44 protein-coding genes and 1 pseudogene (2 of these 45 running past the window's edge) are annotated in these 57,671 nt (G+C 59.3%); 15 read left to right on the plus strand and 30 right to left on the minus strand.

Annotation, left to right across the window (positions count from 1 at the left end; translation table 11 throughout):
- The 7 genes from FHS83_RS00255 to FHS83_RS00285 all read right to left on the minus strand — a co-directional run.
- Positions 1-1,580 carry the 5' portion of a glycosyltransferase gene (locus FHS83_RS00255; RefSeq protein WP_167079721.1) on the minus strand. The gene continues 709 nt to the left of window position 1, outside the view, so only the first 1,580 of its 2,289 coding nucleotides appear in the window; the start codon lies at positions 1,578-1,580; its stop codon lies off the left edge, out of view.
- Complete coding sequence (gene wecB, locus FHS83_RS00260; RefSeq protein WP_167079723.1) at positions 1,565-2,704, minus strand: non-hydrolyzing UDP-N-acetylglucosamine 2-epimerase; 1,140 nt, start codon at positions 2,702-2,704, stop codon at positions 1,565-1,567. The genes FHS83_RS00255 and wecB overlap by 16 nt, the downstream gene beginning before the upstream one ends.
- 303 nt (positions 2,705-3,007) lie before the next feature.
- Entirely contained in the window at positions 3,008-4,375 is a 1,368-nt protein-coding gene (locus tag FHS83_RS00265; RefSeq protein ID WP_167079725.1) for a hypothetical protein, read from the minus strand.
- Positions 4,375-5,160, minus strand: a complete 786-nt coding sequence (locus FHS83_RS00270) for an outer membrane lipoprotein-sorting protein (RefSeq protein WP_208414146.1) — start codon at positions 5,158-5,160, stop codon at positions 4,375-4,377. Before FHS83_RS00270 ends, FHS83_RS00265 begins: the two co-directional genes overlap by 1 nt.
- A 9-nt stretch (positions 5,161-5,169) precedes the next feature.
- Complete coding sequence (locus FHS83_RS00275; protein ID WP_167079727.1) at positions 5,170-6,489, minus strand: ABC transporter permease; 1,320 nt, start codon at positions 6,487-6,489, stop codon at positions 5,170-5,172.
- 11 nt (positions 6,490-6,500) lie between these two features.
- Positions 6,501-7,907, minus strand: coding sequence for an ABC transporter permease (locus tag FHS83_RS00280; RefSeq protein ID WP_167079729.1), 1,407 nt, complete (start codon positions 7,905-7,907; stop codon positions 6,501-6,503).
- Entirely contained in the window at positions 7,904-8,605 is a 702-nt protein-coding gene (locus tag FHS83_RS00285; RefSeq protein ID WP_208414147.1) for an ATP-binding cassette domain-containing protein, read from the minus strand. The genes FHS83_RS00280 and FHS83_RS00285 overlap by 4 nt, the downstream gene beginning before the upstream one ends.
- Positions 8,606-8,798: 193 nt before the next feature.
- On the opposite strand from FHS83_RS00285, the gene FHS83_RS00290 reads away from it, so the two are divergent.
- Together FHS83_RS00290 and FHS83_RS00295 are read left to right on the plus strand one after the other, a co-directional pair.
- On the plus strand, positions 8,799-9,065 hold the full coding sequence (locus FHS83_RS00290; protein WP_167079733.1) for a DUF2934 domain-containing protein: 267 nt from the start codon (positions 8,799-8,801) through the stop codon (positions 9,063-9,065).
- A gap of 3 nt (positions 9,066-9,068) precedes the next feature.
- Complete coding sequence (locus FHS83_RS00295) at positions 9,069-9,452, plus strand: four-helix bundle copper-binding protein (RefSeq protein WP_167079735.1); 384 nt, start codon at positions 9,069-9,071, stop codon at positions 9,450-9,452.
- Between the two features lie 109 nt (positions 9,453-9,561).
- Here FHS83_RS00295 and FHS83_RS00300 read toward each other — a convergent pair whose 3' ends face one another.
- Entirely contained in the window at positions 9,562-10,563 is a 1,002-nt protein-coding gene (locus tag FHS83_RS00300; protein WP_167079737.1) for a GNAT family N-acetyltransferase, read from the minus strand.
- A 429-nt stretch (positions 10,564-10,992) separates the two neighbouring features.
- Here FHS83_RS00300 and FHS83_RS00305 point away from each other — a divergent pair, with 429 nt between their 5' ends.
- The gene (locus FHS83_RS00305; protein ID WP_208414148.1) at positions 10,993-12,066 is read left to right on the plus strand and encodes a glycosyl hydrolase family 28 protein; all 1,074 of its coding nucleotides are present in this window, start codon (positions 10,993-10,995) and stop codon (positions 12,064-12,066) included.
- Here the strand turns inward: FHS83_RS00305 and FHS83_RS00310 are convergent.
- The 4 genes from FHS83_RS00310 to FHS83_RS00325 all read right to left on the minus strand — a co-directional run bounded on the left by FHS83_RS00310 (position 12,056) and on the right by FHS83_RS00325 (position 20,017).
- Positions 12,056-14,515, minus strand: a complete 2,460-nt coding sequence (locus FHS83_RS00310) for an O-linked N-acetylglucosamine transferase family protein (protein WP_167079739.1) — start codon at positions 14,513-14,515, stop codon at positions 12,056-12,058. The two genes, FHS83_RS00305 and FHS83_RS00310, sit on opposite strands and share 11 nt — an antisense overlap.
- 106 nt (positions 14,516-14,621) lie before the next feature.
- On the minus strand, positions 14,622-17,981 hold the full coding sequence (locus FHS83_RS00315) for a TonB-dependent receptor domain-containing protein (RefSeq protein ID WP_167079741.1): 3,360 nt from the start codon (positions 17,979-17,981) through the stop codon (positions 14,622-14,624).
- Positions 17,982-18,489: 508 nt separating this feature from the next.
- A complete protein-coding gene (locus FHS83_RS00320) occupies positions 18,490-19,623 on the minus strand; it encodes a pyridoxal phosphate-dependent aminotransferase (protein WP_167079743.1) in 1,134 nt (377 codons plus the stop codon).
- Between the two features lie 76 nt (positions 19,624-19,699).
- Positions 19,700-20,017 carry a hypothetical protein gene (locus FHS83_RS00325; RefSeq protein WP_167079745.1) on the minus strand — a complete coding sequence of 106 codons (318 nt, stop codon included), beginning with the start codon at positions 20,015-20,017 and terminating at the stop codon, positions 19,700-19,702.
- Positions 20,018-20,296: 279 nt separating this feature from the next.
- Here FHS83_RS00325 and FHS83_RS00330 point away from each other — a divergent pair, with 279 nt between their 5' ends.
- Positions 20,297-21,361 carry an AI-2E family transporter gene (locus tag FHS83_RS00330; RefSeq protein ID WP_167079747.1) on the plus strand — a complete coding sequence of 355 codons (1,065 nt, stop codon included), beginning with the start codon at positions 20,297-20,299 and terminating at the stop codon, positions 21,359-21,361.
- Here the strand turns inward: FHS83_RS00330 and fucU are convergent.
- The 3 genes from fucU to FHS83_RS00345 form a co-directional block, all read right to left on the minus strand.
- Positions 21,358-21,789: an L-fucose mutarotase gene (gene fucU, locus FHS83_RS00335; protein WP_167079749.1), complete on the minus strand. Its 432-nt coding sequence runs from the start codon at positions 21,787-21,789 to the stop codon at positions 21,358-21,360. The genes FHS83_RS00330 and fucU overlap by 4 nt on opposite strands.
- Positions 21,790-21,814: 25 nt before the next feature.
- The gene (locus tag FHS83_RS00340) at positions 21,815-23,038 is read right to left on the minus strand and encodes a sugar MFS transporter (protein ID WP_167079751.1); all 1,224 of its coding nucleotides are present in this window, start codon (positions 23,036-23,038) and stop codon (positions 21,815-21,817) included.
- A 145-nt stretch (positions 23,039-23,183) separates the two neighbouring features.
- Positions 23,184-24,044 carry an AraC family transcriptional regulator gene (locus FHS83_RS00345; protein WP_167079752.1) on the minus strand — a complete coding sequence of 287 codons (861 nt, stop codon included), beginning with the start codon at positions 24,042-24,044 and terminating at the stop codon, positions 23,184-23,186.
- A 183-nt stretch (positions 24,045-24,227) separates the two neighbouring features.
- Here FHS83_RS00345 and FHS83_RS00350 point away from each other — a divergent pair, with 183 nt between their 5' ends.
- The 3 genes from FHS83_RS00350 to FHS83_RS00360 are packed head-to-tail and all read left to right on the plus strand — an operon-like array spanning position 24,228 to position 27,106.
- Positions 24,228-25,241 carry a zinc-binding alcohol dehydrogenase family protein gene (locus FHS83_RS00350; protein ID WP_167079754.1) on the plus strand — a complete coding sequence of 338 codons (1,014 nt, stop codon included), beginning with the start codon at positions 24,228-24,230 and terminating at the stop codon, positions 25,239-25,241.
- A 6-nt stretch (positions 25,242-25,247) separates the two neighbouring features.
- A complete protein-coding gene (locus FHS83_RS00355; protein WP_167079756.1) occupies positions 25,248-26,108 on the plus strand; it encodes an amidohydrolase family protein in 861 nt (286 codons plus the stop codon).
- Entirely contained in the window at positions 26,105-27,106 is a 1,002-nt protein-coding gene (locus FHS83_RS00360; RefSeq protein ID WP_167079758.1) for an aldo/keto reductase, read from the plus strand. Before FHS83_RS00355 ends, FHS83_RS00360 begins: the two co-directional genes overlap by 4 nt.
- A 2-nt stretch (positions 27,107-27,108) precedes the next feature.
- On the opposite strand, the gene cyoD is transcribed toward FHS83_RS00360, so the two are convergent.
- The 7 genes and pseudogenes from cyoD to FHS83_RS00395 form a co-directional block, all read right to left on the minus strand.
- A complete protein-coding gene (gene cyoD / locus FHS83_RS00365; RefSeq protein ID WP_167079760.1) occupies positions 27,109-27,507 on the minus strand; it encodes a cytochrome o ubiquinol oxidase subunit IV in 399 nt (132 codons plus the stop codon).
- Positions 27,504-28,109, minus strand: coding sequence for a cytochrome c oxidase subunit 3 (locus tag FHS83_RS00370; protein WP_344100963.1), 606 nt, complete (start codon positions 28,107-28,109; stop codon positions 27,504-27,506). Before FHS83_RS00370 ends, cyoD begins: the two co-directional genes overlap by 4 nt.
- Positions 28,110-28,147: 38 nt before the next feature.
- Positions 28,148-30,152: pseudogene (cyoB, locus tag FHS83_RS00375) on the minus strand (cytochrome o ubiquinol oxidase subunit I).
- Position 30,153: 1 nt separating this feature from the next.
- Entirely contained in the window at positions 30,154-31,044 is an 891-nt protein-coding gene (gene cyoA, locus FHS83_RS00380; RefSeq protein ID WP_208414149.1) for a ubiquinol oxidase subunit II, read from the minus strand.
- 116 nt (positions 31,045-31,160) lie between these two features.
- Positions 31,161-32,942: a monovalent cation:proton antiporter-2 (CPA2) family protein gene (locus FHS83_RS00385; protein ID WP_167079764.1), complete on the minus strand. Its 1,782-nt coding sequence runs from the start codon at positions 32,940-32,942 to the stop codon at positions 31,161-31,163.
- A gap of 71 nt (positions 32,943-33,013) precedes the next feature.
- A complete protein-coding gene (locus tag FHS83_RS00390) occupies positions 33,014-35,104 on the minus strand; it encodes an alpha-L-arabinofuranosidase (protein ID WP_167079766.1) in 2,091 nt (696 codons plus the stop codon).
- Positions 35,105-35,254: 150 nt separating this feature from the next.
- Entirely contained in the window at positions 35,255-37,606 is a 2,352-nt protein-coding gene (locus FHS83_RS00395) for a TonB-dependent receptor (RefSeq protein WP_167079768.1), read from the minus strand.
- A gap of 252 nt (positions 37,607-37,858) precedes the next feature.
- Between FHS83_RS00395 and FHS83_RS00400 the strand changes: the two genes are divergently transcribed.
- Positions 37,859-39,106, plus strand: a complete 1,248-nt coding sequence (locus FHS83_RS00400; protein WP_167079770.1) for an SGNH/GDSL hydrolase family protein — start codon at positions 37,859-37,861, stop codon at positions 39,104-39,106.
- Between the two features lie 56 nt (positions 39,107-39,162).
- On the opposite strand, the gene FHS83_RS00405 is transcribed toward FHS83_RS00400, so the two are convergent.
- The 4 genes from FHS83_RS00405 to gtfA are packed head-to-tail and all read right to left on the minus strand — an operon-like array spanning position 39,163 to position 43,757.
- Positions 39,163-40,236 (minus strand): alpha/beta hydrolase, encoded by a 1,074-nt coding sequence (locus FHS83_RS00405; protein ID WP_167079772.1) that lies wholly within the window; start codon positions 40,234-40,236, stop codon positions 39,163-39,165.
- 1 nt (position 40,237) lies between these two features.
- Positions 40,238-41,323 (minus strand): alpha/beta hydrolase, encoded by a 1,086-nt coding sequence (locus tag FHS83_RS00410; protein WP_167079774.1) that lies wholly within the window; start codon positions 41,321-41,323, stop codon positions 40,238-40,240.
- Positions 41,324-41,331: 8 nt separating this feature from the next.
- Complete coding sequence (locus FHS83_RS00415; protein ID WP_167079776.1) at positions 41,332-42,240, minus strand: ROK family protein; 909 nt, start codon at positions 42,238-42,240, stop codon at positions 41,332-41,334.
- Between the two features lie 23 nt (positions 42,241-42,263).
- The gene (gtfA, locus tag FHS83_RS00420; protein ID WP_167079778.1) at positions 42,264-43,757 is read right to left on the minus strand and encodes a sucrose phosphorylase; all 1,494 of its coding nucleotides are present in this window, start codon (positions 43,755-43,757) and stop codon (positions 42,264-42,266) included.
- 51 nt (positions 43,758-43,808) lie between these two features.
- Here gtfA and FHS83_RS00425 point away from each other — a divergent pair, with 51 nt between their 5' ends.
- A complete protein-coding gene (locus FHS83_RS00425; RefSeq protein ID WP_208414150.1) occupies positions 43,809-45,053 on the plus strand; it encodes an MFS transporter in 1,245 nt (414 codons plus the stop codon).
- Here FHS83_RS00425 and FHS83_RS00430 read toward each other — a convergent pair.
- Complete coding sequence (locus tag FHS83_RS00430; protein ID WP_341801516.1) at positions 45,043-46,086, minus strand: LacI family DNA-binding transcriptional regulator; 1,044 nt, start codon at positions 46,084-46,086, stop codon at positions 45,043-45,045. The genes FHS83_RS00425 and FHS83_RS00430 overlap by 11 nt on opposite strands.
- 165 nt (positions 46,087-46,251) lie before the next feature.
- Complete coding sequence (locus tag FHS83_RS00435; protein ID WP_167079782.1) at positions 46,252-48,384, minus strand: TonB-dependent receptor; 2,133 nt, start codon at positions 48,382-48,384, stop codon at positions 46,252-46,254.
- Between the two features lie 221 nt (positions 48,385-48,605).
- On the opposite strand from FHS83_RS00435, the gene FHS83_RS00440 reads away from it, so the two are divergent.
- The 4 genes from FHS83_RS00440 to FHS83_RS00455 all read left to right on the plus strand — a co-directional run bounded on the left by FHS83_RS00440 (position 48,606) and on the right by FHS83_RS00455 (position 53,139).
- The gene (locus FHS83_RS00440; RefSeq protein ID WP_167079784.1) at positions 48,606-49,976 is read left to right on the plus strand and encodes an FAD-containing oxidoreductase; all 1,371 of its coding nucleotides are present in this window, start codon (positions 48,606-48,608) and stop codon (positions 49,974-49,976) included.
- A 159-nt stretch (positions 49,977-50,135) separates the two neighbouring features.
- A complete protein-coding gene (gene egtB, locus FHS83_RS00445) occupies positions 50,136-51,362 on the plus strand; it encodes an ergothioneine biosynthesis protein EgtB (protein ID WP_167079786.1) in 1,227 nt (408 codons plus the stop codon).
- A complete protein-coding gene (gene egtD / locus FHS83_RS00450) occupies positions 51,359-52,306 on the plus strand; it encodes an L-histidine N(alpha)-methyltransferase (protein ID WP_167079788.1) in 948 nt (315 codons plus the stop codon). The genes egtB and egtD overlap by 4 nt, the downstream gene beginning before the upstream one ends.
- Before the next feature lie 275 nt (positions 52,307-52,581).
- Positions 52,582-53,139 carry a transglutaminase-like cysteine peptidase gene (locus FHS83_RS00455; protein WP_167079790.1) on the plus strand — a complete coding sequence of 186 codons (558 nt, stop codon included), beginning with the start codon at positions 52,582-52,584 and terminating at the stop codon, positions 53,137-53,139.
- Position 53,140: 1 nt separating this feature from the next.
- Here the strand turns inward: FHS83_RS00455 and FHS83_RS00460 are convergent, their stop codons facing one another.
- Together FHS83_RS00460 and hrpB are read right to left on the minus strand one after the other, a co-directional pair.
- Complete coding sequence (locus FHS83_RS00460) at positions 53,141-53,902, minus strand: metallophosphoesterase (RefSeq protein WP_208414151.1); 762 nt, start codon at positions 53,900-53,902, stop codon at positions 53,141-53,143.
- A gap of 48 nt (positions 53,903-53,950) precedes the next feature.
- Positions 53,951-56,425 carry an ATP-dependent helicase HrpB gene (hrpB, locus tag FHS83_RS00465; protein WP_208414152.1) on the minus strand — a complete coding sequence of 825 codons (2,475 nt, stop codon included), beginning with the start codon at positions 56,423-56,425 and terminating at the stop codon, positions 53,951-53,953.
- Between the two features lie 310 nt (positions 56,426-56,735).
- On the opposite strand from hrpB, the gene FHS83_RS00470 reads away from it, so the two are divergent.
- Both FHS83_RS00470 and dps read left to right on the plus strand, forming a co-directional pair.
- Positions 56,736-57,557 carry an alpha/beta fold hydrolase gene (locus FHS83_RS00470; RefSeq protein WP_208414153.1) on the plus strand — a complete coding sequence of 274 codons (822 nt, stop codon included), beginning with the start codon at positions 56,736-56,738 and terminating at the stop codon, positions 57,555-57,557.
- A 5-nt stretch (positions 57,558-57,562) separates the two neighbouring features.
- A protein-coding gene (dps, locus tag FHS83_RS00475; protein ID WP_167079797.1) for a DNA starvation/stationary phase protection protein Dps crosses the window boundary here: on the plus strand, positions 57,563-57,671 show its beginning. The gene runs 389 nt beyond the window's last position; the window shows 109 of its 498 coding nt (coding positions 1-109); its start codon is at positions 57,563-57,565; its stop codon lies beyond the right edge, outside the window.

A 57,671-nucleotide genomic window follows, 5' to 3' on the forward strand; every position in this document is an offset into this window, starting at 1 on the left:
GTGACCTCTTCCTCAAAAGGCGGCGTAACCCAGGGATGAAGCTGGGCGCCAATCTCTGCCCGCCCCGCCACCACATGATCCTGCAGCAGCCGGTAGCCTTCGGCCTGGGTCACGATGGGATAAGTCACGAAATAGACCGGAGTAATGCCATAGCGTTCGAAAATACGCTGCAGGACACCCTGCGAACTCATGGCCGTCACGGCACGGTTGTCGCGGCTTAACGGCCGCTGCCAGTCGAACTCCTCTTCCGCATCAACCGTGGTCACCAAAAGTGGCCGCTGGTCCATCAACCGTGGCATGAGCCCCACCGGAGGCGCCGCTTCCGGCCGCGTGAGCTCCGCCACTACAACTGGCCCGGAGGTAACGCTGCTGCGATGCTGCAAGATATCGCACGTCATCTCCGCGATGCTGTGCGCTTGAGTGCGGGCACTGAAATTCTCCAAAAACCATTGCGATGGCGTGTTCTGGCTATTCGGCAAGGCGAGGAATTGCGCCAGACGCGCATCCGATTCCGCGGGGCTCATATCCGGCGCAATCGCCACATAGGCGATGCCACTGCGCGCCAGAATGCGATCCACTGGCGACGCAGCCGGGGTATAGGCGAGGATCGGCTTGCCGATACGGATATAATCGAGAAGCTTGGATGGCACCTGAAAGGCGGCATTGCGCTCGTTGACATCAAGCAGCAACAGGCAATCTGCTTCAGCCGTGCGCCGCAAAGCCTCATCGCGCGGTACCAGCGTGTTGGTTACGGCAAGCGCACCCTCGCGCTCCATCTCCGCAAAAATCGGCCCATGCGCCTGAAGCACTGCCGCATCTATGGGGCCGGTAAGGCGGACCTGTACCTCTTTACTTCCCAGCCGCTTCAAGGATTGCAGCAACTGTCCCGGATGGCGCCCGCCATAAAGCGTGCCGACATGGGCGAGAATTTTCGTGGCCACGCCTTCATGCGTGGCGCGTCCCCTCTCCACCGGCTCTTCAGGATCAAAGCTGTTCCACATCACCGCGATATCATTGGCGCGATCAGGGTATCGCGTGCGCCATACCTGCGCGATAGCATCGGTATTAGCGATCAACCGATCCGCCTCGCGAAAAATGGTGCGCTCGATCAGCCGGTCATAAGGATAAATCCAGCGCCTTGTGCGGAACGGATTATCGCAGACCGGGTCCTGAAAATCCGCGATCCAGGGAAGGCCGAATTCACGCTTCAACCAAGCCGCCGCGAAATGTGAGGCTAAGAAAGGCGATGTCGAATAAATCGCATCAATAGCGTTTTCCCGGATGATCTTTTTCGCGGCTGCAACCGCGAAAGGCACCCAAGGCAAGCGGTCATTATAAGGCGCGAAAAAGCGCATGAAACCGCGCGCAGCAAAAGCGGCGCCATGACGCGATAACGGCTCGTGAAGCCCCGGCGTGCGGATGACCTGGGGCTCGTCATTGCGCCCGCCATCGCTGGAAGAGGCCAGGACAAACGGGGTCACCCCCTCCTCGGCCAGATAGCGAAACAACTGGCTTGGCCGCGCCGCGGCAGGCGTGTTGTCCGGCTGGAAGGCATAGCTCAAGATCAGGAGATTGGGCATGGCATCTCTTCCAGCAAGGAGGCGATGATGCGATCCGAGGCTTTGCCGTCGCCATAAGGATTATGCACCGCGCTCATGGCGCTATAGGCCGCCGCGTCATCCAACAGGCGGCCGACCTCATCCAAAATTATATGCGTATCGGTACCCACAAGGCGCACCGTTCCGGCCGCAACGGCTTCGGGTCGCTCAGTCACCTTGCGCATCACAAGCACCGGCTTTCCGAGTGAGGGCGCTTCTTCCTGGATGCCGCCACTATCAGTCAGCACTACATCGGCGCGGGACATCACATAGACAAAGGAGAGGTAATCCAAAGGTTCGATCAGATGCACATTACCCTTGTCGGAGAGTACCGAAAATACCTCGCGCACATTCGGATTTCGATGAATGGGAAACACAATGGAGACATCACTGCGGCGGGCAAGTTTTTCCAGCGCGGCACAGATATCGCGAAACCCCGTGCCATAGCTCTCGCGGCGATGACAGGTGACAAGCACTATCCGCCGCCCGGCCTCCAGGAAAGGAAAGTGCGTCCGCAATTGATCTAAGGTGTTTTCGTCCTTCAGCGGGCCGCGCATTGTATCAAACAACGCGTCAATCACGGTATTCCCTGTCACCACAATTCCGCTTTCGGGAATATTCTCATTACGCAGATTTTCTGCCGCACGCGAGGTGGGCGCATAATGACGGTCGGCAATGGAATCGGAGATGCGCCGGTTCACCTCTTCAGGCCATGGCGCATAGATATCATGGGTGCGAAGCCCCGCTTCCACATGGCCGACCGGAATTTTTCCGTAATAAGCCGCAAGGCTTGCTGCCATGGTGGTCGTGGTATCGCCATGCACCAGCACCCGGTCAGGACGGGTTCGTTGAAGGACCTCCTCCATACCTTCGAGCACGCGCGCCGTTAAAGCGGCCAGGGTCTGGTTCGGCTGCATCACACCCAAATCGATATCGGGCTTGAGTGCGAAGAGGTCGAACACCTGCTGGATCATCTCACGGTGCTGGCCGGTAGAGCAGACCTTGACGTCAATTCCATCGCACCGCTTCAACCGCGCGATCAATGGAGCCATCTTAATGGCTTCAGGGCGCGTACCAACGACGGCGAGGACTTTCCGTATCGACATGGAGACGTCTCTGGATGCCTTCCGCTATCCGAAAATATGCACCGCAAATCAAGTCGGATTCCCGTGACGCACTGATGAAATCGTCCTGAACATGCGCAACAAGCTGCGGCGATGACTCCAGCGCCACAGTCACGCTACGACATTCCGTATGCGTACTTACTACTTTTCAGGCTTTGCTGGGTGCTGGCGTTGCGCAATAAAAAAAGGCCCGTGGTTCACACGGACCCTTCCCATAGAAATTGACGCGCAGATCATGCTGCCCGCGAGGCGCTATCGGGACCAACTGCCGTAAAGGCATGGAGCTTAGAAATATCGCACGGCCTGTACGACCACACTGGATGAGCCGCGCAGCGAGCCCCATTCGCTCTTTCGTCCGCCGATGCTGCCGCTGCCGTAAATACCGAGGCTCCACTGATCGGAAAGATCATAAGAGGCCGAGATCTGCCCGATCGAAGAGCCATCCAACAGGTTCGTCATCACATAAGCCCCGACATCCGCATGCTCGATGTGGAAGGGCTCGGCCCAATCGGCACGAACAAAGGCCTGATGGCGGCTCATCGGCTGCTGGATATCGCTGGCATAGCCGCGCAGATACCACATCACCTGCGAGAAGGCCGGGTTAGCACCGGTGGCGAACCAATCCTTCCAATCAGCTTGCGAAAAGCCTGCTTGATGGAAGTTATATTCGATAGTGATACTCTCTTTATATTCACCGCTCCAATTGGCGCCCACGGAGAGATCGTTCTTAAAGCCGCGCGAGAGGCTTTGTGTCGGGGTAACCGGCAAGGTGGCCGGAAATGTGCGTGTGCGCTTGGCAAAAGCGAAAGCATCGACGGTGGCGGACGACGCCATGTCCCCGGCCCAGCTTGCATAAGCGATCACGCTGGCGCCAATGGGATGGGACAGGTTGAGACCGAATTTGGTGCGCCCGCCTTCGTAATAGACCAGCATTTGCGGGCTGAATTCCTCCAGCTCGAAGCTGAAGGCCGCGAGAAGCCGGTCTGATCCATTGGTCTGATCGATCTTGGGATCAAACGGCCCCGGCGTCAGCCCCAGCGGCACGGGACTGTGGAGCTTCGGGGCATAGACAAGCTCCACCGCCCCGCCGTCGAAGAAATGCTGGCCCCGTAAAAGAACGGTGCCGAGGCGGTTCAGACGCTGCGCGCCAGGATCGGAAGAGGACTGCGCCACGCTGGTGCGCGATCGGAAAAAATCGGTGGGGTTATAGCCATAAGCCACGCCATAGCGCAGATTGATCCGCCCCGCTTCGAGGTAGGTCTGCGGCGCGGCTTCATAGGTGAAATAGGCCTCGCGGATATCATTGCGCAGCGCCTTATTGGGAAAGCCGATACCATCCGCAGAAGCAAGGCTGAGCCGATCGCTGGCGGTGAAGCTCAGCGCTGGCGAAAGCGTAAAGGTGTCGAGCCCATCAAAGCTCAAGCGATTGGCCCAGCGCGACGGCATGCCGCCCGACAGCGGTACGGCGAGCTGGCCGCGAAAGCCATACCAGCCGAAAGCATCATCTAGCGAATATTTGCCCTGATCCTTGGCCGCGCTCGAAGGCGCCGCCGCATTGGCGACACTGCCCGGGATGAGATCGAGGTCTTTATCCTCTTGGGCGGCAGCCGGAACGCAGAATGCCGCCGCCAGAAACAGTATCGCCTTTTTCATCAGTCGATCTTCAACCTGGGCAGGAAGTCCCGCTGGAACCAGGAATCCGGCACATCGCGCGCCTGCATATCGCTCATGGCCATGGTGGTGATGAGATTTTGGTTCACCGCATCAATCACAATGGTTTCGGCCGGGATCATACGGCCCATCATGGGCGTGAACTTATGATAATAGGCGATCTTCAGAAGCCGCCCGCTGTCGGAAAAGAACTTGCCCTTGATTTGGCGATTGGTGCCCTTCTCGATCCAGAACTCGATGCGGGAATAGACCGCTTCGTCATTGGCGGCTTTCAATTCCAGATGCCAGCAATCGCGGGGCTGTTTATCGGCATCGTTGAGCTTTTCCTCTCCGAGGAGTGTGGAGTTGTAATCCCGCGAAAGGTTAACCGTCGCCACATCGCCGTTGGAGGCCTGCCCCAGGAGGCGCTGTTGTGGCGAGATGCGCACCGAAGCCTTTGACGAGGGATCATAGAACCACATATTGGAGCCGTTCATCAGCACCATCTTGCCCGCATCACGCACCGGCAGCACATAGCGCACGAGATTGTCGTATTGCTTGGTGGTCTTGTTCTGACGCACGAAGACGACGAGCTGATTAGAGGCCTGCGGCTTGCCGTTGACATATTCGGTGAGGACATCCGTCACCCGGAAGCTCTGGCCGGGATTACGGCCCGCATCCACGCCCGCAATGATCTCCTGTGCGGTTGGCTCGGCAGCGCGGGCACCTTCGAACAGGGTGAGCGCAATAGCGAGACCAATCAGGACATGTTTCATCGGTTTTCTCATGGCTCTCTCTCAAACATGGCGCAGGGCGTCGACCACATTCATGCGGGCCGCGCGGTTAGCAGGAACGATCGAGGCGAGCGTCGCCATGATCACCAGAACAATCCAGATCGTGGCCATCAGCCCTTCCATGCCGTGGGCCAGAAGATAAAGCTGCACGGGACTGGAATTTCCGGGCGGCGTGTATTGGATATCGGCACGGTTGATGAAATAGGTCGCGATACGTCCCAGCAGCAGCCCGCCCGTCGCACCAAAGACGCCGAGGATGGCACCTTCGAGAAGGAACTGGCTGCGGATGCCGCCCCGGCGCACGCCCATGGCTCGGGCCGTGCCGATTTCGGCGGTGCGCTCCATGATGCTCATGCCCATGGTATTGGCGGTGGTGAAGAGCACAATGATGCCAAGCACGACAGTCAGGAAGGCGAACACCACCTGCAGGAAGCCCATGATCTGAAGGAAGGACGGCTGCACTTCTTTATAGTCGCGGATTTCAAGATCGAAATGCTTTTCCGTCACTAGCGCGTTCAGCCGCGCGCGCACCGCCGCCATGTCTTCGCTGCGGTTAAGCTGTACCACAATCGCGGTGACCTTCTTTTCGCCGCCGCCATAGAGAAGCTGCTGCGCCAGCGGCAGGTTCATGGCGATGTAGCTATCCTCCAACTCCTTGGCGCCCATGCCTTGGGCTTCGGTGGGATGGAAATTGACGATGTTCGGTGCGCCAGACGCGCCGCTCAAAAGCTGAAGCTCAGGCGTCTTTCCCGCCATCGCACTATCCAGCTCAGCCGATTTCGGACAATGCTTGACCTTTAACGGTTGGCAGAGCCCCAAGATGCGCGCCAGCCCCTGCCCGACCACGCCACGATCGATATCTGCATCTTTCAGGCCAGTCGTATCGTAGCGGCCATGCGGGCTGAGGCGGTATTCATCCCAGCTTTGCATCTTATCGCGGTCAGACGGCACGAAGCCCTGACCGAAGAAAGTCTTGGAGCGATCCACCGTGGTGTTACCCGCAATGCCGCCGAGGGTCACGGTCGGCGTAACGACGCGCAACTTATCTTTCACCTGAGGATCCGCCTTGATCGCGGCGATGATCTTTGGGTAGTCGCCGATGCCATAGGCCATGGGCTGGGCACTTCCGAACTCGAAATACCCCGTTTTGAAGAGGGTGAGATGGCCTGCCGAGCGGATGATGCCGGTCTGCATACCCACCATGGCCATGCCGTTATACTCGCCGAGGAGAATAAGCGCGGCGGCGCCAACCGCGATGGCGGATGCCGTCATCAAGGAGCGGCGGCCATTGCGCAGGACATTGCGGAAAGCAATTTTCAACATGGTCATCCCCTTTAGACGTGACGCAGCGCATCGACGACCTTCATGCGCGAGGCACGATTGGCCGGAACGAGCGAGCCGATGGTGGCGATGATGACAAGGCTGATCCAGATACGCACGAGAAGCGGGAAATCATTGACCAGCAAGCGGATCGCGACAGCCTGGGCGCGCCCCGGCGGGGTGTACATGATATTGGCGTGATTGAACCACACCGCCAACGCCGAGCCCAAGATCAGCCCCGCCGTGGCCCCGAATGCGCCAAGCAACAGCCCTTCGATCAAAAATTGCACGCGGATGCCGCTCCGGCGCACGCCCATGGCGCGGGCGGTGCCGATTTCCTGGGTCCGCTCCATCACGCTCATGCTCATGGTATTGATGACGGTGAAGATCACGATCACGCCCATGATGACGGCGAGAAAGACAAAGAGCACGGTGAGGAAACTCTTGATCTGGGTATAGCCCGCCGCCGTCTCGGTGAAGTCATGCACTTCAAGATCGAGCTTTTGTTCGGCGAAAATCTGAGCCAGCCGCGCCTTCACCGCAGACATATCCTGGGTCCGGTTGAGCTGTAGGATCAGCGACACGGCCTTGTGCTCACCGCGGCCATAGAGCAGTTCCTGCGCCAGCTTCAGATTCATGCCGACGAACATATCGTCGAGTTCCTTGACGCCCTGGTTTTGCGCGCCCGTCACATAAAAGCTGACCACATTGGGCGCACCGGAGGCGGTGGCGCTTAAAAGGTCGAGACGCGGCATATCGGTGGTGCCGGATTTTTCTGCCGCGGGCACATCACGTGCGGCAAGCTCTGCAAAATCCACGCTTGAAGCGGGGACGGATGCGGCCTCTTTTGGCTTCTCAACCGGCTGAGCAGGACAGTTCTTGACCTTCAAGGGACCGCAAAGCCCCAAAACGCGGGCCATGCCGACACCGATGACACCGCGATTGATATCGGCATCGGAAATGCCGAGCGGCGGGAAATGATAATCGGCGGTGATGAGATGATACGGGTCCCAATGGCGCATACGCTCGCGGTCGGCGGGCACAAAGCCGGTGCCGAAAAAGGTCTTGGAGGCGTTGATGGAGAAGTTGCCCGCGATGCCGAAGAGATTGACCGTAGGGGTCACCACTCTGAGCATTGGCTTCAAGACCGGATCGGTCTTGATGGTCTCCATCACCTTTTCATAGCGCGAAATCGAATATCCCGCGGGATTACCGCTGCCGAAATCGAAATAGCCTTGCTTATAGACGGCGAGATGCCCCGTCTGCATCACGGTTTGGGTTTCGAGGCCGAGGAAGACAAAGTCATTATATTCCCCGAACAAGGTGAGCGCGACGGCGCCCACCGCGATGGCCGAGGCGGTCATCAAAGAACGCCGGCCGTTGCGCAGGATATTCCTGAGCGCGATCTTGAACAGCATCATTGCACCGCTCCCGAACGGTGCTCCAGGAGCTTGCCGTCACGGATGATGTAGGTCTCCTCGGCATGGCTGATGAGCTGGGGATCGTGGCTGGCGAAGATAAAGCTCACCGCCTGCTCATGCTGCATCTTGTGCATCAGCTCGATGATCTGCAGGCCTGTCTCGCTGTCGAGATTGGCGGTCGGCTCATCGGCGAGCACGATTTCGGGATGCTTCACCAGGGCGCGCGCGATGGCGACACGCTGCTTCTGCCCGCCGGAAAGCTGGTTCGGCCTTTGCCGCGCCTGGTCGGCCAGCCCCACCGCTTCCAACATAGAGAGCGTGCGCTCGCGCCGTTCCTTGGCACTCATGCCGATCAAGAGGAGCGGATATTCCACATTCTCGTAAGCGGAGAGAACCGGGAACAGGCTGAAATTCTGGAAGATGAAAGCGATGTTCTTGGCGCGGAAATCCGTCACCTTGGTATCGCCCATCTTGCCGACATCCTCACCCGCCACATGAATGGCGCCGGTGGTCGGCTTATCGATGCAGCCGATGAGGTTGAGCAAGGTCGTCTTACCCGAACCCGACGGGCCCACGATCATGGCAAAGCGGCGCTTGGGGATATCGAAGGAAAGCCCGTTGAGGGCATGCACAGAGAGCCCTTCGTCATCATAAGTCTTCACCACATCGCGCAAGCTGACGACGGATTCTTCAGCCACGTTACCCTCCCCAAAAGGTCCAGGCCGGAAAGTCGGCCTCGGAAATGCCAGGCACATCACGCCCGTAACCAGATTACTCTATTTCACAGAGTACTCGGTTTCAAGTCCAGTTTGGAGAAATTGCAGAACCGGCGCGCGAATGTGAACAACGCCTCTTGCGGCGCGTTTTCCTTCCGCTCGAAGGAGGAAAACCATGCAAAAGGAAGAGCTTATCCGCGCCAGGGCCTATCGACTCTGGGAAACCGACGGGCGCCCTCTGGGCCGTGATGGCGAACATTGGCAGCGCGCAGCAGCGGAAATTGAGGCGGAACTGGCCGCGCATCAGAGCGGGGAGAACGACGTACCCGCCGCCAATATCACGATCCATCACGGTCCCGATTCCGCCAGCCCGACCCCAGGCTTCGAACGCGCCGATGGGCTTTCAACCCCCGGCATATCCGCCAAACCCGCCAAAGGATGAATCATGCATCAGCTCGACAGCAAAGCGCATGAGGCGCTTGCGACCCTCGCCCATTGTTCCCTCACCTGTCATTCCATGGCGCTCGTGCATTGTTTGGAACTGGGCGGCGAACACGCCCGCCCGCAGCACATCCGCCTGCTGCTCGACTGCGCCGCGGTCTGCGCCACGACAGCAGAGTTGCTCGCGCATAAAAGCCAATTTCACACGCAGATGGCCGCGCTGTGCGTCGGGATCTGTGAGACGTGTGGCGAAAACTGCGAAAAACTCGGCCAGATGGAGGATTGCGTCTCGGTTTGCCGGCGCTGCGCTGAACATTGCCGGGAAATCTCTCGCTCGGGCCATGCCGCCGCCTTAAACCAAGGCGCAACCCATGCCCCCTCCTCTTAAAAGAAAGGGGTTTGCGCAGCACGAAGACTTCGCCGCCCCATAGTTTTAAGTCTCGCGTGCCATTGCACAAACGGCGAAGCCCCAGCAGGCGGCGAGGAGGTGTTCCAGATCAGCCATTGCGGCTCAGCGTGAAGCGCAGATTGAAGCGGTCGGCAGCGCCCCATTCATATTTATAGGCTTCATTTCCGCGCAAGAAATCAAACTGGCCGCAGCCATCACGGATGGCCGCTTCCATGGCGTAGCCGATCAACACCGCGCCTGGACTTTCAAACGCATATTCCGGGTCATAGCCGCCAAGATAGGCATAGGCGATGCCGTTATGACAAAAGCCGTAATAGACGCCCGCCACCGCATCATTGATCGTGAGCGCGTAAAGCCGCACCACGCCTGCCTGCATCATGGCCGGCATCGCAGCGGCATGAAACGCCGCTACCCGCGGATCAGAAAAGACACTTTGCTTGCTGTCCCAATGCAGGGCGTTGAGCCGGGCTAGATCTGCAAGCAGAGCACCAGCATTATCAACATCGCCCTCCAGAATGGCACTGTCACCCCGTCGCGCGACCCGCCGCCTTGCGGTGTGCAAATGACGAAGCCGCATCACGGGGACGGTGAGCTTCAACGACTCCACGCGATCCGGCAGAGGCAGGATCGGGCAAGGGCTGGCGCTGCCCAGATGCTCCCGCCAGCTTGAAATCGAAAGCCCCAAAGCCAAAGCGTCGGGCTTAACCTCATCGAAGACAAGCGTGTCTACATCACGCAGATCAGCCAAAGCATCGCCGAGACCTTCCAACGCGATATCCAAAAACTCGGGATCTATAAGGATGTCCTGATAGTCCGATAAAGAAATCCCAATGGGCAGAAGCCGCCGCCCCTCGCGATAAAGCGGCGCGAGCGCAACCAGCCGGCCCTCCTGGCGCAGGGTAAGAATGAAAAGCTCGCCCGGCGCGAAAATATCCCACCACGCGATCAACCAGTCAGGAGATTGAAACGGCGTCGCCCGCGCGCTCCTTCGCCAGAGCGCTTGCCATTCGGGTTTGAGCGACGTGAACTCCGCCGGATCGGTGATGACAGCAGCATCGGATGGGGCGGCGCGTTCATAGGGCAGACTCATGACAGGAGTTCCGGTCGCTATTTGCGACAAGGCAACGCCCGCAGCGACGCTTTGTTGCCGAACCCGCTCCATAGACAGAGCGTCACGATGACAGATGTCACAACTTCGCTAAAATGGGCTGTGATTTGGGACCAATTACGATGCCAACCCGCCGCCGCCTTCTGCAATGTCTGGCAGCTGCCAGTGTCACCACCACTGCGCGTTCAGAGCCGGATACTTGGGCGAAGGCAGACGCCATTGTGGCGCGTATTCGCAAGCCTCATTTTCCGGCCCGCGACTATTCAATTGCGGCCTATGGCGCACGCGCGGGCGAAAAGGCAACGGACGCCATCGCGCGGGCGATTGCCGCCTGCAATGCGGCGGGTGGCGGGCGCGTGGTGGTCCCCCCCAGGACACTGGCTGACCGGGCCCATTCACCTCAAATCCCATGTGAACCTCCACCTCGCCGAGGGAACCACCCTCGCCTTCTCCACCGCCCCTGAGGATTATCTCCCTTTGGTGCTGACGCGCTTTGAGGGCGTGGAATGCATGAATTATTCGCCGCTGATCTATGCTTTCGAAGAGAAGAATATCGCGGTCACAGGCAAAGGCGTTCTGGACGGGCAAGCGGGCGACACCGCCTGGTGGAACTGGAAAGGCAAAGGGCTTGGACCCAATCAATCCGCCGCGCGCGACAAGCTGTTTGCAATGGGCGATGCCGACACGCCAGTGGAAGAGCGGCGCTTTGGTGCGGGCCTTTATCTGCGCCCGAGCTTTTTCGAACCCTATCGCTGCCAGCAGGTGATGATTGAAGGCGTCACCATCCGCAACGCGCCGTTCTGGGAAGTGCATCCCGTCCTATGCCGCGATGTGATCGTGTGCGGGCTCACCATCGACAGCACAGGCCCCAATACCGATGGCTGCGATCCGGAATCCTGCCAGGATATGTTGATTGAGGATTGCACCTTTAACACCGGCGATGACTGTATCGCGATCAAGTCCGGGCGCAATGGTGATGGCCGCCGCCTACACACCCCAACGGAAAATGTAGTGATACGAAATTGCCATATGAAAAATGGCCATGGCGGCGTTTCCATTGGCAGCGAGATCACCGGCGGGGTGCGCAATGTTTTTGTCGAGAACTGCCGCATGGATAGCCCGCACCTCGATAACGCCATCCGCATAAAGAACAATGCCGTGCGCGGCGGCGTGCTGGAAAACATCCATTTCCGCAATATCGTTATTGGCGAGATTGCCCATGCCGTTCTGGCGGTGCATTTCGATTATGAAGAGGCCGGCAATGGCCCCTATCGCCCGGTCTTGCGCAACCTCAGCCTTGAAAATGTGGTGAGCGGCAAAAGCGAGACTGCGCTCGATATCCGCGGCTTGCCGAATGGCGTAATCGAAGACGTCACACTCTCGCATTGCGAGTTGAATGGCGTCGCCAAGGAAAACACCCTAGGCCTTGTGAGAAATCTTGTACTCCACGATGTGAAGATCAACGGCAAGGCCGTTAGAGCGTGATGGCTTCGGGCTTAAGCCCCTGCTTTCGCCGATCCCACATGCGGAAATAAGCCTCCTCCAGCGCGCGGGCGAGTTTTTCCGTGTCGTGCGCGGTGCGCCGGTTGGCGGTGACACGATTTCTGATTTCCGCGCGCATCGCTGCGTGGCGGGCGAGTTCCAGCGCTTTCATTTCATACGCGGAGAAATCGGAAACTATCAGTTCCTCCGCCCCCACCTGTGTGAGCAAGCTGGCGGCCACGCGCGAGGCAAAGCTTTTGCCCTTGAGCGTAAGAAGGGGCACACCCGCCGCCAAAAAATCGCTGGCAGTGGCGTGCGCGTTATAGGGAAAGCTGTCCAGAAAGAGATCTGCCAGCGCAAGCCGCGCCAAGTGATCGGCGCGGGAGGGTGTGCGGGCGGCAAAGATGATCCGCTCCCGCGCAATGCCGTTGCGCACGGCTTCTTCATGCAGATGGCGCCGCGCAGTCTGGTTCTGCACATTGAGCCAGAAGATACTGCCCGGCACGGCTTTGAGAAGCCGCATCCAGAGCGCGAATATCTCCGGTGTCAGCTTGTCGGTCTTGTTGAAATTGCAGAAGACCAGTGCCTCTTCGGGCAGTCCTTCCGTAGCACGGGACGGCGGCGTGGCGACGCTTTCGCACCTGCTGTCGAAAGGCATGAAGCAGGTACCCAGCCGGACGGGCTTTTCGGTGTAATAAACGTCGTCTTCCGAAGGTATCGTGACCGCATCCGCGATGATGTAATCGATATAGGCCGCGCCCAAAGTGGACGGATAGCCGAGATAGCTCACACTTATCGGTGCCGGGCGCCAGGCAAGCACCGCCGGGCGCGCCTTATCGGTATAACCGCCGAGCTCCACCGCAATATCGATCTTTAATTCCGCAAGACGGCGCGCGATATCCCGGTCGGAACGGTCATAGGCTTCCACGACCGAGGAAAAGGCGCCCCGCAGCCGGTCACCAAGTTCGCCTTCCGGCAAAGGCCAGAGCGCGACCGCAATCGGCTCGATCCGAGCGCGATCGTGAGATTCGAAGAGTTCAATGGCTTGATGCGTGACAGGGTGATTGCGAAAATCGGCGGAGAGATAGGCCACCCGCAAGCGATCACGTTCGGTAACTCGCCCAGCCGATAAGGCAGGCTGCACCTTATCGGCAATGCGCTTAGCTGCTTTCAAATGCAGCGCCGGATCATCGAACGCATAGGTGAGCACAAAGGGATCGATCTTCTCGCCCGCCTCTGTAAGCGCGGCCATTTCTGTATCCAGCTCTCCACGCCGCTGCCAATCGCAAAGATGCGCCGCCAGGGCAAAGCGAAAGCTTTTAGCCGGAACGAAGTCGTGGCGCTTCTCCAGAGCCAGATTGCAATCGGCATAAGCGTCTTCGAGCCGATCCTGCGTATAACGAAGCCCTGCTTGATTGAAATAGCCTTCCGCGCTTTCTGGATCGAGCGCCAAAGCCGCAGCGAATTCGGCTTCCGCCTCCTCTTCCCGCCGCAGCTTCATCAAGGCGGCACCACGATTGTTATGCGCAGTGGCCGAGTTTGGCTGACGCGCGAGCGCGCTATTGCTGGCCGCAAGAGCGTCTTCCCAGCGGCTCACTGATAATAATGCCGCGATGCGCCCGTGAATGGCGCGCTCAAGAGTTGGATCGATCGCCAGCGCCCGTTCGAAAGCGGCAAGCGCTTCGTCATAACGATCCAGCCCCATCAGAATGGCACCGCGCAGAGAAAGCGCACCGGCATGGTCCGGCGCGCGCGTCAGAACGGCCACGCAATCGCGCAAGGCTTCGTCATAACGGCGAAGCATTTCCAGCACAGTGGCACGGTTGAAACGGGCAAGATCATATTGCGGCGCGGATTTCAGCGCAGCATCGAAGGCCGCATAAGCCTCCTCAAGCCGGTTCATCAGCCGCAAGGCATTGCCGCGATTGTTGTGCGCGCCCGCATGATTGGGGGTACGCGCGAGCACACGATCACAGAGCGCGAGCGCCTCCTCCACCTTGCCCTCTTCCTGCAACGCGCTGCCCCAATTGAGCAGCACATCCTCGCGGTCGGGCGTAAGCACATCCACCGCCGCGTAGCTCGCCGCCGCCGCCGCGTACTGGCCTAGCTGAAATTCCGTGTTGGCTTTGGCGAAGAGAAGTTCGATATCGCCGGGATTGGAAATAAGCCCCGCGATGAAACGGGCCAGCGCCTCCTCCATTTGCCCCATCGCGGCAAGTACCGTACCGAGGTGATAGGCAGCCATGGCATTACCCGGCTCACGGAGAACGACTTGATCGAGGAGATCGCGCCCCTCTTCCAGCGCGCCGCGCTGGGCCCGCACCAATCCGAGATGGGCCAGCGTGCGGCCATCATCTGGAGCAGCCGCAAGAAGCGCGCGATATTGCGCCTCGGCTTCGGCGAGCCGCCCGGATTGATGCAAAGAGAATGCAGAGGAAAAATCTGAAGCCATGACGATCACGATAAGGAGCGCGTGACCATACGTTCTGCGGCGCCCAAGAAAAAGGGGCGCCGGATACCGGCGCCCCAGGAATGAGCGAAACTGATGGGCGTTCCGCTTAGTATTTCAGGCGGAAGCCCAAGAAGACCTGACGGCCCGAAGAGGCATATTTGGTCGTCTGCGGGCTGTTCTGATAGGCCCAGCGGCGGTCAGCCTGATTGGTCAGGTTGAGCGCGTCGAGGGTCATGTCCATGTTCTCGCTGATGTCGTAATTGGCCGAGAAGTCCACATTGAGCGTGTTCTTCGAATAGCCGAAGTCCTGCACCAGCGGGGAGTCGCCATAGCCGAGCTGATCCGAACCACCAGCGACCGGATAGGTCGTCAGGTACTTGGAGCGGAAGGCGCCGGAGATACGCGCCGACCAGTTCGGGCCGTCGTAATACAGCGTGGCGTTCCAGGCATCCGGCGAGGCACCGTTCCAGGGCGCATCACCATAAAGGGTCGCGGTCTGGGTGGCGTTCACGACGTAGTGCATCTTGGAATAGAGCTTGGTGTAGTTGGCATTGACGCCGAAGCCCTTGCCACCGAACACAGCAGGCACGAAGTCGAGCGGCTGCTGGTAGGTGATTTCCAGGCCTTCCAGCACGCCACCACCGCCATTGCGGGCCTGGGTCGCAGCCATCTGGCCGTTACCCGCGATATAAGCCGCGGCAGCAACGTTGTTGGCCTGGGTCACGCCGCCGACCACGGAGTTATCCGTGTAGTACTGCTGCACCAGGGCAATCTGATCCGGCGTGAGGAAGTCGCTGATGGCACCCGAGGACACCACCACCTGCGGCGCCGCGGAAACCCACTTGGCAAAGCCGGTGACTGCGATCATCGCACCCTTGCCGAAATACCATTCCCAGCCGAGGTCGGCGGTCTTGGCGCGATAAGGCTTCAGGTTCGGGTTGCCGATCGAAACGGTGGCACCGGTCGTGGCACCGGTCGAGGTCGGGATGGTCATCGCGGTGATCGACGGCGCCATGTACTGCAGCGACGGACGGGCGATCACCTTGGAGGCGGCGGCACGGATCACCATGTCGTCACCCAAGGAATAGGCCAAGTTCACCGACGGCAGGAAGTCGTTGTAGCTCGAATTGGCCGAGAGGGGCTGGCCCTGCAAGGCGTGGCCGAGCGACTTGATTTCCGTGGTCACGAAACGCGCACCGAGATTGCCGCGCAGCGTATTGCCGAAGAGCGGGATTTCCTGGAAATCGCCCTGCATGTAATAGGCTTTGACATGCTCGGAGACGTTATAGGTCTGGCCCGCGGTGCCGGTGGAGGCTGCGTTGAACTTATTCCAGATGCGCCAGTCACCGTAGTCGTTGATGCAATTGCAATCGAAGCCGAAGGTATTGCGGAATGCGGTCAGGTTCGGCGCGATGAACGAGGTCGGCGTGCCGGTGGGCAGGCTGAGGCCCGAACCGAATTCAATTGACTGGGTCATCTGCGCCGTGGTCACGCCCGCTTCCTGGAAGTTCGGGTTGATCACGTCCTTCATGGCGCGCTGATAATAGGCGGTGTTGAAGTCGAAGATGCGCGACTGGAAGCCTGCACGCAGGGTCATCCAATCGGTGATGTCGTATTCACCGTTGATGGACGCCGTGCGGTACTTGTTGTCGGTGTAGTATTCCATATGGCGCAGGGCCGAGTAGTTCTTGACCATGGTCCAGTTCGCCGGATTGGCGACATCGAAGCCGAACTGCATGGTGGGCATGTCACCGCCCTGGGTATCATCCCAGGTGAAATACTGACCGGACTGCGCATAGGAATTATCCATATGATTCACTTCGGCCAGTAAACCGGTCTGGTGGTTGCGCGAATGCGACCAGCCCAATGTCGCATCGGCACGCAAGCGGCTCGAGAACTTATGCGTGGCGTTGAGCGACATCTGGGTGAATTCGACCGTGTAATAGGCCTGGTCCGCGCCGGAGCGGAAGTCGACATTATCGAGCACCAGCTTATTGGCGGCTAAGCCATTGCTTCCCGTGGAGGCCGAGATCAGCTTGGTGGAAGGACGGCCAACAAAGGACATCGCGGCTGCGATGGCATCGGCGCCATTGGCACGGAAGCCATAAGCCGGGTTGGTGTAATAATCGATCGGTGCCAGCTGCTTGGGCCCATAGCAGGAAACCTGCGCCTGATCGGCCGTGCCGGTCGGGACGGAGCAGGTCGTGAACATGCCGCCAAGCGCCGCGATATCCGCTGCATTCGTCGAGGTCTTCGCGGTGATCAGCTCTTTCTTCGTATTGTTGCGGTTCAAGCCGATGGGCGAGACCTGGTAGTTGATCGAGTTCTGGTACGAGGTCGAATAGAGCGCGTCGAACGAAACCAGTGTGTTGTCATCCACCTGATACTGCGCGCCCCCGGTGAGGCCGATGCGCTGCACATAGAGTTGCTGATGATTCAGTGTCGGCAACGAGGGGATGATAACCTGCGAGCCGCCCGCTTGCGTATAATCAAAGGCCGAAGAGGTGGACGTCGAGACCTTGCCGCCCGAGGTGGAGTTCTTAGCTGTCACCGTGACCGGCGTGCCGATCGTGCTTTCAACGGCATTGTAGGCTGCCGAATCCGACCCTCTGAGAAGATCGCAATATGGCTGATAGGAGATATTATTGCCCGGAATAATGCCATTAAGGATTTTGTTGCCAGAAACACCATTGCAGCTCGTGCCCGTCGGAGCGGCGAAACCGGAACGCTGGCGAATGGAATAGGAGCCAGCCGGAAGCGATTTATAATCCGGTGTAAAAGTCGCCTGGCGATAGGTGAAATCGGACTGGCCGGGGTTGCGGCCATAGGAATCGATGAAGGTGTTCTTGATGGTGTAGGCGCCGGAGAGAACAACGCCGAACTTCTCACCGAAATTATGGGACACCAGCCCCGCGAAACGCGGATTGAACGGCTTGCCGTTCTCGTACCAGGCGTTCTGCATCGAGAGGATGGCCTTGTCGCCCATGTCGAAGGCATGCGGGGTCTCGAGCGAAACGGTCGCGCCGAGCGATCCGTCTTCCGTCGCGGCGGAGGCGGACTTCTGGACTTTCAAGCTCGAGAAGAGTTCGGAAGCGAAGGTGTTGAAGTCGAAGCCGCGATCGCGGTTCGGGGCAGTGCCGGAATCCGACGCACCAGCGGTCGAAAGGGCCTGCAAGCCATTCAGGGTAACGCGGGTGAAGTTGGAGCCAAGACCACGCACGGTGATCGAGCGGCCTTCGCCGTTATCGCGGTCCACCGCGACACCCGGCAGGCGCTGCAACGATTCCGCGAGGTTGGAATCGGGGAATTTACCGACGTCTTCCGCGGAGATGGCGTCGATCATTTCATTGGTGGAGCGCTTGAGGTCGAGCGACTTTTCCAACGAGGCGCGATAACCGGTGACGGTGACGGTTTCGATGCCCTCTTCTTGAGCAAAGGCTGCCGAGCCGATGAGCAGTGCGCTCATAGCTGCGCCACAAGCCAAAACGCGCTTCAATGCGACCGTGCGCATAGACGTAGATGATTGATAACTCACGTGTACTCCCTCCCGGAATAGACGCGCCCCGGCGGCTTTCGCCTTGTTCGAGACGCGGTGATTTCAGCTCCCCGCAACTTGTCACCGGTGTCTGACACCGGTAGCAAGTCAAATCCATTCTCTTCGGGACGTGAAAAAAGGTCAATGACTGTACGGAATCGTCCCTATCCGGGAGATTTCAAGCTGCGGCTGTAAATGACCGACATTTTGTTAGCGCAACCACGTCAAAATAGAACAACAATTTCATGGATTTGCCGCACAGGTTTAGAGCCGTCCGAAAATTCCAATGTCAGGTGTAATTATCACCGTATGATTGTATCAAATTCTCAAATACTGTTGCTGCGATACAGCATACCTGAGACATGTCTGCGACGCTGGAGCACCACCCATCCGGGAGTCTCCGCGATACTTTCTCGAAACGTGAAAGAATCCCCTGCCCTCAATCCGTCCGGCTGGCGAACCACGTCTTCAGCCGCGTGATGGCTTCCTCTACTTCCGCGGTCGAAACCGCGAAACTCAGGCGGATGAAATAGCGCCCGTCGATGGGATCGAAATCGATGCCAGGCGCCGCGGCGATGCCGGTCGCGATGAGAAGCTCTTTGCAGAACGCCATGCTGTCATCCGTGAGATGGCGAACATCGGCATAGATATAAAACGCCCCATCAGGCGGAGCGAATTTCGTGAGGCCGAGCTTCGGCAGCGCCTCCAGCAGAAGCTCGCGATTACGCCGATACACTGCGACATGGCCTTCCAACTCGTCTTCGCTATCGAGCGCGGCAACACCGGCATGCTGGCTGAGCGAGGGCGCGGTGAGAAACATATTGGCCGAGAAGGCTCGCACCCGCTCCATCTCGCCTTCCGGCACCAAAAGCCAGCCAAGACGCCACGCCACCATGGAGAAGTATTTCGAGAAACTGCCGATGACATAGCTCTTGGGCGCGAAGGCCAGCATGGTCTCGGCAGGTTCGCCATAGGAAAGGCCGTGATAGATTTCATCCGAGATCAGCAATATCTCGCGCTCGCGGCAGATCGCGGCAATACGCGAAAGCTCTTCGCGCGCGATGATAGAGCCGGTGGGATTGGCCGGGCTCGCCACGATCACCCCGGCAGGCGCCTCTTCCATCTCTTCCAGATGCTTTGCGGCGAGCTGGAAATGCGTTGAAGGTCCGCACGGAATTTCGACAGGGGTGAGATGCAGCGCTTTTAACGTGTTGCGATAGGCGACATATCCGGGGCGCGCGGTCACCACCTTATCCCTGGGCATGAAATTGGATGCCAATGCTGCAACCAGCGCCGGACTCGCACCGCAGGTCAGAATGAAGCGTTTGGGATCGATGACGAGGCCGTAGCGACGTTTATAAAGCCCGGACAGTGCAGCTTGCAGATCGGGACTGTCCCAATAGCCCATGGGATCGCGATCTAACACCCGATGCGCCACCTCTATGGCGCCGGTGGGTGCACCGGTGGAAGGCTGGCCAAATTCCATATGCAGGATCGAGCGCCCCTCCGCTTTGAGCCGATGCGCCAGACGGCTGATTTCCATGGCATAGAAAGGTTCGACAGGGGGACGCATTGAAGGCTCCGGAGCGGTTCCGGCAAGTTTAGCGCTAACCGCTTCGGAATGCAGCCCATCTACCCGCCTGCAAGAGCTAACCGTTTTCAGCCGCTCGGATCGGCACGATCTTGCCGCCATCACGGTCGTCTACATCATCAAATGCAGGCCGCGCATCGGATTTGCGCCTGGGCACCGGCATCTCCACACGATGTTTTACGACCTTTTCCTGAATGGCGAAGATGGCCCGGAGCTCATAGACACCAAACACCCGCTTGGGGTAACGCGCCGATAGTTCACGCGCCGCGGTTTCCGCCTCCTTCAAGGTGGGATGCTCAGGCGCCACCGGCCCGACTACCTCCCAATATCCCCCGCCATGGTCGGCGAGCACCACATAGCCCGATTTCTGTCTCATAGCCTGCCGATCTAGACCTCGCATCAAAAGTAAGACGCGGCAGACAAGGATATGTGGAACATAAGTTTCGCCTCGGCTGCATGAAAGCCTCGCTTTGCCAATGAACCGCGGCACCTCTGCCACAGGCACGCTACGCCGACGGCAAGTTGAAAGCCTCGGCACAGCAGGGCGGTGCGGAATGAAAAAGCGCTATTTATTCGAAGCGAAGTCATCGGCTTCATGCGCGGGAACAAAGCGCCATGACCGCCGTAATCATTTTGCCGTTTTGAAAGCCATGCCGTGACACCACCCTATTCTCTTTTCCTGCGCTGGACCGGCATCGCCGTTCTAGGCGCTATTCTTTTGTGGCAATTCGCCGGGGTTCTACTGCTTGTCTTCGCCTCGATCCTGATCGCGGTGATGCTGCTGGCGATTGCAGGCTTGATACGGAAATATGTGCCCATCAGCCAAGGCGGCGCCTTGCTTCTGGCGTGCCTTACAATCCTCTTCTTCGTCGCCCTGCTCGGTTTTCTCCTCGGCACCCAGCTCGCCGCCGAGAGCGCGCAGCTCCAAAAGCAGCTTCCAAAACTGCTGGCCGGGATCGGCGATGAACTCGGCATTCAGCATTTGGACCGCCGTGTCGCCGCATTGGCACAGAGCTTTGCCAGCCGCGACGGTTTGATGGGCAAAATAACCGCCACAACCTCTTTTGTGGTGAGCGGCATTGCCAGTACCGCGCTGGTTCTGGTGGCGGGCGTTTATTTCGCCGTCAGCCCCAAGATGTATCGCGACGGGGCACTGCGTCTGGTGCCGCCGCGCGGACGCGATTCAGCGGCTCAATTCATGGATACCTGTGCGCGCGCGCTGACTCTGTGGTTGGTAGGGCAGCTTGCGACCATGGCGGCAGTGGGGCTGCTTTTTGCCATTGGGCTTTTGGCGCTTGGCATTCCCTCAGCACTGGCACTCGGCTTCATCGCGGGAGTGGCTGAGTTCATTCCCTATGCCGGCCCCATTTTGGGCGCCATTCCCGCATTGCTGATCGCGCTCTCTATGGGTCAGCAGGAAGTGATCGGTGTGCTGATCCTCTATGTCGCGATCCAAGCCGTGGAGGGCAACGTGCTTTCTCCGCTGATCCAGCGGCGGGCCGTCGATCTGCCACCGGTGCTGACGTTATTTTCGATTGTCGCGATCGGCGAGGTGTTCGGCGCGCTCGGCCTGCTGCTCGCCTCCCCTTTGACGCTCATCGGCTTCATCGCGGTGAAGCAATTCTATGTGCGCGACACTTTGAAGGAGAAAGCCTCTCTTCCAGGAGAGATCAAGAAGCCCATAGCTGAAGATGCCGCCCAGCCCACACAAAGCCGCTAGCAGGGCGTGACGCCTTTCTTGAGGATGATGTTGCCGTACTTCTTCGTCTCGCCGGTCATCACGACGGCAAAGGCCCGGCGGCTACGCTCATAAAAGGCAAAGCGGTCAATGAAGATCGGCTCCGGACATTCAGGCGCATAGGCGGAAATAACGCTCTTGTAAGACCGCACCAAATCCTCATCGAGCGCATCCCCGGCAACGGCCGCCATCATCACAACCGGATCTGGAACATAGGTATCGAGCACAAACAGCGGCAATATCGCATCCAAGAGCGGAGCAATGCGATGCCCATCGGCACGCAGTACCCGCGCGTTGAAATGCTCACCCGGAAAATGCGCATCCGCGAGGATAATCTCATCACCGTGCCCCATGCGGCAGAGTACCGACAGGAGATCCGGCGATAACAGATGTGAAATACCGCGCAGCATGATTTTCCCCGTTCCTATTTCGCAGTCACACCGCAGCCTTGGAGAGACGCGGCCAGAATACCCCGTAAGCCGCGATCAAACCGAAGCACAAGGCAGGAAGGGCGAAACCGAGCCGCATGGAATAGACATCCGCGATATGGCCCATGAAGGGCGGTGCGATGGCGCCCCCCACAATGGCCATGACGATCAAGGACGAACCGAGCTTGGTATGCTCACCCAAACCATGGATGCCGAGCGCGAAGATTGTCGGGAACATGATCGACATGAAGAAGAAGCTCGCGAAAAGCCCGATCAGTCCCGGCATGCCACCCAGCATCGCCGCAAGGCAGGCAACCACATTGATCACCGCATAAATTGCCAGGACACGATGCGGCTTGGAGAGGCTGATCGCCACGCTGCCGAAAATCCGGCCCACCAGGAACAGGCCGAAGCCGAACATGCCAAGCCAATTCGCGGCCTCTTGCGAGGTGATGCCCGGCTTATTCTCCAGCACGTAATTGATGAAGAAGCCGAAGATGCCCGATTGTGCCGCGACATAGAGAAACTGCGCCACCACACCGAACAGAAAATGGCTGCGCTTCCATAATGGCTTTCCGGCCCCGCTCGCTTGTGCCGCCTCTTCCTCTGCCGAAATATCCGGCACATAGGCGAAAACGAAAACCGCGATCAAAAGCACCACAACAATGCCAACGCCGATATACGGCACAAACAGCCCGGCGTTTGAATTCTGCCCTTCCTGGCCGAAGATGAAATAGCCCCCGACCAGCGGCCCCAATATCCAGCCGATGCCATTGAAGGTCTGGGCGATATTGATGCGGATGGCGCCAGTCTCTGCGGGCCCCAACACGGTGGTATAGGGGTTGGCGATGGTCTCGAGGCAGGTCAGGCCCGCCGCGAGCACGAAAAGTCCCAAAAGGAAGGCCCAATAAGCGCCGATCTCGATCGCCGGAACAAACCAGAACGCGCCTGCCGCGATCAGCACCAGCCCGATGATAATGCCGCCTTTATAGCCGAAGCGGCGTGCCAGCAATCCCGCGGGGATCGCCATCAGGAAATAGGCGATGTAGTTGGCTGTCTGCACCAGCCCCGATTGGGCGCGGCTGATGTGCAGCGTGGTCTGGAAGTGCTTGTTCAGCACATCGATGAGGCCGTTGCAAAAGCCCCAAAGCAAAAACAAAAGCGTGACCAGCACAAAGGTGGCCAGCATATTTTTGCCGTCCGCCGCGCGGAACAATCCCTGTTTGGGCATCCCGTGCCCCTCCCCTGAATTTTATATGATCTGCCTTTGCAGGCCCGTTTGTGGACCTGCCCGAAGCGATCTTTTGTTCAGGAGCTAAAGCGGAAAAGGTGCTGCGAGGAATAGTTATTCTTGCGGGACCTGTAGATTTTTGACTTCAGCGCAATTTGCGGAATTGGGCCGGTGAAAAGCCCAGGATGTTGTTGAACACTCTGGAAAAGTGAAAACTGTCGTTAAAGCCGACCGAGGCGGCAAGGTCCTTGATCAACAGGCCGGGCTTTTGCAGCTCTGCCGCGGCATAATTTATCTTCAGCCGCAGGAGGTATTGATACGGGCTTTGACGGTCAAAGCGGCGGAACAGGCGGCAGATATAGGCATTGTTCATGCCGCAGGCGGCGGAAATCTGATCCAACGATTTCAGGGTCAGGAAATCGCGCTCAATCAGGGAGCGGCAGCGCAAATAAGCCGCGAAGGCGGGCGATTCCGCCTCCTTAGGCGCGGTTGCCTTGGCCCCGATCTTCAGCGCCAGGCACTCCAGCAATTTGACCGAATAGGCTTCGCGCTGCGTAGATGTGCCGCTTTCGATAAGCTCCTCGAACAGCATAGCCACACTATCCGGCGGGAAAACCTGCGCCGCCGCCCCGCCCTTAAGGCCGCAATCGACCAGCAGCCGCGCCGCCCGCGTGCCCGTGAAATCCACGAAATATTTGACCAGCGGCGCGCGTGGCTCGGTGGTGATGTGATGAGGTGTACGCGGCGTATAGGCGAACACCACCCCGGCTTTCAACGTGTAGCTCTCCTCCCCCAGAATAAGCTGGCCGCGCCCCCGGATTACATATTCAACGGCAAAATAGGGAAAAGCGGTGCGATGGATGGCGTAATCCGGCGCACAATGTTCCAGCCCGCCGCTCACCACCGTCAAAGCGCTACGTTTGGAGGGATCGAGGTCCAGGAAAAAGCGTCGCGCCGTCCCGACTTGCCGGGAAAAGAATTCGGGATTCTGCGAATTTCTATCCATGCTGCCCGCCCCGCCATTATCCCGATGAAACCTAGCCCAAATGGCACTCCCCTGTCGAGTTTGCCACACCGCCACAACCTGAATCGAAGCCAATTATTGTCGGGTCAGGACTAGAATTTGCTCTAGCGCGGCAGGGCGATAGTTGGCTAAGCGACATATAGAGAAAATTGGCGGAGGACCGCGATGCAAGCCCTTTTGATCGAAGGTGTCGAGAGCTGTGCCTTGCATACGGTGGGTGATCCTACCCCCGGCCCCGGCGAGGTCCTCATCAATGTGCGCCATGTCGGGCTTTGCGGCAGCGATCTGGCGACCTTCACCGGCCTCAACCCGCTGGTCTCCCTGCCCCGTATTCCCGGCCACGAAATTGGGGCGGAGATCATTAACGCAGCCCCCGATGTGCCGAGCCAATATGCGCCGGGCAAGCGCGTCATTGTTATTCCGTATACGGCGTGTGGGCAGTGCTCCTCCTGCCGCAAGGGACGGGTCAATGCCTGCCGTTACAACCGCACCCTGGGGGTGCAACAGAACGGCGGCCTTGCCGAGCGGCTGGTGCTTCCCTATTCCAAGCTGATCGTGAACGACACCTTGCCCGCCCGGCATTTGGCATTGGTGGAGCCGCTTTCGGTCGGTTTTCATGCCGTGGCGCGTGGACAAGTTCAGCCAGGCGACCGTGTCGCAGTGATCGGTTGCGGCATGATCGGCATGGGTGCGGTAGCGGGTGCAGTCGCCGCCGGGGCCGAGGTCATCGCGATTGATCTGGGCAGCAAGACCGAAATGGCGCTGCGCTATGGCGCCAAGCATGCCATCGACGCGGGTTGTGAAGATGTGGTTGCCAAGGTGAACGAACTTACCGGCGGTGATGGCGCCGATGTGGTGATCGAAGCCGTCGGCCTGCCCGCCACATTCACCCAAGCAATCGATATCGCCTGTTTTGCAGGACGCGTGGTCTATATCGGTTATTCGAAGGCGCCGGTGACCTATGACACCAAGTTCTTCAATATGAAGGAGCTGGATATTCACGGCTCGCGCAACGCGACCGAGGCCGATTTCAGCGCCGTGATTTCTTATCTGGAAAAGCTGGATCACAGTCCGGATGATCTGATTTCGAAGATCTTCCCCTTTGCTGATGCAGCGGCGGCCCTTCCCTATTGGGCTGGCGCCCGCGCCTCCACGTTGAAAATCCTGATCGAACGGTGAGCCATCATGCTGATCGACGCCCATCAGCATTTCTGGAATCCCGACAGAGGCGACTATGGCTGGCTGAGCGGCCCCTTCGCTCCGATCCGCCGGATCTTCACGCCGGACGATCTTTCCCCTGAGCTTGCCGCCAATGGCGTCAATGCTACGGTGTTGGTGCAGACTTGGTCGTCGGTCGACGAAACACGCGCATTCCTCACCCTCGCGAGCGCGACGCCGTTCATCGCAGGCGTTGTGGGCTGGGTAGATTTGACAGCAGCGAATGTGGCGGATGTGATCGCGGAGCTGAAAGCAGGTCAAGGCGGCACATATCTCGTCGGTATCCGCCATCAGGTGCATGACGAGCCCGATGCGGACTGGCTGCTGCGTCCGGATGTGCGGCGCGGCCTGCAAGCCGTGGCGGACCACGGCCTTGTCTATGATCTTTTGCTGAAACCGCGTGAATTGCCCGCAGCGCTGAAAACTGTGCAAGCCTTTCCGCACTTGCGCTTTGTCATCGATCACATCGCCAAGCCGGATATTCGCGGGCATGGCTTTTCGGCTTGGGCGGAGCTGATGGCTCCTTTTGCGGCGGAGCGCGGCCATGTCTGGTGCAAGCTTTCCGGCATGGTGACCGAAGCCGATTGGGAAAATTGGACCCTTGTTGATTTGCAGCCCTATATCGATGAGGTGCTGCGCCTCTTCGGGCCTTCGCGCGTTCTTTATGGCTCGGATTGGCCGGTCTGCCGCGTTGCGGGCGGCTATACAAAATGGCTTGCCGCCCTGAAGCAGGCCATCGCCGCACGCACCGCTATCGAGCACGCACAAATTCTTGGGGGCTCCGCGCAGGAGCTTTACCGTCTTTCTCTTTCGGACATCGCCAAATGAATGCCGCCGCTCTTTTCTCCTCACCTGAAATGCGTTTTGGATTCGGCGCCAGTGGTCTTGGCACCCTCACCTGGGATATTCCCGATGATGTGGCGCAGGCGATTTTGGAAGAGGCCTGGGCTGCGGGATTTCGCTATTTCGACAGCTCCCCGCTTTATGGCTTCGGCCTTTCGGAGCTCAGGCTCGGGCGCTTCCTGCGCAATGTTCCGCGCAGCGACTATATGCTGTCGACCAAAGTCGGGCGTTATTTCGTAGCGCCCAAGCGTGGTGAAATCCCGGATCGGGGCGGCTGGGTGCGCCCGCAACCGCTGAAACCCGTGCTGGATTATAGCTATGACGGGGTGATGCGGTCTCTCGAGCAATCGGTCAACCGGCTGGGCCAAGGCGCCATCGATATCGTCTATATCCACGATCTCGACCGGCGCAATCTCGGCGAAGATTTCAACCGCCATTACAAGACCGCGGTGGAAAGCGGCTACAAGGCGCTGGATGAGCTGCGCCGCTCTGGCGAGGTGAAGGCCATCGGTGTGGGGCTGAATGAAGCCGATGTCGCGGCTGACTTGATCAGCGATTGCGATCTCGATGTCGTCATGCTGGCCGGCCGCTATACGCTTCTGGAACAGCCCGCGCTCGAAAGCTTCCTGCCCAAAGCGGTGGAGAAGAAGGTCTCCGTCGTGGCGGTGGGCGTGTTCAATTCCGGCATTCTGGTGAAGCCGCCAGAGGCTGGTGGCAATTATGATTACGGCGCCGCGCCAGAGGCCATTATCGCGCGTGCCCGCGCCATTGCCGAAGTATGTGCCGAATACGGCGTGGAGATGCCCGCCGCCGCGGTGCACTTCCCCTATGGCCACCCGGCGGTGAAATGCGTGCTCGTTGGAATGAGCAAGCTGAAAGCAGTGCGCCAGAACATGGACTGGTACAAGGCCACTCTGCCAGCCCCCCTTTGGCAGGCGTTAAAGCGCCAAGGCCTTCTCGCCGAGAACGCCCCGACGCCCTGAGGCTACATTTTCATCTCAGAATGGCTCATGTGCGGCATCAGGTTCTCGCCGAGATGGAACATGATCCAGATCGAGCCGACCACGACCAGAAACACGATCAAGATACCGAAAGCCAGCGCCATGGTATTGTTGGTGTTATCCGGGCCGGTGGTGATGTGCAGGAAGAAGACGAGATGCACGCCGATCTGCGCGATGGCGAGTGCCACCAGCGCCATGGGAATGGACGGGCCATAAATTAATGGCGTTTGCGCCGCCCAAAATGAAGCGACGGTCAGCCCCGCCGCCAGCGCCAAGCCCAAGAGATAGCCTTGCAAGCGCTTGGGCAGGCTCTCATGCATATCGGGATCGGTCGGTCCGCGATCCCCGGTGAGTTCGTCTTCTTGGGCGGAATGGGAACTCATAGGCGTACCCCCATCAGATACACGACCGTGAAAATCGCCACCCAGATAATGTCGAGGGCGTGCCAGAACAGGCTGAAACACAGAAAGCGATGCACAATCGTCTCGCGAAAACCCTTGGCATAGAACTGCGCCATCATGGTGCCGAGCCATAACAGCCCGAGCGAGACATGGGCGCCGTGACAGCCGACCAGGGTGAAGAAAGATGTCAGAAAGGCGCTGCGTTCCGGCCCATAACCTTTCTCAATCAGATCGGCGAATTCGCGAAACTCTAGCGCTAGAAACCCAACCCCGAAAAGCCCTGCCACCAGAAGCCCGATCTGCGTCCAGCGCTGGCTTCTCTGCTCCACCCCCAAGGTCGCGATGGTACAGGCAAAGCTGGAGGCGAGCAGGAAGGCTGTTTCCCATCCCGCCGTGGTGAGATCGAAAATATCGCGCGGCCCCGGACCGCCCGCTGTTTCCGGCAGCAGCACCCCATAGGTGGCGAAGAAGGCCGAAAACATCACGATATCGGAGAGAAGGAAAATCCAGAAGCCGTAGCCGACCACAATGCGCTGTGGCGCTGGCCCACCCGCACCATGGCCGACGGCTTCTGCGCTGCCCATCACGGGAAGATGGCGATATTCATGCTCTGCTGCCGAACTCATGAAATCGCTCCGGTCTGCAAGGCTTCGGCGCGGGCGGCACGATTGGCGCGGTCAATGCGCGCCACCTCCTCCACCGGGATTTCGATGTGGTGGACATCGCGCCACGCGAAAACGACGAAGGTCGCATAAGCGCCGATCAATCCGACAATGGCCATCCACCAGATATGCCAGATCATGGCAAAGCCGATCACGGTGGTGAAAAAGGCCGTCACGAAACCCGTGGCGCTGTTGATCGGCATCTCGATGGGCTCGTATTCGGGCTCTTCATGGACCAGCCGCTTGACCACGATGGCGCGCTGCTTGCGCTCCCAATAGGGCTCCTCGCCATGCACATCGGGGATGGCGGCGAAGTTGAACATCGGCGGCGGTGACGGCGTGGACCATTCGAGATTACGCCCGCCCCATGGATCGCCGGTCACATCGCGGCGCTGATCGCGGGTCCGGATCGAAATATAGAGCTGCCACACTTGGCAGAAGGCGCCGATGGCGAGCAGCACCACGCCGAAGGCCGAAACCAGCATCCAAGGATACCATTCCGGCCGATCGAAATGCTGCAAGCGCCGGGTCATGCCTTCGAGACCGGTGATATAGAGCGGCATGAAGGTGACGTAGAACCCGATAAAGGCGAACCAGAACGCCGCCTTCCCCCAGCCCTCATCTAGCGTGAAGCCAAAGGCCTTGGGAAACCAATAGGTGATGCCTGCGAAAGCGGCAAAGACCACACCACCGATGATCACGTTATGGAAATGCGCCACCAGGAAGAGACTATTGTGGAGCTGGAAATCGGCTGGTGGAATGGCGAGCAGCACGCCCGTCATGCCGCCGACCAGGAAGGTCAGCATAAAACCGATCAGCCAGAGCATGGGCGTGGTAAAGCGCACCCGCCCGCCATACATGGTGAAAAGCCAGTTGAAGACTTTCACCCCTGTAGGCACCGCGATGATCATGGTGGCGATGCCGAAGACGCCGTTGACGTCGCCGCCCGCGCCCATGGTGAAGAAATGGTGCAGCCAGACGCAGAAAGAGATGATGCAGATCGCCATGGTCGCCGCCACCATGGAGCGATAGCCGAACAAAGGCTTCGAGGAAAAGGTGGAGGCGACTTCCGAATAGATGCCGAAGGCAGGCAGCACCAGAATGTAAACCTCAGGATGCCCCCAGATCCAGATCAGGTTCTGGAACATCATGGCATTGCCGCCGGCCTCGTTGGTGAAGAAGTGAAAGCCGAGATAGCGGTCGAGCAGCAACATGGCGAGGGTGGCGGTCAGAACGGGAAAGGCCGCCACGATGAGAAGGTTGGAGGCGAGCGCCGTCCAGCAGAACATCGGCATGCGGGTATAATTCATGCCCGGCGCGCGCATTTTTAAGATGGTGGTGACAAAATTCACCCCTGTCATCAGCGTGCCGACACCGGAAATCTGCAAAGCCCAGAGATAATAATCAACACCCACCCCTGGCGAGTAGCGAAGTTCGGAGAGCGGCGGGAATGGCAGCCAGCCAGTACGGGCAAACTCCGCCCACCACCAGCGAGACATTCACCAGCAAAGCGCCAGAGGCGGTGAGCCAGAAGCTTACGGAGTTCAAGGTTGGAAAAGCCACGTCGCGCACGCCAAGCTGCAAGGGCACGACGAAATTCATCAGCCCGATCACAATCGGCATGGCGCCGAAGAAAATCATGATCGTGCCATGGGCCGAGAAGACCTGATCGTAATGCTCTGGCGGCAGATAGCCGCCTGCATGAAAGGCGACCGCCTGCTGAGTGCGCATCATGATGGCATCAACAAAGCCGCGCAGCAGCATCAGCACCGCGAGCAGGCAATACATGATGCCAATGCGTTTATGATCCACGCTGGTGATCCATTCGCGCCAGAGATAGGGCACGTAACCCTTCACCACCACCCAAACCACCACCGCCAGCGCGATTAGAATAACCCCCGCTCCGGCGGCCAAAGGAATGGGTTGATCGAAAGGAATGGCCTGCCAGCTCAGTTTTCCGAACATGCTAGCGCTCCGGTTTTGGAGAAAGATGGGGCCCGCCGCGCCCCTCGTCAGGCCCTGGACCTGGGGGCAGATCACGCATCGCCACCTTGTCGAACAATCCTGCCTCAACAGCGCGATAGGTCACCTGCGGATGATTTTGGCTTTGCTGGAGAAGCTGGTGATAAGCAGCTTTATCCAGCGCGGGGCCCTGACTGCGGGTCTTATCAGCCCAGGCGGTGAAATCAGATTGCGGCACCGCCACGACATCGAATTGCATGTCGGAAAAACCGTCGCCGCTGAAATGCGCCGAGAGGCCGGGATAGGTACCGGGGCGATAGGCCAGAAGATTGAGCTGCGTGACCATGCCGTTCATGGCGTAGATTTCGCTGCCCAGCCGCGGCACCCAGAAGACGTTGAAGACGCTGGCCGAGGTGATACGGAACTTCAGCGGTGTATCCGCAGGCACCACCAAGCGATTGATGCTGGCGATGCCCTGCCCCGGATAGATGAACAGCCATTTCCAATCGAGCGCCACGACCTCGATTTCCAGCGGCTCTTTGGCGTGTGCAATGGGTTTGGCAGGGTCAAGATCATGCGAGCCGATCCAGGCGATGCCGCCCAAGAAAATGATCACCAGCGCCGGGATCGACCACACGATCATCTCGATGCGGCCGGAATAGGTAAATTCGGGGCGATAGACGGCGCGGGTATTGGAAGCGCGGAACCACCATGCCACCGCAACAGTTGCGATCATGACCGGGATGATGATCGCCAGCATGATGGCGACGGCGTCAAATAGAATGGTGCGTTCGGCCTCACCAATAGGCCCGGCCGGTGCGAGCACGCCATGCTCACAGCCGCACAAGAATGTGCTGAGCGAAATGAGTCCCGCGATACGCCAATACCTGGCCACCAGATCCCCTCAGACCGACCGCAAGGGGTAAACGCGTTAGCTTCTATTGGTTCCGGCGAGGAGTGGAAATTTCAGGTGGAATGCCTCGAATAAAAACCGTAACGGTTGCGGAGGGCTCAACTGCGCGCGACCGCGTCCTGCCCCGCTTGGTCAGTTTCGAAAACTTGCGTGAGCTCGGCACGCGCATCCTGCAGGCTTTGGATAAGACGCTTTTCATCGCCTGATATTTGCTGGGTCGCAATCAGGCTGCGCTCGTCATGCTCCTCGAAAAGTTCCAGCGCACGCTTGGCCCGTTCTTCCGGCACATCGAGATCTTTCAGAACCAGTTCCGTCAGCTTGAGGCTGGAATAAAAAGTCTCGCGCACAATTCCCGCGACGCCGACATCCATCAGCCGGTGGGCATGGCGGCGGTTTCGCGCCCTTGCGTAAACGCGCACATTGCTGAAATGGCGCTTGATGGTTTCGGCCGCCGCGACCGTCTCTTCCATGTCATCAAGTGCCACCACAATGATCTTCGCGGTCTCCGCCCCCGCCGCGCGCAGCACTTCCTCGCGCGCGGGATTGCCGAAATAGACCTTCATGCCAAAGCGGCGCACCACATCGACCTGCCCGATATCCTTATCCAATGCTGTGAAGGGAATTTTCTGCAAGAGCAGCACGCGGCCGACGATCTGGCCGACACGGCCAAAGCCGCAAATGATGACGGGCGGTTCGGAATTATAGATCTTGTCCGCCGTGGGATCTGCCGTTTTGCCGATCAGGCGCGGTACGATGAACTTTTCAGAGGCGGCGAACAGCGCCGGGGTTGTCACCATCGATAGCGCGACAACCACCGTGGCGAGATCGGCCTGCGCCTGTGCCAAGGCACCCGCGGAAACCGCCGTGGCAAACAGCACGAAGCTGAATTCGCTGCCCTCTGGCAAGGCCAAGGCAAAGCGCAAGGCTTGCCCCGGATCGCGGTGCTTGAACCAGGAAAGCGCGAAGGCGATGACGACCTTGGCGATGATCAGCGCCAACAGGCCTGAAATCACGATCAGCGGATGGGCGATCGCCAAGCCGAGATTTGCCGACATGCCGACCGAGATGAAGAAAAAGCCCAGCAGCAAACCTTCGAACGGTTTGATATCGGCCTGAAGCTCGTGGCGGTATTCGGAATTGGAGAGCAGCACGCCTGCCATGAAAGCGCCGAGTGAGACCGAAAGCCCGGCCCAATGGGCCAGCGCTGCCGTTCCCACCACCAGGAACAGTGCGGTAGCGGTGAAAATCTCCGGCACTTTCGCCCCACCGATCAGCCGGAACAGCGGGCGAATAAGATAGCTGCCGCCAATCAGGATCACTGCGATGGCGAGCAGGCTCTTGCCTACCCAGACCCAGGGGATTTGGGTCGTCACCTGATCGCCCGCCAGAAGCGGCACCAGCGCAACCAGCGGAATGAAGGCCATATCCTGGAACAAGAGCACCACAAAGGCGTCACGCCCCGCGGCGGAGGGCAGAAGCTCGCGCTCGCCTAGCATGGGCAGCACGATTGCGGTCGAAGAGAGCGCCAGCCCCGCCCCCAAAGCGATCGCACCGGGCCAGGCGATACCCGCGAGATGCGCGAGGCCGGTCAGCAGCAAGGTTGTTGGCACCATTTGGCCAAGGCCGAGACCGATAATATCCTTGCGCAGAGCATTGAGACGTTGGGGACGCAGCTCCAGCCCGATCAGAAACAGCAGCATGATCACGCCGAGTTCGGATACCCCGGCGATCTGCTCCACATCGGTCACCAGCCGGAGGCCGGAAGGCCCAATGGCGATACCGGCAACCAGATACCCAAGAATGCTGCCCAGCCCGAAACGCCGCGACAGCGGCACCGCGATAATGGCCGCGGCCAGAAGAACAACGAGCGTTTCGATCAAGGCAAATTTCCCTTAGGGCAGAAAGGCGGGTCTAATGAAGTATCCCCGCAGCCCTAAGAGAGGTAAAGCCTTTAAGCAGCCTCGAAGCGATAGAGCTCGATCGCGTAAGGCACGATGGTGAAACTCTTCGCGGTGGCGTCAAAGCTGCGCTCCGCAATCGTCACCTCCGGCGCCTTGCCAACCGCATTTTGCGCCGCAAGCCCGCTGTTTTTCAGCCATAAGCAGCGCCCCTGCGCAGCGGGACGGAAGCCTTCAAGGCTCAGCGTTAAGGGATGCGCCGCGTCGGTTGCGTTTACGACCGCCACCACCAACGCTTTGCGGTCTGGCATCAACGCCGCCGAAACATCGAGCGGATGAGTCGGACTGCCGGTGTTCACCTTGGGCTGATCGCCCCCAATAGGATATTGCACCGGCGGCACCGGCGAATTGCCACTCACCGCCACGGGAATGCGGCCGAAATGGCGATTATAAAGCTGGAAGATGCGGCCCGTGGTGCTGATCACGGAATTGGTGCGGTCAAAGCTGAGCCAGGCTGTCGCCATGGTGTAGCCCGCCATATCGATGAAATCGCTGTGGCGGAAAAATTCGTGAAAAGCCCGCGCGATGGCAAGGCAGCCCTTATAATCGGCCTGGAAATGATAGGCCCATTCATCGAAATAGACCTTGACCTTGCCGTCTTTCAGCGCAGGGAAGCGCTCCTTATAGCCCTCCCAGCTATCGGCCATGGTCGCGATGCGTTGCGCGGGCATGCGGGCCCATTCCACCAGTGTACGCGTCACCGGCACGCGCTTGCCGAGCGCAAGATCGAAGCGCGTGTCTTCCGGCGGATAAGTGTGGGTCTGCAAGGCATCGAATGTGCCCCAGCAATTTTTCAGCATGCCGCCGCCCCAATCGCGCTTGGAGCCATATTCCACCTTGATGCCGCCGGAATCCGGCATGATGCCCTGCCCGGTCGTGATCTCGTCAACAAAGCCGCCCGGCGCGGCGATGAAGATGGTGGGATCGACCTTGCGCATCGCCGCCGCGAAGAGCTTGTGCTTGATGAAATACTGCTCGGGATCCATGAAGCCCATTTGCCAATGGCCATACATCTCGTTGCCGATATTCCAGTAATGCACCCTCCAGGGCTCCGGATGGCCATTGGCGGCGCGCTTGGCACCCCATTCCGTCGTCGCGGCGCCATTGACGTATTCCAGAATCTCGGCGCCTGAGCGCGGCTCGCCAAATCCGGTATTGACGCACCAATAGGGCTCGGCCCCGATCAGGCGGCACATCTGCAAAAGCTCATCGACACCCGCATCGTTGGGCTGCACCACTTGGCCCATCTGCTGCGACCACACCGGGTCTTCAATCGGCGGACGCTTGTCCGGATCGCCGATGGTGTTCTTCCAATCATAGGCTGAGATGAAATTGCCGCCAGGCAGGCGCAGGATTTTGCAATCCATCTCTTTCATCAGCGCAATGGTGTCAGCGCGGAAACCGTTAATATTATCCGCAGGCATCAGCGACACGGCCCCGACACGAAATGTGCCCGTTCCCTTCGCGGTGATCTCAATCCGGCCATTGGTCGTGGCGCCCTTGCAGGTGAAGGACAGCGGCACGGTTTTCCACTCCCGCCCGGCGTCGATCTTCACACTTTGGCGCCCCGAGCCCCAGATCAGCGTGGCGGTGATGTCCTCCGCGCCTTCCGCCGCGATGACGATGCGACCGGTGTAGTCCTTCTTGGCGAGCGCCAGACCATCCTGCGCGATGCCGCGCGGCGAAGCCCCTTTCAAATGTACCATCGGGCTTTGCGCGCCGACATAAGGCGCGACGCGATCCATGGTGACGTCTTCATCGGGGCCTACGGGCATCCATTTTCGCGCGGTATTCACCATCGGGCCGCGGCGCGATTTCATCGGCGGCAACGGCGTGGAATTGACGGGGTGAAAGAATTTTCGGTCGTCGAGTACTTCGCTCCACAAGCTGAAATTGATGAGATTGCCGCCATGTTCGAGAAAGCCGCCGAACATGAAATCGGAAATGCGATGGCCCGTGTTTCCGGCCTGAATGGTGGCGGCCAGCGCTGCCTCTGCGGCCTTGGCGGGCAGCGATGCGATCAGGGAATAGCCGAGCGTGCTCGCCATCATGCCCCTGCGGGAAATTCCACTTCTGCTATGCATATCCAACCTCCCCAATTTCAGGCGAGGCTACGCAAGACCGCCCGCAAGGGCAGCCGCGACTAAAGTCGAGTTCACATCTGCGTGAAACTGCCAAAGAAATGGCCGGATGCGGTTAGCGCACCCGGCCTGCTGCAGAGAGGAGCTGCGCTTTTAGTAGAGCTTATATCCCAGTCGGATGCCGTAGGTCCGCGGCGGGTAGAGATAGCCCTGGGTATCGTCCCATTTGGCATTCATGATCTGCCAAACCGGGCGGTTTTCCAGGTTATGGATATAGCCTTCCACCGTCAGCCGCTCATTGGCCGATTGATAGGTCAGATTGAGGTCCGACTTGGTATAGGGCTTGCGGATGGCTTGCGGATTATTGGCGAAGTCGTTGTAGGAAGTATCCTGCCAGAAGAATTGCAGCGACGGCGTGAAGGTGCCGTCATCGCCCAGGTCGAAGACATGCGAATAGGCGATGCGGATGGTTTCCTGCGGCGCGTTGGGCAGGTAATTGCCGGTGAAGTTATAGGGCACATTGGTTGCAAGCTGCGCAAAACCCGGCTTACCCGCTACAGTGCTGTTGTAGACACCATCGGGATTGACCGTGGAATTCACCGCGTTCGGGAAGGAAGAGAAACGCGCATCAAGATACGTCGCATAGCCCGTAATCGTATCCGCGCTGGTGATGCGCCAATTCCATTCAAACTCCGCGCCCTTGATCCGTGCCTTGGCAGCATTGATGGTAACCGGCGTCGGATTGCCGTTAAGATCGAGCTGAATGGCCTGCACCTGCATATTGGTGTAGTCCATGTTGAACACGGCCAGGGACAAGCCCAGCGAGCGGTTCAAGAGCTCGCTTTTCCAGCCCGCCTCATAATTGGTGACGCGTTCCGGCTGATAGGTCAGGAAGGCTTTGGGCAATTGCGCATTGCCGGAGACGCCGCCCGCGCGATAACCGGTGGAGACCGAGGCATAGAGAAGCTGGTTTTCTGAGACGTCGTAATCGGCGCCAAACCGCCAGCTCACATTGCTCGATTTGTTCGCCTGATAGGTCTCCGCCGGCGGGCCGAAAGGCACGCTGCAGGTGGCGCTGGAGGACGTCACTTTCACCGAGTTGAAGAGGCAGACCGTCTGCAAGGTATCGACATTGTGCCAATCTTTGGTGAAGCGCATGCCGGCGGTCAGCCGCAAATCCTCCAAGACGCTGTAGGTCACTTGACCGAAGATCGCTTCCGATTGGTTGCCGTTTTTCTTGGTCTGCTGTGCGATATCGATCAAACCATAAGAGGACGGCTCGTTTCCCACCGGGTTATTCAGTGGCACGCGGGCTGCGGACACATACCCCGCCAGCGGCGCGGGCACGGTATTGCCGATATGCAGCCCGCCAAAGCCGGAAGTGTTGTCCCAATAGTGATAGAGACCCAGCACCGCCTTGACCTTGCTGGTATCGTAGTTGAAGTCGATTTCGTGGGACATGGACTGGGTTTCTGTGCCCTTCGAGAAGGACCAGAACACGCCCGTCGCCGAGTTCATGCCGTTATTCACCATCGACGAGACGCCCGCCAGATAGGTGATGGAGAATTCGTCCGTCGCCGCCCAAGTCAGCCTGGAGCGCAGCGCGTTTTCTTGAATGCGCAGAGCATTATCCGTCACCGCTTCCTGATTGAAGAGGTTGCTGCGCGCCTTTTGCACCACGCCGGTCCCAAGCTGGCCGGTCGCCAGATTGGCATTGGGGTAAGAAACATAATTGATGGCATGCAGATAGCGCAGCGTACCCGTGTTCTCGCTGTGCTCCACCGCCACGCGCCAAGTGAGGTCATCGGTGATGTTAGCAAGGAAGGTCACCTGCCCCGAAAGAATATCCTTGGAATCGTATTTGTCGGGTGCGGCGCCGCGCGGATAATAGCCGTCATTGGATTGACGCACGACCGACGCGCGCATCGCCAGCTTGTCCGTGACCGGGACGTTGATCACCGCACGCGTGGTGATGTCATTATAATTGCCATAGGCAATATCGCCGAAAAGCTGGAATTCCTTTTCCGGATCATGGGTAAGGATATTGACCACGCCCGCGGTGGCGTTTCGGCCATAGACCGTACCTTGCGGACCGCGCGCCACCTCGATGCGGGAGACGTCGTAAAGTCCGGCATTCAGCGAGGCGGGATTGGCTTGATAGACGCCGTCCACCTGGGTGGCGACCACCGAATAAGAGCCGCTGTTGTTGCCGATGCCGCGAATCTGGAACTGGGTGGAATAGCCATTCACGGAAGTTTGAAGATTGGGAACGGTCGAAACCAGATCCTGCGCCGTGGTGATGCTGAGCTTATCAAGCCCCTGCTGGCTCACCGCGGAAATGGCAACCGGCGCTTTCGAAAGCAGCTCGGTGTGCTTCTGTGCCGTCACGACCACTGTCTCAAGTGTCATGTCGTCCGAAGTCTGAGCCAAGGCGCTGGCCCCAAAGGCCGAAGCGGCCAAGGCGGCCAGCGAGACTGAGCCTATAAATCTTTGTGAACGCTTCATCTTATCATCCCTGGCTTTTTGTTTACCGCGCCTGGCCCTTTGCTTTGCGGCCGGATTTTCCGGCAAGCCGACGCGAATTATGAAAACACCCTAATCCGCCTCCGGCTCAATTACAATCGATTGCAGGATATTCTAGTCCCGCCTGACAAAAATTTAGCGGAGGTGCTTTCCCGGCAACGCTCGGGATGGAGAGGGGAAATTGCCCATTGCAATCGTTTGCCATAGTCTCAGGTCCTCAGAGGAGGAAAAAGAATGAACCACAAACATTGGCAAGCCGTCGCGCTCGCGGCTTTTATGCTGGCGGCCCCAGCATTTGCAGGTTCGGCCCAGACATATTGGACCGCCAGTTGGACCGCGAGCCCCTTTGACGGCGCCAAACTGCCCGCGAAGTTTTTCACACCATCTATCGCGGCATTTGAAAATCAGACAATCCGACAAACTATTACCCTCAGCCGCGGCGGCACCGCCCTAAGAATTCGTTTTTCCAACGAATTTGGCGTTGGACCTCTGCGTATCGGGGCGGCTTCGCTCGCCTATGTTTCCGGCGGACAGAAAATCCACGTGCCATTGACCTTCGGCGGCGCCACGGCGATCACCGCCTATGCCAGCGCACCCGTCGTGTCTGATCCGGTCGCGGCAGCCTTGCCTGATGGCGCGGAGATCGAGGTAAGCCTTTACCTGCCCGACAACACCCCGGTTTCCACCATTCATCTTTTGGGCTTGCAGCCGAGCTTCGTTTCCCAGGCAGGCAATCACGTTGCTGCCGACACCCTGCCCGGCGCGACAGCCTTTGAATATGTGGAGGCCACAGGCAATCGCTATCCCGCGCGGGCATTTTTGAGCGAGGTCGATGTCTCCAACTCCAAAAAGTTGAAGACCGTGGTGGCGTTCGGGGATTCGATTACGGACGGCATGGGCTCCACGCCCAATCAGAGCCGACGCTGGCCGGATGATCTGGCGCGCCGCATCGTGCAGGCAAAGCTTCCCTTCAGCGTGATCAATCAGGGCATAGGTGGCAATCAGGTTCTGGCCAACGGCCTTGGTGCCAGCGCTCTAGCCCGTTTCGACCGCGATGCCCTCGCCGTGCCCGGCGTTTCCACGGTCATCCTGTTGGAAGGCATCAATGACATTGGATTCTCCGGCAATATGCTACCCGGCATTTCGCGGGTGGATGTGATCAAGGCGGAGGAAATCATCCAGGGCTATCGCCAGCTCATCGCGCGCGCCCATGCCAAAGGCGTGCGGATCATTGGCGTGACCATGACAGCTTTCGAAGGTTCACCAGCCTATACGGCGGAAAAAGAAGCGGTCCGCCAAGCCGTCAACGCGTGGATCCGCTCTAGCAAAGCGTTTGACGCGGTGGTGGATTTCGATGCCGTCACGCGCGATGCCGCGAGCCCAACCAAGCTGAAAGCCACCTTCGACAGCGGCGATCACATCCACCTCAACGATGCAGGCTATGCCGCGATGGCCGCCGCCATTCCGCTCTCTGCCCTATAAAAAAAGAAATGCCGCGGGGAGCGAGTCCGCGGCATTTCCACCTCGCCTGGGACGGATTAACGGCCCAGATGGCGATCGAAGAATTTCACCATCACATCGTAAGCGTCGCGCGATTCCGGCACGTCGGGATTGTAGAAGAAGCCGTGGAACAGCCCTTCATAGACATGCAGATCGGCGTCCACCCCAGCCTTCACCAGCCGCGAATGGGTATAGACCGCGGAGCTGAGTTCAAAGCCGCGTGTCGCGGTGATCATCAGGGTCGGCGGGAATTTCGCCAGCACATCTTGCGACACAGCCGGTGAGACCAGCGGATCGTTGATATCCGCGTGGGCGAAATAGCCCAAGGCGCTGCGCGGCGCACCAGGCTTGGGCGGCGGGAACGGCATATTGCCCTCGCCCGCGGGCATGGAAATGTAATTGGCATCGCCGCCGAAACCTGCGGACATTCGCAGCCCCGCGCAGAAAATGCCGGCAGCACCCGGTCGCGGCAGGCCGTGGCTTTGGAACCAGGCCAGCGACATACCGGTGAGCATGCCGCCCGCGGAGCAACCGTAAATACCGATGTTTTCCGGCTTATAGGTTTTCAGAAGTTCCTTGTAAGCGGCGGCGACGTCTTCGCTCGCAGCAGGAAACTCGTATTTCGGACCCTGGCGATAATCGAGGGTGACGACTTTTGTGCCGCTAAGCGCTGCGAGCGGGATGGACTCGAGCTGCGCGCAGCCCGGCCAGCATTCATGAAAACCGCCGCCATGCAGGTTGATCAGCACCCGCTTGGCATTCTTCGGCGCCACCCCGCCCTTCGGCGTATAGACATAGGCATGCACCCCGCCGATGCTGGTTTCCTGGCGGTCCACCGGGAAAAGCTCTTGCTGGCGCTTGAGATAGCCCGCGAGGAACGGCGGAACGCCATCAGGCTGCAGCAGCATTTCAGGGCGGCGGATGACATTGAGATGCTCGGCGAGATAGGCCTTACCCTCAGGACTGAGATATTCCGACACCGGAATGGTCATCGCTGGCACGTGCACGGTGCCATCCGGATCCACCTGGATAGGATTGGGCGGCGGCCCATCTGCAGCAGCGGCGGCCGATATCATCGCGGCGGCCGACAAAGCAATCCATTTTGCTTGCATCTTATTTGTCCTTCCCTGGGTGTTTTATTTTCTTCTTTGAAGCGAGCGTCTTGTCGAAGAAAGCCTTGGCGTCGCCATAGACCTGTTTGGATTCCGGCGAATCCGGCAGCGCCGCATAATCGGCATGAGACAAGGCTTCGATCACCGTCAGATCGGTCAGCACACCTGCGTCACGCAGCTTGCGATGCACGCGCACGGTGAGCGACAGGAACAGGTCACGTGTACCGGTGGTCAAATGGGTGGGCGGGAAGCCTGCGAAATCGCCATAGACCGGCGAAATCTCCGGATCGGTGAGGCTCTTGCCGCCAGCGTAAAGCTCCGCCGCCGCGCCAAGTGAACCATCATAAGAGACAAGACCCGTATCGACGAATTCATTCGTGAAATAGCTATCACCGACCTTGCCGAGATCAGACCAAGGCGTTCCAGCCCATAACGCGCCGGGCAGCTTGATACCCTTTGCCTTGCAGCGATGGATCAGCGCCAAGGTAATGCCGCCGCCGGTGGAAGTGCCGAATACGCCGATCTTCTTCGGGTTCATGGTCTTGATGAGTTCGCACCAGACGGCTTCGGCATCGTCGATGGCGGCGGGATAAGGAAAATCCGGCGCCATACGATAATCCACCGAGACGACGCGATAGCCGCCACGGCTCGCCATCAGGATTGCATCTTCAAGTCCGGCCCGTCCCGGCGCATAGACATAAGCCCCGCCATGGAAGTTGAGCAGCAGCTTGTCATGGTTCTCGGGCGGCAGGGCGTTGGGCGTAATCCAGAATACCGGCACGCCGCCGATCTTGTCTTCGCGAATGGCGACACCGAATTTCTCCGGCCAAGCAGCGTCTCGCTTGATGATTTGTTCCGTGCTCGCTTTGACGATGGCGCGCCAATCCTCCGCGGTCCTCGGCTTTATCTTCCACGCGACATTGTTCTTGCGCTCCACAATAAGGGCGCGCAGCTCCGGGCTTGCGGTTTGCGGCAGAGGAAAAGCAGGACGGCACGGCGCGTCCTCCGCTTTGGCAACAGATGGCAGCGAGGCCGCCCCAGCAAGTGCCGCGAAACCTCCCAGTAACTTTCGCCTGTCGAAAGACATGCTTCCCCCTATGTGTTTTTTGCCTGCTTTTGCAATGCTTGTTCGGCCAGGAGCACCGCGCCTAAAATCCCAGACCGTTCGCCCAATTCGGGCGCTGAAATCAGCCGTTCCATGTCTTTGGCGGGCGCGAAATAGCCATTGCCGAGACGCTTGGCGGCACGCGCCACCTCCTCCAGCAAGCCGGGTGTCTGGCTTACGCCGCCACCGAGAATGATGCGGCGCGGCGCCAGCACTGCTTGCAGATTCACCACCATCTGGCCGAGGTAATAAGCGATCACCTCATGCGCGATATGGTTGGACGGCAACTGAGAAAGCGAAGTGCCCCAGCGTGTCGCGATAGCAGGCCCGCTCGCAAGCCCTTCCAGACAATCGCCATGAAACGGGCAGATACCCGAAAACTGTACATCCTCGCCATGGCGCCGGGGATAGAAATGGCCGACTTCGGGATGACGCAAGCCGTGGATGATCCGCCCATTCGCGACCGTTCCACCGCCAACGCCGGTGCCGATGGTGACATAAGTCGAGACATTCGCCCCAGCACCCGCGCCCCAGCGATGCTCTGCGAGCGCGGCACCATTCACATCGGTATCAAAGCCGACCGGAACACCAAAGGCGTCGCCCAAAGGCTGGACTAAGCTGGTATTGCTCCAACCCGGCTTGGGCGTCGATAAAATCGTGCCCCATTCCGGCGCGCCAGGATGCACACCGGCGGGGCCGAAGGTTGCGATTCCGATGGCCTGCAACGGGCCGCCTTGCGCGATCTGGGCTTCAAAATAGGCGCGCACCCTGGCCATGGTTTCGGCGGGTGTGGTGGTCGGAATGCGCTCCACAGCGCTTAGATCGTTGGGAGAAGACCCGACGGCGCAAACAAATTTGGTGCCGCCCGCCTCGATTGCTCCAAACCGGTTTGCAGCCATTCCCAAATCCTCGCCTTTATGTTTTATCCTTGAACCACATCGTCCGCGCGGAATCGCAGCTCCGATATGGCGTCGCCATCACTATAGCGCAGGGCTCCCGAACCAGCCGCAAAATCAACTGACAACTCAGCGAAGGCCGTATCCTTGCGCCAAATCAAGCTCAGAACGTTTTCATGCGGCAAATCCATCTGCAAGGCGCCGTCAAAGGCGGGATGGCTGTTGCGCAAGCGGATAAGCTGAAGCAAACGCTGAACCGGCGAAGATTGCAGATGCAGTTCCACTTCGCCCAAGGAATAATAATGCCGGTTGATGTCACGCCCCACACCGGTTTCATGCAGCAGAGCCATATCATTGGCACCGCACATCAGGCCGACATAATAGACCTGCGGAACGCCAGGCAGGAAAAACTGGACCGCGCGCGCCAGAAGATAGCGCTCCACATCGCGCCCCATGGCGTCAAAGAAGGTACTGTTGACCTGATAGAGGTCGAGATTGGAGGCGGCAGCCCCCGTGGCTTGGCGGCTCTCGCCTTTGGTACGCTGGTGGATGATCTCAACCAGCTCCGCCAATTGTTCCGGCGGCACCAAACCCGGACGGCCTTTGCGATCACTCGCATCTGCGCCAATATCTATAATGCCGATGCCATCATGCGTATCCAGCACCGTCAGAGCATTAGAGGGACGCACCTTGACCCATTCGGCAAGACATTTTGCGGTGCCAAAGGCGAAGGCATGCAAAAGCAAAGGCGGCAGTGCGAAATCGTAAACCCAGTCTACCATTTTTGCGACTTCGACCTGCTGGCGATAATAGGAATGCACCTCCACCAGCACTTCCATGCCGAGCTCGCGGGCACGTGCCGTCAAGCGGTCGATAAAGGCGAATGTCTCGGGCAGCATGAAGCAGCTCGTGCCCGCCCGCTTGATGGCATAGCCCACCGCATCGAGCCGGATCATGCGGATTCCGGCCGCGCGAAACTGCTGCAGAATACCATCGAGATAGGCGATGCCTTCAGGCCGCTCGACATTGATATCGAGCTGCTGCGGCGTGAAAGTCGTCCAGAATTGTCGCGTCTCACCTGTCCGCAGCGTCATCGGCGTGAATGGCACGCCGGGGCGCGGACGATAGACAGCCGCCAGTTCCTGCGGCGTCGCGCCCCTTGGAAAGACATCCTCCTGCGTGAGGAAGAGCTTGTCGAAAGGCGACTGACTGCCCCGCTCCAACACATCGCGGAACTGTTCAGATTCCGCCGACATGTGGTTCACAATGACGTCAGCCATGACGTCGATATCCTGCGAGAGGGATTTGACGTCGTTCCAGCATCCCGCCTTGGGATCCACCAGCCGGTGGTCTATGGGGTCGAAGCCCGCATCCGCCCCGTCGATGGGCAGAAAGAACGGCAGTATATGCACCGCCCCAAAAACATCTTTTAAGGGCCCGGTCAGAAGCGCCTGCAGCTCCGGCAAGCCCCCCCCTCCGAAACGGTTCACATAGGTGATAAGCTGGACTTTATTCTTCATGAGCCGCATAATACAATCGATTGTAATAAAGTAAAGCAACCTGGGAAGGGAATGTCTATGGAGCGCGGCACGGGCGTAAGTGACGCACGCAATACCACACTGCTCAAAGGGCTCACCTGCCTGATGTTCATGATGTTCGCCATGACCAGCGACGCGGTAGGAAGCATTATACCCCATCTGATCAAGGAATTCGGGCTTAGCCTGACGGCAGCCGGAACATTCCATTACGTTCCCATGGCCGCCATCGCTTTTGGCGCCATCGTGCTCGGTTTCATGGCCGACAAGCTGGGGCGCCGTCGCACAATTGTGATTGGCTTAATCCTCTATGGTGTCAGCTCGGCCCTTTTCGCCTTTGGCAGCGGCTTTTCCTATTTCGTGGCGCTGCTCGCGTTTTCCGGGCTCGGGGTAGCCATCTTCAAGACGGGCGCCCTGGCTCTGGTCGGTGACGTTACCAAATCCGCAGACGAGCACGCCTCGTTGATGAACACGGTCGAGGGCTTCTTTGCCACGGGCGCAATCATCGGCCCTGCCGTCGTCGCCACACTGCTCGCCGCAGGCTTTTCCTGGAAATGGCTTTATGTTTCCGCGGCAGCGATCTGCGCGGTGCTGATGGCGATCTCGCTTTTGGTCCGCTACCCGGAAAAGACAGCTAGCCAGCAACAGCCATCCTTCACCCACACCCTCAAGATGGCGCGCGATCCCTATGCCCTCGCCTTTTCCGCGCTGATCATGCTGTATGTGGCGGTTGAGGTGGCAATCTACGTTTGGATGCCGACCTACCTGGACGGCTATAAGGGCGGGCTTGCCTGGCTGCCGATCTACGCTCTCACCATCTTCTTTGTGCTCCGCGCCGTAGGGCGCTTCCTTGGAGCCTGGCTGATCACCTTCGTCCCCTGGACGATGATGCTCGCGATCTTCTCGGCGGCTATTTTGGGCTGCTTCGCGGGCGCCTTGGTGGGCGGCCCGAATTTGGGCGCTGTGCTGCTCCCCCTCTCCGGCCTGTTCATGTCGGTGATGTATCCGACGCTTAACTCCAAGGGCATAAGCTGCTTCCGCAAAGCAGAGCACGGCTCGGCCGCGGGGCTGATCCTGTTCTTCACGGCCGTGTCCGCGGCTGCGGGCCCGCTCGCCATGGGCGCGGTCAGCGACACGTTCGGTGGGGTGCAATACGGCTTCTGGCTCGCGACGGGATTTGCCGCGCTCCTGTTTGCGGGGCTATTCGCCAACCTGCTTCTGGATCCCGCCAAGCGGCGGCTTCAGGAATTCGAACGGCTTGATGCCGCGGTCAGCCACTAACACGGCGGCGCCCGCCGCTGGATTCGCGAATGATCAGCTCGGGCGCCATCGTGATGGATTCGGTATCCTCGCCCTCCATCCGGCGGAACAGCAAATCCACCAGATGGCGGGCACCCATTTCGATGTTCTGGCGCACTGTCGTCAATGATGGATTGGTGTGCGCCGCGAGCGCCAGATCGTCATAGCCGACGACGGCAATGTCCTCCGGCACGCGCTTGCCGGCGGCCACAATGGCCCGAATGGCGCTGATCGCAATGACGTCGGTGGCGCAGACCACGCCATCGAATTTCTCTCCCGTCGCCAGAAAAGCGCGCATGGCTTCATGGGCCTTATCGGCCGTCATGTGGGTAGAGACATTGCGCTTTTCAGCCGTACCGCGTGGCGCATTCGCGATCGCCTGGGTATAGCCTTTGTAGCGCAACCGCAGTTCGGGCACCTTGGTGTCACCCAAAAAGACCACGTTGCGCCGCCCCAAACTCAACAGATGCTCCGTCGCAAGGCGCATGCCTGCGATATTGTCCGAGCCTACGGTGCAATAGGATTGCCGGTCGATCTGCCCACCCCACACCACCAAGGGCGTATACTTTCCGGCCACCGCCTCAAGCGCCTTATGCTCCGTACTCTGCCCAATGACGATGATCCCATCCGAGCGCTTGGACGCCACCAGATCGGACAGCCAATCCTCCATGGGCGGCAGCACTTTTTGCAGAAACAGGCCGTAGCCCCTCTGAGTGATCTCATTGGCGAGATAACCGATCATCTGTACGAAGAAGGGATCGGTGAGCGGCTGTTCGGCCTCATGGCCTAAGGGAAAGACGACGCTGATGCTCTGCGTGCGTTGCAGGCGCAGGCTGCGGGCCGTGGAATTGACGATATAACCCTGCGCCTTGGCGATCTTGAGGATCTTCTCGCGCATGCTCTGCTCAACCAGCGGACTGCCTGCCAAAGCGCGCGAAACCGTGGAGGCGTGAACCCCCGCAAGTTTAGCTATGTCAGCCATTTTCGGGGGGCGGTTCTTGCTGGGGCTGGTCATGGTCTTTGCGGGCAAATGGGTCAAACCGGTAACCGGGAAGAACGTAATACCCTATACTAAAAGTAGGTCAATGTGGCAGTCCGCACACGTACTCCTCTTTTAAGAAAAATGGCCCGGTGTGAGGGACACACCGGGCCAAGGCCAGACCTAGCTCTTATGGGGTAGTCATTCGAAGTTGAGCGAGGCCCGGATACCGATAGTGCGAGGATTAGGGCCGACTTGCATGTTCTTCGGCGAGCCCACCGCGCGGATGTAGAAGGGTCCCCTGGCATCAGCGAGGTTTTCGCCAAACAGCTCGACATTGTACTTGCCGAACCGCACGCCCAGAGAGGTGTTGTAGAGGGTATAGGCGGCGCTATAGACGCCATACTGGTTGATGCGCTTGGCTGTCGGAATGGCGGCGGCGATCACGTAAGCGGTGTAGTCGTTGCCGATGGCCCATTCGTACCCGGCATCAAAGCGTGCGGTATAGCCGGGCGTGTTGAGCATCTGCCCGCCTTTGCGCACATTGAAGCCGCTTGAGGAAAGCGCGGCCACGCTGGGATCCACCGTGCCATAAACGGAGCGGTTGATATTGCCGAGGAAGCCGAGCGACAGGCCTTCCAGCGGGAACCAGTGGAGTTCGAGATCAATGCCCTCCGTGCGCGCCGTGCCAAGATTGGCGAAGGCCGAGATGCCGGTGGAAGTGTTCACGCCAGTCTGGAAGTTCTTATAAGCCAGCCAATAGCCGCTCACCGAATAATCGATGTTGAAGCTCGACAGCCGGCCCTTTAGGCCAACTTCATAGCTGATGTCGGTATCAGGTTTGAGCGTGAGCTGACCGTTGATGCCATCCTTGTTCAGCGCGGTCACCTGCGGTGCCGACTGCATGATCGGACTACGGAAGCCGTTGCCTGCATTGACATAGACCGTCATGTCGTCACTGGGGTGCCAGCTCAAATTGGCGCGCCAGGTCGTCACGCTCGGCTTAGCCGAACCAGAGGCGGTGGTCGGTGTGGCACTATCCGGATTGGTGATGCTGTTGAAGCTGCGGTCATCATTGAAATAGCGCAAGCCCACCAGCGGCACCAGCTTGCCTCCGAACAGGTCATAGCTAACTTCACCAAAGGTCGACCAGTTCTTGGTCTTCACATTGGTTGCCGCGCCAATGTTGAAAGCCGGTATCGAGTACCAATAGAGGCTTCTTCCATCCTGATAATAAAGACCCGCCACCCAATGCAGCGGCCCAGGCGTGGTCGAAGAAGCACGCAGCTCCTCCTGGAAACTATAGGTGCCAGGATAACGGCCATGCTGGTTAGCGCCGCCCTGATCCAGCGCGATAGTCGGAAACAGCGCATAAAGGCTTTCACCGCCGGTGCGGAAATAAGAGGTCGCGCTGGTCAGCGAAATCCCGTCCAAATCATATTGCAGCGATGCCGAATAAAGATGGCTATGCGAATTCTCGAAGCCTTTGATGTTGCCCCAATTAGTCAAAGCCGCGGGGCTCACTGACTGCACCTGGGTCGAGTAATTCTGATAGCCGCCGAAGGCCCAATACTGGAATCGGGCAGTGAAATCTTCCGTCGGCTTATAAAGCAGCACCGCGCGGATATCTTCCTGATGCACATCATTGGCATGACGGGCGACCGGAGGCGCGGAAGTGTCCGTGGCATAGACGCTGGCATAGCCAGGCTGGTAATTATAGCCACCGCTCACGCGCAGCCCGAGCTTGCCATCCACCAGTGGAACCGAAATCGCTCCTTCCACCGTATAATCGAGGTTATCGGCGTTCTGCATCCCGGCAAAAGTCGCGTCGGCATTGACCGTCATCTTATGCAAATCGGGATTCTTGGTGTGGAAGATCATGGTGCCGCCCATCGCACCCGCGCCATACAGCGTGCCATAAGGCCCGCGCAGCACTTCCACCCGGTCGATATCGACAATGCGCAGCGAAGGCGCCACTTGCGAGTTGGGGATCGCCCACGCCGTGTCGTCAATGTAATAGCCGATCATCGGATCGCCGACGCCGCCGCCCGCGCCCGACCCGCGTAAGGCATAATCTCGAATGAAAACGCCGATCTGTTCTTCTTCCGACGCGCCTGGAATGGCCGTGGTGACAAGATCGTGGATGTCGTTGATACGCTTGGCTTTCAGCTCAATGTCTGAAATCACCTGCACGGCCATAGGTGCTGCGATCAAGCTCTGCGCCACACCCTTTGTTGCCGTGACGTAGACCGTTTCGAGTTGGTCATCCGCGACCGCAGCCCCAGCCATCGCAGCCACGGATACACAACTCAAAATTGCTGATTTAATCCGCATGACATTCTCCCCGCATGAATGTTCTTATCGATTGCTTATGCAATCGTTTGCATTTTGATATGCCTATTTGCAAACGAATGCAACAGGGAAGCTTTGCGTTACGGATTGCCAACCTTGGAGTGACCAGGGCGATGCGTACGCCCCGCTAACCAATGATAAGGCTTTGCCAGGGCGCCAACTTTTTCTGATGATGGACGTTAAGCTCTTTTGCGCGAGACGTCATGACCAGACATTTTGATGCCGCCATTATCGGGGCTGGCCAGGCAGGCCCCGCCCTCGCCGCAAGACTGACCGCGAGCGGGCGAAGCGTGGCCTTTGCCGAACGCCACCTCTTCGGCGGCACCTGCGTGAATACCGGCTGCACCCCCACAAAGGCCTTGATCGCAAGTGCCAAGGCCGCCCGCATGATCGCGCGCGCCAGCGATTACGGTCTGACCCTGGACGCGCCCGCACGTATCGATTGGGCCGCACTGATGGCGCGCAAAGACAGAATCGTTGCCGCCTCGCGCGATGGCGTCGATCGCTGGCTCGCCAATATGCAAGGCTGCACGGTGTATCGCGGCCACGCCCATCTTGTTGGACCACACGGGATTTCGGTGGGCGGCGAAGAGATCGAGGCCGATAATATCTATCTTAACGTCGGTTGCCGTGCCGCGGCGCCGGCCCTGCCCGGCCTTGCAAAAGTGCCTTATCTCACCAATTCCAGCATTCTTGCACTGGAGGAAATTCCCGAGCACCTGTTGATCATAGGCGGAAGCTATGTGGCGCTGGAATTCGCACAGATGTTTCGACGCTTCGGCGCCAAGGTCACCATCATCGAAAAGTCAGACCGGCTGGTGAGCCGCGAGGATCCAGACACGTCGCACTGCATCGAAGACATCCTGCGCACCGAAGACATCCTCATCAAAACGGGTGCGGCATGCATCGGTATCGATGGCGTGCCGGGAAATATCACCGCCCATCTGAACGGCACCGAAAAGGTCAGCGGAAGCCATCTGCTTCTCGCGGTCGGGCGTGTCCCCAACACCGCGGATCTCGGGCTGGACGTTGCCGGCGTCATGACGGACGAACGCGGCTTCATTCAAGTGGACGATTGCCTTCGCACCAGCGTGCCGCACATCTGGGCCATGGGCGATTGCAATGGCAAGGGGGCTTTCACCCATACCTCCTATAATGATTACGAAATCATCGCGGCCAATGTGCTGGATAGAGAGAGCCGCAAGCTCAGCGACCGCATTACCGCCTATGCGATCTACATCGACCCGCCAATGGGACGGGCGGGCCTGACCGAAGCGCAAGCCAAAGCCACAGGCCGCCGCATTGCCAGCGGCATGCGCCCCATGAGCCGGGTGAGCCGGGCGGTCGAAAAAGGCGAAGAACAGGGTTTCATGCGCATCACCGTCGATCTCGATAGTTCGGAAATCCTGGGCGCGGTGATCATTGGCCCTGGGGCGGATGAAGCCATCCATTCCGTCCTCGATATGATGGCGGCGCGGGCGCCGTGGCAGACTCTGCAACATGTCATGCATATCCACCCCACGGTATCGGAGCTGCTCCCCACTATTCTTGGCGAACTTAAGCCGGTCACATGAAGAACCCCGTTTTCCGTAAGGTCGACTTTAGAGCCGCACGCGCTGCATAGCTGGCACATACAGAACGCTATACCTATATTTTGAGAGTGCAGTAGCTAGAAACACTCGCCACGCATTCGACAAAACACTTAGAAACGCGACCGCACTACAGGAGTACGGATGCCATCATCTTCCCCTCACGACAGTTTGCGGCGCCGTTACGAGATGATCCGCGCCGAGACCGAAGCGCTCGCGCGTCCACTGTCGCCAGAAGACCAATCGCTGCAATCGATGCCGGACGCGAGCCCGACGAAATGGCATCTTGGGCATACAAGCTGGTTCTTCGAACGCATGCTGCTGCAGCGGGATTCGGCTTATCGCGGCTTCGATGCACGTTTTGATGCCATCTTCAATTCTTATTACCTCGGCCTCGGCACGCCCATGCTGCGGGCCGAACGCGGACTTTTAAGCCGCCCTAGCGCGCGCGACGTGCTGGAGTATCGCGCCCATGTCGATGCCGCGATGCAATCGGTTCTGGATGATCCCGCGGTGGCCGGGCTGATTGAGCTCGGTTTGCAGCATGAACAGCAACATCAGGAATTGCTGCTCACTGACATCAAACACGCCTTTTCGCGCAATCCGCTTCTGCCCGCCTATGCGCCACCCCCGCCGCCGCACCAGCACATAGCGCCCCCCTTGCGCTTTATCCCGCATGATGGCGGGCGCGTTGCTGTGGGGCATGCGGGCGAGGATTTTGCCTTCGATAACGAGCGCCCCCGCCACGAGATTTTGCTGTCACCCTTTCGCATCGCCTCGCGCCTTATCACCAACGCCGAATATGCAGACTTCATTCAAGACGGCGGCTACCGGCGCCCGGAATTCTGGTTGTCCGACGGTTGGGCGCTCGCGAAAAGCCAAGGCTGGCAAGCGCCGCTATATTGGCAGGACGACGGAATGCATTTCACGCTGCACGGCTTGCGCCCGCGCGACCCCGCAGAACCGGTTATACATGTGAGCTTCTATGAGGCTGCCGCTTATGCAGCCTGGGCCGGGAAGCGGCTTGCCACCGAATTTGAATGGGAGGCCGCCGTGAAGGACCTTCCGGTAACGGGGCAATTGCTCGACCGCAGCGTTCTGCATCCGCGCCCGGCACGCTCTGCCGCCGATCGGCAGTTCTATGGCGATGCCTGGGAGTGGACGCGCTCCTCTTATGATCCCTACCCTGGCTTTCGCAGCTTTGGGGGGGCGGCCTCCGAATATAATGGCAAGTTCATGGTCGGCCAATTGGTGCTGCGCGGCGGTTCCTGCGCAACCCCGCCCGGCCATATCCGCGCCAGTTATCGTAACTTTTTCCCTCCCGCTGCGCGTTGGCAGTTCAGCGGCATTCGCATGGCGGAGGATGCATGACCATCGCATTGCCACAAAGGCGCTTGAGCGATTTTGCAGAGGATTTCCTGGAGGGCTTATCGCGCACGCCAAAGACTCTTCCAGCAAAATACTTCTACGACGAAGCGGGCTCCGAGCTCTTCGAGGAGATTTGCAGACTACCCGAATATTATCCCACCCGCGTCGAGACTGCGCTGCTTAAGGCCCATGCCGCCGAGATGGCGCGATTGGCCGGGCCGAACGCGGTGCTGGTGGAACTTGGCGCCGGCGCCTTGCGAAAGGTAGAGATACTCCTCGACGCCTTGGAGGCGCCACGGGCCTATGTTCCGGTCGATATTTCAGGCCCGTTCCTGCACGATCGCGCGCGACAGCTCCGGCAGAATAGACCATCGCTATTGGTTGAGCCGGTGGAGGCCGATTTCACGGCGGAATTTTTCTGGCCCGCCTCCTCCTCCGCCGCCGAGCGCATCGGCTTCTTCCCTGGCTCAACCATCGGCAATTTCACGCCGCAGGAAGCCAGTCATTTCCTGAAGCGGCTACGCCCGCATCTATCCGCGCTGCTCATCGGCGTTGATCTGGTAAAGAACCCCGCCGTGCTCCACGCCGCCTATAATGACAGTCAGAATATCACTGCCGCCTTCAATAAGAATATTCTCGCCCGAGCCAATCGCGAATTGGAGACCAGCTTCGATCTCTCCGCGTTTGACCATTATGCCTTCTATCACCCCTTCCACCAGCGCATCGAAATGCACCTTGTCAGCCGCAAGGCGCAGAACGTCTTTGTTCTCGGCCGGGATATCAGGTTTCACAGCGGAGAAAGTATTCATACGGAAAATTCCTATAAATACACATTGGATGGTTTTCAGACCCTCGCAATGTCCTGCGGCTTTGTGCCAGTGAAAAGCTGGACGGATGCGGAGCAGCGCTTCAGCCTGCATTGGCTGGAAGCCGAGCCGAAAGCCTGACCAGCCAAAGCAAAAGCGCGGCGCCAGCCATTCGAGCCAGCACCGCGCCAAGGCGGAACAGAGCATTGCTAATACCGGTAAAATTTTAGCGAAAAGAGATTTAAACCTAACAGCTTGGCCTAACGCGGCCTCAAATGGGAGCTGCCTAATTTAGCTGCGCACTTACGAGTGGCGCAGAGATGGTCCGCATTAGAGCGTTGGCAGTACTCGGCTTCGCAGCCCTGGGACTTGGGGCCTGCCAAACTGTTCCCACTGAAGTTGCATCACAGGCAAACTTGCCGATCACCACGATGATGCCTGCGGGCTCCCCCGAGAAAGACCCGCCGCCCGGCTTTGTCGGCTTCTGCCTGCGATTTGGGGATCAGTGCAGTTCGGCGAAAGACGAAGCGCCGGTCGTGGCCCTCACCCCCGCGGTGTGGTCCGAGATCGCCCAAGTCAACAGACACGTGAACGCCGACATCTGGCCGGAGGAGGATCGCACCCATTATGGTCGTGCGGAATATTGGACCATCCCGACCGACGGCTATGGCGATTGCGATGACTACGCCCTGACGAAAAGGCAGCAACTGGCCAAACTCGGCCTGCCCATGAAGGCGCTGCGCATGGCGGTGGCGATCACGCCGCAGAACGACCGCCATGCCGTTCTCACGGTTGCGACGGATCACGGCGATTTCGTTCTCGATAACCTCACCGATGATATTCGCGGCTGGGAGAAGACCGGCTACCGCTGGCTCGCGCGCCAGGACGCGGCCAACGATTGGGGCTGGGTCACGCTGGATTCCTCTATGAAGGGAATTGGACTGGCGACCGCAGAGACCGGCGCGCAGAATTAAGTTACTGCCCGATTGATGCGGATAAGAAGCTTACGGCGTCGCCGCTGAGTTTCACAGCGGTCAGAACATTGGTGACATAAGCCCCCGTATCGATACCGATGCGATTGGAACGCCGTATAGGCCGTTCCGAAGGGCTGTGGCCATGCACGACAACCTTGCCGAAATCCTCTTCAGACAACAAAAACTCATCGCGTATCCAAAGAAGGTCGCCCGCGACTTGGCGCTCCAGCGCGATCCCCGGGCGAACGCCTGCATGGGCGAAAAAATATCCTCCGACGCTATAGGATTCCTTCAGGTCCATAAAAAACGCGAGATGATGGCGGGGGAAGGCGACGCGAAAAGCCTCCTGCGCTTCATAGATCGAGGCCGCATTGGAAAAGCTCGGCGGTTTGACGCCATAGCTCCACAGCGTTTCGGGCGCACCGAAATTGCGCCATTGCTGATAGGTCTCGGGATTGGAGAGGAAGTCGAGCAGCGCCTGCTCGTGATTGCCCTTCAGGCGGATGATGGTCCACCCCGGCCAATCGAGAGCTGAGACTCGCTCCACCACAGCGGCTGAGTGCGGCCCGCGGTCGATATAGTCGCCCACGAAGATGAGTGTATTCTCGTTTTCCGGCGCGGCATCGGCCTGAATTTTCCCAAGCAGATCTTCCAAGAGATCAGCACGGCCGTGGATATCGCCGATGGCATAGACCGTGACGCCCGGTGCCAATTTCGGCTCCGCCGGTTGCGGCTTGAACAAACTCGTCAGACGCGTCCACACCAATGATGATCCCTCAGATTGCCAACCAGCTTACGCGCTATCGCCAGCTTAACGCAAAAGCGGATTCTCCGGCCAATTATGCTTGGGATAACGCCCACGCATGTCGCGCCGCGCATCCGCCCAAGCGCCTTTCCAGAAACCCGCGATGTCAGCAGTGAGCGCAATCGGCCGCCCAGCCGGTGAAAGCAGCGCCAGCCGCAAAGGCACTCGCCCGCCCGCAAGCTTGGGCGTCTCAGCAAGGCCATAGAAATACTGCGCCCGCGCCGAGGCGATGGGAACCGGTTCGGTGTAATCCACCGCCGCCCGCCCGCCGGGAAGCGCCAGATGGGTCGGCAATTCCTTTTCCAACCGCGCCTTCAGCGACCATTCCAGCCGGTCTAGCAAAATCGCATGGAGATCGAGCGCAGCAACATCGGAAAGCCGCGTCAGCCCGTGCAGATGCGGCAGCAGCCAGTCGTCAAGATCGGCGATCAAGCTCGCCTCATCGCTGGCGGGCCAGATATCAGGCTCTATGCCATGCATCAGCTTCAGCCGCGCTTGCAGATTACGCGCCGCCTCCGTCCAGGGAAGATGCGCAGGCGTAATACGCACCGCATCCACCAGAGCTCGGGCAGCATCTTCCGGCTCAGGCGGCGCGGCGCGTTCTTCCAGCACCAGCACGCCTAAGCATTTGCGCCGCCGCGCCATCACACTGCCGGTAGCTGGATCAAGACTGGTTTCCACCCGCTCGACAATCCGCCCCGCAAGCGAGGCTGGCAGTTCTGCGAGAGAAAGCGGCGCGGCCATGGTGATACGGGGCGAAGTTTTCATTTCCAGCGCCGCGACAGCGAGAAGCGGTTCCTTCGCCAAGGGATCGCTGACGGAAAGCTTCGCTCCGCCCCCGCCGGAAAGCCTGAAACTGCCCGGTTCATTGCGGCGCTGCGCCAGCCTATCGGGAAAGGCCGCTGCGATGAGCGGCGCGGGATTGCCGCTTGCCTCCCGGGCGGCGCCAATGCCGAGACGGCCGCGATATTGCTTGGTGGCTTGGCGGATCATGTGGATAGCGCTGCGATCCGCCCCCGCCACGGAAGACGGCGCTTCAATCGCATCCAGCCGTGCTGAAATATCCGCGGGCGCCTCCGGCCCGCCGCGCAAGGGATCGCGCGCTTCGAGTAAGGCCGCGATATCGCAGGCGCGTGCGGCTTCTTCCGGCGTTTCGGCGGCCAGCATCATGGCGGAGAGTCTTGGATGCGCACCGATGCTGTTCATGCGCTTGCCGAGCGGCGTGATCGCACCGCCCTCCTCCATCGCGCCAAGCTCCACCAGCAATTCGCGCGCAGCGGCCACAGCCCCGCTGGGCGGCGCATCGAGGAAAGCAAGCTCGTTCACCGGCGTGCCCCAGGCGGCGCAATCCAGCACCAGGCCGGAAAGCTCCGCATCCAGAATTTCGGGACGATCGAAGGCGCGAAGCCAGCGCTGCGCCGCTTCGCTCCAAAGCCGCATGGCGATGCCCGGCGCCTCACGCCCCGCACGGCCAGAGCGCTGATCGGCGACCGCGCGGCTGACGCGTTCGGTGACAAGCTGGGTCAATCCGCTGGAAGGATCGAAACGTGGCGCGCGGCGAAAGCCGCTATCGATAACAATGCGCACGCCCGGCACGGTGAGCGAGGTTTCCGCAATAGAGGTCGCCAGCACCACACGGCGGCGCTCGGCAGGCTTCAACGCCATATCCTGCGCCGCGGGCGGCAGATCGCCATGCAGCGGCAGCACCAGGGCATCCACGCCTTCCAAAGCTGTCTCGGTGCGGCGGATCTCCGCCATACCCGGCAGGAAAGCGAGAATATCGCCGGGAGCCTCGTTCAGCGCAGAGCGGATCGCGCGCGCCATGGTGTCCGGCAGATCGCGCGGATGCTGAATATCGCGGGCGGCATAGCGGATATCGACCGGGAACATCCGCCCTTCGCTTTCCACGATGGGCGCTTTCATGATTGCCGAGAGCCGCGCGCCATCCAGCGTTGCCGACATGGCGATCAGGCGCAAATCCGGCCGCAGCATCGCTTGCGCATCGAGGCTGAGCGCCAGCGCCAGATCGGCTTCCAGCGAGCGCTCGTGAATTTCGTCGAGGATGACCGTGGACACGCCCTCCAAGCCGGGATCGCCCAGAAGGCGGCGCACCAACAGCCCCGTCGTCACCACCTCGATACGTGTCGAAGAGGACACCGCGCTTTCCAGACGCGTGCGAAAGCCGACCGTCTCACCCACCTTCTCGCCGATCAGCGAGGCCATACGGGTGGCGGCGGCGCGCGCGGCCAGACGGCGCGGCTCCAGCATCAGGATACGCCCCTCACCCATCGGCGCCGCGCCAAGCAGCGCCAGCGGCACGCTGGTGGTTTTGCCCGCGCCCGGCGGAGCCACCAGCACGGCATTGGGCTCAGCGGCAAGCACAGAGGTCAATCGCGGCAAGCACTCCGCGACCGGCAAATCAGGTAAGGCAAAAGACGAAAGCGGCATACCACACCAGGAATACGAGAAATCGCGACGCATCGAACCCGCTTGAGGCCATGCCGGACGGCTTACCCCAGCGAAAAGCGGCGCGGACCACTCCCTTCCTATGCCTCAAAGCCCGCTTTTTCGCGATCAATTTGTTCCATGCAACCCATGGGGTTCAAGGCGGAGCTTAGGCGCGCGGGCAGACTGGCGGGTGAAACTCTCATCGCCAAGGCCAATGATCGACACCCCATTTCTCACCTCCACCCGGCGGGATGTTTTTATTGGCGCAGGCGCGGCCGCGCTTTTGGCCGCCACGCCTTTTGCGGCTGCGGGAGCAAAGCCCATTCCTCACGGAGATTCCGCCATGTCCTTCTTCAAGACCAAAGACGGTACCGAAATTTTCTATAAGGATTGGGGCAGCGGCCAGCCGGTCGTGTTCCATCATGGCTGGCCCTTGTCCTCCGACGATTGGGACGCGCAGATGCTGTATTTCCTGCAGCACGGCTATCGCATCATCGCCCATGACCGCCGTGGCCATGGCCGCTCCACCCAGACCGACACCGGCAACGACATGGCGACCTATGCCAAGGATGTGGCCGAGCTTGCCGAACATCTCGATCTGAAGAATGCCATCCATATCGGCCACTCCACCGGTGGCGGTGAAGTCGCCGCCTATGCCGCGCGTTATGGCAAAGGCCGCGTCGCCAAGGTGGTGCTGATCGGTGCGGTGCCGCCCATCATGCTGAAGACCCCGGCCAATCCCGGCGGCCTGCCGATGGAAGTGTTTGACGGCTTCCGCAAAGAGCTTCTGGCCAATCGCGCGGAGTTCTTCTGGCAGGTGCCGCTGCCGTTTTATGGCTTCAACCGCCCCGGCGTCGCCACCCTGGAAGGCGTGCGCCTGAACTGGTGGCGTCAGGGCATGATGGGCGGCACTAAGGCCCATTACGATTGCATCAAGGCCTTCTCCGAAACCGATTTCACCGACGATTTGAAGGCGATCGATATTCCGGCGCTGGTGCTGCATGGCGAAGACGATCAGATCGTGCCCATCGCCGATTCCGCCCTGCTCTCGGTCAAGCTGCTCAAGAAGGGCGAGCTCAAGACCTACAAGGGCTACCCCCATGGCATGTGCACCGTGCACGCCGATGTCATCAATCCCGATCTTCTGGCCTTTGTGAAAGCGTGAGAACCATGACTCAAGAAACCTACATCTTCGCTTCGCATCTCGATCTCGCCCAGCATATCCGCAAGGAATCCGCGGGCCTGTTGCAGGCGCGCCTCTCCGACAGCCTGGACCTCG

It is taken from the genome of Rhizomicrobium palustre, from assembly GCF_011761565.1.
In the GTDB taxonomy this organism is placed as follows: Bacteria; Pseudomonadota; Alphaproteobacteria; order Micropepsales; family Micropepsaceae; genus Rhizomicrobium; species Rhizomicrobium palustre.

Excerpts from the sequence above, each read along its gene's own strand:
- wecB (WP_167079723.1), bottom strand. The coding sequence starts at position 2,704 with ATGTCGATACGGAAAGTCCTCGCCGTCGTTGGTACGCGCCCTGAAGCC.
- FHS83_RS00265 (WP_167079725.1), bottom strand. The coding sequence starts at position 4,375 with ATGAAAAAGGCGATACTGTTTCTGGCGGCGGCATTCTGCGTTCCGGCT.
- FHS83_RS00270 (WP_208414146.1), bottom strand. The coding sequence starts at position 5,160 with ATGAGAAAACCGATGAAACATGTCCTGATTGGTCTCGCTATTGCGCTC.
- FHS83_RS00275 (WP_167079727.1), bottom strand. The coding sequence starts at position 6,489 with ATGTTGAAAATTGCTTTCCGCAATGTCCTGCGCAATGGCCGCCGCTCC.
- FHS83_RS00280 (WP_167079729.1), bottom strand. The coding sequence starts at position 7,907 with ATGATGCTGTTCAAGATCGCGCTCAGGAATATCCTGCGCAACGGCCGG.
- FHS83_RS00290 (WP_167079733.1), top strand. The coding sequence starts at position 8,799 with ATGCAAAAGGAAGAGCTTATCCGCGCCAGGGCCTATCGACTCTGGGAA.
- FHS83_RS00295 (WP_167079735.1), top strand. The coding sequence starts at position 9,069 with ATGCATCAGCTCGACAGCAAAGCGCATGAGGCGCTTGCGACCCTCGCC.
- FHS83_RS00300 (WP_167079737.1), bottom strand. The coding sequence starts at position 10,563 with ATGAGTCTGCCCTATGAACGCGCCGCCCCATCCGATGCTGCTGTCATC.
- FHS83_RS00310 (WP_167079739.1), bottom strand. The coding sequence starts at position 14,515 with ATGGCTTCAGATTTTTCCTCTGCATTCTCTTTGCATCAATCCGGGCGG.
- FHS83_RS00315 (WP_167079741.1), bottom strand. The coding sequence starts at position 17,981 with ATGAGCGCACTGCTCATCGGCTCGGCAGCCTTTGCTCAAGAAGAGGGC.
- FHS83_RS00320 (WP_167079743.1), bottom strand. The coding sequence starts at position 19,623 with ATGCGTCCCCCTGTCGAACCTTTCTATGCCATGGAAATCAGCCGTCTG.
- FHS83_RS00325 (WP_167079745.1), bottom strand. The coding sequence starts at position 20,017 with ATGAGACAGAAATCGGGCTATGTGGTGCTCGCCGACCATGGCGGGGGA.
- fucU (WP_167079749.1), bottom strand. The coding sequence starts at position 21,789 with ATGCTGCGCGGTATTTCACATCTGTTATCGCCGGATCTCCTGTCGGTA.
- FHS83_RS00340 (WP_167079751.1), bottom strand. The coding sequence starts at position 23,038 with ATGCCCAAACAGGGATTGTTCCGCGCGGCGGACGGCAAAAATATGCTG.
- FHS83_RS00345 (WP_167079752.1), bottom strand. The coding sequence starts at position 24,044 with ATGGATAGAAATTCGCAGAATCCCGAATTCTTTTCCCGGCAAGTCGGG.
- FHS83_RS00350 (WP_167079754.1), top strand. The coding sequence starts at position 24,228 with ATGCAAGCCCTTTTGATCGAAGGTGTCGAGAGCTGTGCCTTGCATACG.
- FHS83_RS00355 (WP_167079756.1), top strand. The coding sequence starts at position 25,248 with ATGCTGATCGACGCCCATCAGCATTTCTGGAATCCCGACAGAGGCGAC.
- FHS83_RS00360 (WP_167079758.1), top strand. The coding sequence starts at position 26,105 with ATGAATGCCGCCGCTCTTTTCTCCTCACCTGAAATGCGTTTTGGATTC.
- cyoD (WP_167079760.1), bottom strand. The coding sequence starts at position 27,507 with ATGAGTTCCCATTCCGCCCAAGAAGACGAACTCACCGGGGATCGCGGA.
- FHS83_RS00370 (WP_344100963.1), bottom strand. The coding sequence starts at position 28,109 with ATGGGCAGCGCAGAAGCCGTCGGCCATGGTGCGGGTGGGCCAGCGCCA.
- FHS83_RS00390 (WP_167079766.1), bottom strand. The coding sequence starts at position 35,104 with ATGCATAGCAGAAGTGGAATTTCCCGCAGGGGCATGATGGCGAGCACG.
- FHS83_RS00395 (WP_167079768.1), bottom strand. The coding sequence starts at position 37,606 with ATGAAGCGTTCACAAAGATTTATAGGCTCAGTCTCGCTGGCCGCCTTG.
- FHS83_RS00400 (WP_167079770.1), top strand. The coding sequence starts at position 37,859 with ATGAACCACAAACATTGGCAAGCCGTCGCGCTCGCGGCTTTTATGCTG.
- FHS83_RS00405 (WP_167079772.1), bottom strand. The coding sequence starts at position 40,236 with ATGCAAGCAAAATGGATTGCTTTGTCGGCCGCCGCGATGATATCGGCC.
- FHS83_RS00410 (WP_167079774.1), bottom strand. The coding sequence starts at position 41,323 with ATGTCTTTCGACAGGCGAAAGTTACTGGGAGGTTTCGCGGCACTTGCT.
- FHS83_RS00415 (WP_167079776.1), bottom strand. The coding sequence starts at position 42,240 with ATGGCTGCAAACCGGTTTGGAGCAATCGAGGCGGGCGGCACCAAATTT.
- gtfA (WP_167079778.1), bottom strand. The coding sequence starts at position 43,757 with ATGAAGAATAAAGTCCAGCTTATCACCTATGTGAACCGTTTCGGAGGG.
- FHS83_RS00425 (WP_208414150.1), top strand. The coding sequence starts at position 43,809 with ATGTCTATGGAGCGCGGCACGGGCGTAAGTGACGCACGCAATACCACA.
- FHS83_RS00430 (WP_341801516.1), bottom strand. The coding sequence starts at position 46,086 with ATGACCAGCCCCAGCAAGAACCGCCCCCCGAAAATGGCTGACATAGCT.
- FHS83_RS00435 (WP_167079782.1), bottom strand. The coding sequence starts at position 48,384 with ATGCGGATTAAATCAGCAATTTTGAGTTGTGTATCCGTGGCTGCGATG.
- FHS83_RS00440 (WP_167079784.1), top strand. The coding sequence starts at position 48,606 with ATGACCAGACATTTTGATGCCGCCATTATCGGGGCTGGCCAGGCAGGC.
- egtB (WP_167079786.1), top strand. The coding sequence starts at position 50,136 with ATGCCATCATCTTCCCCTCACGACAGTTTGCGGCGCCGTTACGAGATG.
- egtD (WP_167079788.1), top strand. The coding sequence starts at position 51,359 with ATGACCATCGCATTGCCACAAAGGCGCTTGAGCGATTTTGCAGAGGAT.
- hrpB (WP_208414152.1), bottom strand. The coding sequence starts at position 56,425 with ATGCGTCGCGATTTCTCGTATTCCTGGTGTGGTATGCCGCTTTCGTCT.
- FHS83_RS00470 (WP_208414153.1), top strand. The coding sequence starts at position 56,736 with ATGTCCTTCTTCAAGACCAAAGACGGTACCGAAATTTTCTATAAGGAT.